Here is a 55984-nt window from a genome sequence, read left to right as displayed (position 1 = left end):
CGATGACGCGCCTGCGCGATGCGGCGGTGGCCCGCCTGCGCAACTGGCAGATCGCCCCGCGCCAGCTCGGACAGGGCGACGGCAGCTTCGTGCTGACCTCGCCGGCGGACGCGGTGGTGATCGAGAAGCCGGTCGTGCAGGGCGCGCGCTTCGAGCCGGGCGAGACCGTGCTGCGGCTGGCGGACCTGTCCACGGTGTGGGCGGTGGCGCACGTGCCAGCCGCGCAGGCGGCGGAGCTGCGGGTCGGACAGGCCGCGCGTTTCGAATCCACCACCCTGCCCGGCCGTCGCTTCGACGGCACGGTGACGTTCGTGCAGCCGGTGCTGGACACCGCCACGCGCACGGTGCAGGTGCGGGTGGCGCTGCCGAATCGGGACGGCGTGCTGCGTCCCGGCCTGTTCGGCGCGATCGTGCTGGAGCGCGACGACCCGACGCCGGTGCTGAGCGTGCCGCGCTCGGCGGTGCTCGACAGCGGACTGCGCCAGGTGGTGCTGGTCGAGCGCGCGCCCGGCCGGTTCGAGCCGCGCGAGGTGCGCACCGGGCGGCGCGCCGGCGATCGCGTCGAGATCCTGGAAGGCGTGCGCGAAGGCGAACGCGTGGTGGTGGCGGCGAACTTCCTGATCGACGCCGAGAGCAACCTGCAGGCGGCGTTGCAGGGACTGGGCGCGCACGCCGGCCACGGTGGGTCCGCACCCGCCGCACAGGCGACCGCGCCCGCGGCGGTGGACCACGCCGGACATGGGCCGGCGATGCCACCGGTCGATACGAAGAAGGACACGCAGCCGGCCCCGGCCACGCCGCGACCGACGCCGCAGGCGCCCGCGCATCCGTCGCCGGCGCCGGCCGACCCGCACGCGGGCCACGCCCCGACCGCGTCGCCCGATCCGCACGCCGGGCACGCCCCGCCCCCGCCATCCGATCCGCACGCCGGCCACGCGCCGGCAACCGACGGCACGCACGACGGCCAGGAGGACCGCTGACATGCTCGGCCGCATCATCGAGTGGTCGGTCCGCAACGTCTTCCTGATCGCGGTGATGACGCTGGCGGTGATCGCCGGCGGCGTCTACGCGCTGCTGCGCACTCCGCTGGACGCGCAGCCGGATCTGTCCGACGTGCAGGTGATCGTGTTCACCGAGTATCCGGGGCAGGCGCCGCAGGTGGTCGAGGACCAGGTCACCTACCCGCTCACCAGCGCGCTGCTGTCAGTGCCGAAGTCGAAGGTAGTGCGCGGTTTCTCGTTCTTCGGCGCCTCGTTCGTCTACGTGATCTTCGAGGACGGCACCGACCTCTACTGGGCGCGCTCGCGCGTGCTCGAATACCTCAACTTCGCCTCGAAGAACCTGCCGGCCGGCGTCACCCCGAGCCTCGGGCCGGATGCCACCGGCGTCGGCTGGGTCTACCAGTACGCGCTGCAGGGCAAGCAGCGTTCGCTCGACGAGCTGCGCGCGGTGCAGGACTGGTACGTGCGCTACCAGCTCGCCAAGGCGCCGGGCGTGGCGGAGATCGCCAGCGTCGGCGGCTTCGTGCGTCAGTATTCGGTCACCGTCGATCCGGCGCGCCTGCGCGAGTACGGCATCCCGCTGGCGCGCGTGTCGCAGGTGGTGCGCGAGAGCAACCGCGATGTCGGCGGCCGCGTGGTCGAGATGGCCGAGACCGAATACATGGTGCGCGGCCGCGGCTACCTGCGTGGCGTGGAGGATATCGAGAACCTGGTGCTGAAGGCGGAGGGCGGCGCGCCGGTGCGCGTCGGCGACGTCGCCCACGTCGAACTGGTGCCGGACGAGCGCCGCGGCCTGGCCGAGCTCGACGGCGAAGGCGAGACGGTCGCCGGCATCGCGGTGGCGCGCTACGGCGAAAACGCGCTGGCGGTGATCCACGGCCTGAAGGAGAAGCTGGCCGAGATCCGCGGCGGCCTGCCCGCGGGCGTCAGCCTGCGCACGGTGTACGACCGCTCCGAGCTGATCCACCGCGCGATTGCGACCCTGCGCACCACGCTGATCGAGGAGAGCCTGATCGTCGCGCTGGTCTGCCTGGTATTCCTGTTCCACGCCCGCAGCGCGCTGGTGGCGATCGTGATGCTGCCGGTCGGCGTGCTGATCGCGTTCATCGCCATGCGCGTGCTCGGACTCAACAGCAACATCATGAGCCTGGGCGGCATCGCCATCGCCATCGGCGCGATGGTGGACGCGGCGATCGTGATGATCGAGAACGCGCACAAGCACATCGAGCGCGACGACGGCACGCGCAGCCGCGCGCAACTGATCATCGACGCCTGCCGCGAGGTCGGCCCGGCGCTGTTCTTCAGCCTGATGATCATCACCGTCTCGTTCCTGCCGGTGTTCGCGCTGGAGGCGCAGGAAGGACGGCTGTTCCGGCCGCTGGCGTTCACCAAGACCTTCGCGATGGCCGGCGGCGCGCTGCTGTCGATCACGCTGGTGCCGGTGCTGATGCTGCTGTTCGTGCGCGGCCGGATCGTGCCGGAGGCGAAGAACCCGGTGAACCGCGTGCTGATCGCCGGCTACCGCCCGGTGATCAACGCGGTGCTGCGCCACAGGCTCGCCACCCTCGTGCTGGCGGTGGTCGCGCTGCTGGCCACGCTATGGCCGGCATCGCGCCTGGGCAGCGAGTTCATGCCGACGCTCAACGAAGGCACCCTGCTCTACATGCCGGCCTCGCTGCCGGCGATGTCGGCGACCAAGGCGGCGCAACTGCTGCAACAGCAGGACCGCATCATCAGGAGCTTCCCCGAGGTCGAATCGGTGTTCGGCAAGGCCGGACGCGCCAACACCGCCACCGACCCCGCGCCGCTGGAGATGTTCGAGACCGTCATCAACCTCAAGCCCGAATCCGAATGGCGCGAGGGGATGACGGTGGACAAACTGATCGCCGAAATGGACCGCGCGCTGAGTTTCCCCGGCGTCGCCAACTCCTGGACCATGCCGATCAAGGCGCGCACCGACATGCTGGCCACCGGCATCCGCACGCCGGTCGGCATCAAGGTGTTCGGCCGCGACCTGGCGCAGATGGAGACGCTGGCGCGGCAGATCGAGGCGGCGGTGCGCAAGGTGCCGGGCACCACCAGCGCCTACGCCGAGCGGCTCACCGGCGGCTACTACCTCGACGTCGAACCCGACCGCGCGCGGCTGGCGCAGTACGGCGTCACGCCCGGCGAGCTGCAGGACGTGGTGGCGGCCGCGCTGGGCGGCGAGATGGTGACCACGCTGGTGCAGGGACGCGAGCGCTTCGGGCTGATCGTGCGCTACCCGCGCGAGCTGCGCGACGATCCGCAGCGCATCGCCGACAACGTGCTGGTGCCGACCATGGACGGCGCGCAGGTGCCGCTGGGCGAACTGGCCACGGTGGTGGTGCGCAAGGGTGCGCCCAGCATCCGGACCGAGAACGCGATGCTGTCGGCCTACATCTACGTCGACACCCGCGAGAGCGACATCGGCCGCTACGTGCGCGCCGCGCAGCAGGCGGTGGCCGAGTCGGTGAAGTTCCCGCCCGGCACGTACGCCACCTGGAGCGGGCAGTACGAGTACATGCAGCGCGCCGCGGCGAAGATGCGGATCGTGGTGCCGGTGACGCTGGCGCTGATCTTCCTGCTGCTGTACCTCAACTTCCGGCGCGTCACCGAATCGCTGATCGTGATGCTGTCGGTGCCGTTCGCGCTGGTGGGCGGCGTCTGGCTGATGTGGGCGCTGGACTACAACCTCAGCGTGGCGGTGGCGGTCGGCTTCATCGCGCTGGCGGGCGTCGCCGCCGAGACCGGCGTGGTGATGCTGATCTATCTCGACCACGCGCTGGAAGCTCGCGCCGCGCAGCGCCAGGCCGAAGGCCGCTCGCTGGATGCCGGCGATCTGCGCGACGCGATCATCGAAGGCGCGGTCGACCGCGTGCGCCCGAAGATGATGACCGTGGTCGCGATCATGGCCGGCCTGCTGCCGATCATGTGGAGCAGCGGCACAGGCTCGGAAGTCATGCGCCGCATCGCCGCGCCGATGGTGGGCGGCATGGTGTCGTCGACGGTGCTGACGCTGGTGGTGATCCCAGCACTGTACTCGTTGATCAAGCAGCGGCAGCTGGCCAGGAAGCGGCCAATGGCTGCTGCGCTGCCGGCGGACGTGTCGTGATGTGGCCGACCTTCAACGCGCCAGGGCAAAGGCGGTCCGCGTGTGCGTTGACCCAAGATTATCGCTGCGGGAGCACTCGATGCCTTGGTGTGGATGGAGGCGTGTCAGCCGAGCTTGACCTGTGTGCGGGACACAGGTCTAGCGTGATCACCATCTTTCCTGGAGCGCGCCAATGATGGGCAAAGACGAAGCAGCGCCGCAGCTGATGACGGTCAGGGCATTTGTCGATGTGAAATGGAATGCGTGTTGCTTGCTGCGGGGCATTTTCTTGGCCGCAGACAGCCGCGTAGGACGCGGCTGGGGGCAAGCGGACGCGCGCCCTCAAGAATTCCATGCGCTCGCCCAGGAGGCGGTTTGTTGACGCCTCTGGCAAGCCGGGGGCGGTTGCTTGGCGCTGGCGGCGACCAAGGGGCGCATGTTGGCGCTTAGTCGAAACCGGGGCAGCTTGTTGGCTTCGGACCCGCCGAGAAATCACTTCCTCGGAAACAAGTCACTTCTTAGGTTTCAATCACTTACGAGGGGGGCGATTGCTTGGCAGCAGACACTTGGTTTTCCGCTGCTGCGGCCCGCCGCCAGGCACCGCCGCCATCGCTGCCAAGGCGGCCTATCTTCCCGGAACCGTCAGCAGTAAGCCCCGGCGCGGCCATCACCAACAAACCATCTGGATATGAACCAAGCTGCAGGCTGGCCGACGCGTCCAGCCGCAACCGGCGCCTGGTTGGATCCGTGCCTCGTTGGATCCATTGGATCCATGCCGCCGCCGGGCCACCCTTGGTTCTGCGCGCCACGCCAACGCAACCGTGCCTGCCAGGCTGGACCCACTTTGGCCTTCGCTGATCCCCGAGGTGCGCGCCTGCCTCGCCGGACGTCCACGATGGAGGCGCGCCAGACGCTGATCACAGTCATGCGTCACGCGGTCGAACGCAGCCTGGTCAGGATCGACCGGCGTGGCGGCGGTCCTTGGGTGTGGACATCGCGTCGGCTCCCTGGTGTGGAGACCCCCTGTGACATTGGGTCCTCGGCATGCCACCCATCCGGAGCAAGCAACCTCAGCGCATATTGCTGCCGTCCCCGCACTATATGACTAGAACTACATCCAATGTCGGCGAATGCGCAGGACCGTCGGGAAGCGGTCGCGCGTCAGCGCACCAGGGTTATGAAGAGTTTAGTGGTTTATAGCGAATCCGCTATAAATCGATGCCGCCGCAGCGCCAGACCCCGGATCGCCGCCTTCCGCGCTTCAATCACGTGCCCTGGTGCACGCCATCGCGCACGTCCGTCCTCCGCGGAAGATGAGGGCGAAGACCGGCTCCAGGCCGCCTGACGCTCCATCGCATTTCCGGCAGGACTGGCGAGCGGCGCCGGCCTGCCATCCGCTCATCCCGGCGCCCTCAGCCCGCCTCCCTCGCCCACTCCTCCGCATCCGCGCCGGCCGGGATGTACAGCGGCGCGGCAGGATCGTTGGTCGCGCGCCAGACCGCCTGCGCCACGTCCGTGGACCGGGTACCGGGTCCGACCGAGTCGGCCATGCGCGCGATGGTGTCCTGCATGAAGCGGCCATACACCGCATCGTCGATCCCGCGCAGGCCGCGGCGGGCGGACTCGCGGAAGCGGGTATCGCCGGAAGAGCCCGGCAGCACCAGGTGCGCGCGCAGGCCGAACTGCGCGATCTCGGCGGCGAGCGATTCGGTGATCGCGTTCACCGCGGCCTTGGAGGCGCGATACGCGCCAATCAGCGGCAGCGGCCTGTAGGTCGCGCTCGAGGTCACGTTGACGATGACCCCGGATCCGCGCGCGCGCATCTGCGGCAGTACCGCCTGGGCCATCGCGATCGTGCCGAAGGTGTTGGTCTCGAACAGGCGGCGCACCGTTTCCATGTCCATCAGCTCGAACGGTGCGGGCGCGCCGAAGCCGGCGTTGTTGACGAGTACGTCGACCTCCCCTGCCCCGGCGACGGCAGCCCGGACGCTTTCCGGATCGGTGACATCCAGCGGCAGCACGAGCAGGTTGGCCGATGCCGGCAGCAGGTCGTCGCGCGGGGTGCGCATGGTGGCGACGACGCGCCAGTCCCGCGCCAGGAAATGGCGCGCGGTTTCCAGTCCAAAGCCGGAGGAACAGCCGGTGATCAGCACGGTCTTCATTCGGTGGTCTCGCGTGTGGTGGGCGAGCCACCACGGTATGCACCCTGCCCCGTACTGCCTACAATCGGAAGTCCATACTTCGTTTGCAGGAGTCCGGCCATGGTCGATCCACTGGCGGAAGTGGTCCTGCTGCTCAAGCCCGCCGCGCGCTTCTCCAAGCAGGTGGTCGGCGCCGGCCCGTGGCGGGTCAGCCGCTCGGATGCCGGCGAGCCGTTCTACTGCGCGGTGATCGAGGGCGGTTGCCGGCTGGCGCTGGAGGGACGAGACACGGTCGTCCTGCAAGCCGGGGATTTCGTCCTGGTCCCCGCCGCCTACGGGGTCACCATGTCCAGCCTGCACGAAGTGGATCCTGCCACCCACTCCGTCCCTGTGCTGCTGGCCGAAGGCTCCTACAGGATCGGCGCGCCGCGCGGTCCCACCGACCTGCGCATCCTGGCCGGCCACTGCAGCTTCGATTCGCCCGATGCGGCGCTGCTGGTGCCGCTGATGCCGCAGCTCATCCATGTCCGCGGCGAGCCCCGGCTGGCGACGCTGGTGCACATGCTCGGCGAGGAATCACGCGAGGATCGGCCGGCACGCGAAGTGGTGCTGGCGCGCCTGCTGGAGGTGCTGTTCATCGAAGCCCTGCGCTGCACCTCCGGATCGGGAGCCGCGCGCGGACTGGTCCAGGCCCTGTCCGATGCACGCCTGGCCGCGGCGATCCGCGCGATGCACGCGTGCCCTTCGAGGAACTGGACCGTGAACGAGCTGGCAAAGGAAGCCGCCCTGTCCCGCTCGGCCTTCTTCGACCGGTTCAACCGGGTGATGGGCATGCCGCCAATGGAGTACCTGCTGGCCTGGCGCATGGCCCTGGCGAGGGACCTGCTCGCGAACGGTGGTATCGGCATCGCCGACGTCGCCGAGCGCGTCGGCTACAGCTCGGCCAGCACCTTCAGCGTCGCGTTTGCACGCCATGTCGGTTGTCCGCCGGCGCGGTACGCACGCGGTGCGGCGCGCCCCGACACGCGGCGGCGGGACGAATCATCACCCGACCCCTTCGACGCAAAGCGTGCGGCAATGGCCGTTACCACGGCCGCAGGCGCGCCGCCTGGATGACCGGCGGGGCGGACGCGGGCGCTGCCGCGCCCGGTTACTCGCTGCGCTGCGCGGTATCGCGGCCTTGCGCGAATTCCGGGAAGACCTCCGCCAGCGGCTTGGTCTCCGGCAGGATGTAGAACACGCCACCGCGCGCGAAGACCGGCTCGATCACCTGCCCGTAGAACTCCGGCGCGACGTTGATGCAGCCGTGGGTGATGCGGTTGTCGTCCGGCTGCGGCGAGGCGAGGCGCTCGGCACGCTTCTCGGAACGGACGCCGGTAGCCGTCGGATGGATCGAGACGCCGGAGTCGTAATCCACCCAAAGCACGCGCCCGGCATCGAGCGAAGGGCCGAAGCCGCCCACGAAGCGGCCGGCCGGCGTGGTGCGGTCCTTGCCCGGGATCTCGCGCAAGGCCAGGCCGGCGATGCCGGGGGCGATGTGGTCGCCGACGGCCGAGCCGAACAGCGCAGGCGCCGCGCCGCGCAGCCGGCCATCGCCGCCAAACACCAGGATCTGGGCCGCGGCCTTGTCCATGATCGCGAACGGATAGCCTTCGCTGTCGCGGGTGGCGACCACCCAACCGGCCAGTTCGATCACCGTGTCCGCCACTTCCTGGCCCTGCGGAAGCAGGTCGACGGCGGCGGCCGGCGGCGCGGCGGCCTCCTCGGCGACGGCCATGGCCGGGTTCACGAGTGCCAGCGCCAACGCGAGACAGCTGGCACGGATCGCAGGATGCATGCGGCTGATGGGACTACTCCTCTGGAACCGGGCGAAGAACGGCCCGGTGCCAGCAAGGCCACCGGGCCGGGGTTTGGAACTGTCGCCGACCCCGATCAGCCGCGGGGCTGGCGGCGCGGGGCGGCCTCGAGCTGCTGCACGCGGCTTTCGATCTGGTCCAGGCGCCGGTTGGCCTGCTGCGCGGACTGGTTGGCGGACTCGGCGCTCTGGGCCGCGTTCTGCACCCGGCTGTCGAGCTGGTCAAGGCGCGAATTGATCGTGGCGAATTCCTTGTCGTAGGTGGCGCAACCAGCAAGACCCGCGGCGACAACCACCGCCACGCCGAGCGCACGCACCATCGCCACGTTGTTCTTGATCAGGGACATTCCAATCCTCCTTCGTCAGGGGCTTCGGAATATAGCCGGCTTTGCGTCAAAGCCATACGGCGACTTCAGCGCCAGTTCGGTTACGTGCACGGTTCGTGAAAAAGTTCGTGCTGCGCATCGCAGTGCGCGCCTCCAAGCGCATTGCAGGAGGAATGTCCGCCTGTTCGTGATGCATCGCAACACTCCGCCGCCCCTGCGCTGCACTTTGCGCCTGGCCGGACGCCTGCAGCCTGGCACTGCTGCAGGCAGCGCCCACGAGCGCCGCGGCGCTCATGGGCAGGCATTGCACTACGATCGGCTCGACGCCTTCGCGCGCGCGGGGGCGTACGCGGCGCGCGACCGGATCATCCTGTCCCACCCCCCGTGCAAGACCGTGCCTGGAGATGCTGATGAGACTGCCGATGCTCGCGATCCTGGCCGGGCTTGCGGCAAGCCCCGCGTCGGCCGGCGACGTGCCCGCGAGCGACAGCCATGGCATTGCCACCGCGGTGATGCAAGCCGATGCCCGCGCCCTGGCCGTGGTCGGCAAGTCGGACACCGCGGCCCGCCATGCAGGACGCGCCGGTTACTACCGCACTCTGGGCGACCTGGCGCAGTCGACCCGTTGGGCACGCGCGTGCATCGCCAACCCGCAGGTCGTGGCCGAGCCCGGACAGCAACTGATGTAGCTCTGCCGCAGCCTGTTGGCCGGCAACCTGCTGCTGGCTGGCGACATCGGTGGCTGGGCCGTGGAGATGGAACAGGTGCGCGTGCTCTACCGCGAACACGTCGCCCCTTCGCTGCGCCCCGGCGGGGAACTGGCCGCGGTGGCCCGGCCGCGCTTCGAGGCCTTCACCGGATGGCCGCGCCAATGGACCCTGCACGCGACGGCCGCGCCGGGCACGCGCGTGCCCGTGGCCGATGGCCCCGGCGTTCCCGTGGTGCGCGGCAGGATCCGCGGCGGCCGCGACGGCAAGGCGCGCGACGTCGAGGTGGACTTCATCATCGATACCGGCGCCACCCATTCCCACGTCAGTCGCCGCGCAGCGCAGGCGATGGGACTGGAGGTGCGGGACGGCTTCGGCGTCGATGCCAGCGATCCGGCGCGGTGGGCGGAGATCGGACTGGCCACGCCGGTAGACGTGGAGCTTGGGGGAATCCGCTTCGGCGACGTCGCCTTCAGCGTGCCCGACGCGATGGAGCCGGCCCTCATCGGCCTGGACCTGCTCGCCCGCCTCGGCCCGCTCAGGCTGGGCGCGGACGAACTGGAAGTCCTGGCGGAACTTCCGCCAGGCTGCGACGCGCAACTGGCGGCCACCTCGTTGCCGTGGGGCGGCCAGTACGCACTGCGCCTCCCGATGCAGATCGGCCGGCGCAAGGAGCTGGTCTTGCTGGACACCGGCAACGGCGCTTCGCTGGAGATGGCCGGCACGGACCTGTCCGCGTTCCCGCAGGCAGCCCTGGTCGAACGCAGCCGGCTGACGATCCACGGCCTGCAGCGCGTGCGCCATGCCGAGGCCAGCGCACCAGTCAGTTTCAACGGGCACGCGGCCGAACTCCCGACCCGGGTCACTGACCAGCCGGCCCGGGTCTTCCCGGTCTCGTGGACGGCGGGCTACGGACTGCGCACGCGCTACGACTTCCACGTGGACGTGGCCACCGCGCACGGCTGCCTGCTGCCGCGCGCCGCCCGGCAGGAGCAGCCACCATCCGCGGCTCGCGGCCCTCGCCAGGCGCGCAGAACGCGAGCGAAAAGCCAAGCGCACGCCACCCGCGAAGCAGGTGCGTCGGATGCAGGATTACCGGGAATCCGGCGTGCGGCGGCGCCGGGAAGTTGGTGGAGCCAGCCGGGATCGAACCGGCGACCTCTTGCATGCCATGCAAGCGCTCTCCCAGCTGAGCTATGGCCCCACGAGCATCGGCCTCCAGGCCTTTGCGTACCGCTGGAAATGTGGCGTCCCCACGGGGATTCGAACCCCGGTCGCTACCGTGAAAGGGTAGTGTCCTAGGCCTCTAGACGATGGGGACGTATCGTCGCTTCGCCCAACCGGGGTTGGATTTGGTGGAGCCAGCCGGGATCGAACCGGCGACCTCTTGCATGCCATGCAAGCGCTCTCCCAGCTGAGCTATGGCCCCACGAAGCTGAGGGCGCGAATCTTAGCTAGTCCCCGTAACTTGCGCAAGCATTTCTTCACCGGAAGTTTCATCGACCAGCGGACGCAGCTCCGGATCCAGCGCCACGCGCCCGTCGAACACGAAGCAGCGGCCCTCGTAGCCGAGGCCGCCGACCTGTTCGAACCAGCCCAGGATCCCGCCTTCCAGCTGCAGCACGTTGTCCATGCCGTCCTGGCGCATCCACAGCGCGGCCTTCTCGCAGCGGATGCCGCCGGTGCAGAAACTGACCACGGTGGCGCCGGCCAGGGACTCGCGGTGCGGTTCCAGCGCCGCCGGCAGGTCGGTGAACTTGGTGATCGGGAGGGCAGCGCGCCCTGGAAGGTGCCGTAGGCCACTTCCTGCGCATTGCGGGTATCGAGCATCACCACCGGCCGCCCCTGGTCGTCGCGCCCGCCCCGGGCCAGCCAGCGCGCCACCGTGGCCGGCTCCACCGCCGGGGCGCGCGCGCCCTGGGCCAGTGGCGTGGCCTGCGGACGGCGGAAGCTGATGATTTCCGGCTTCACCTTCACCTTGAGCCGGGCGAACGGCACCGCGGCGCTGCGGCTGTAGCGCGGCCTCAACGCGGCCAGGCGCGGGTCGCCGCGCAGCCAGTCGACGAACCCGCGCAGGACCGCTTCCGGACCGGCCAGGAACAGGTTGATGCCTTCACCGGCGACCAGGATGGTGCCCTTGAGGTCGTCGGCAGCGGCGCGCTCGCGCAGGCGCGCGGCCAGCGCGTGCGGATCGTCGATGTGGACGAAGAGATAGGCGGCAAGATTGAGCATGGCGCCATTGTAAGGCGCCGCCCCTGCCCGCCCTTCAGCGCAACAGCCACCAGGGCAGGGCCAGGGTCAGCGCCAGCACCGCCAGGATCGCAGCCAGCCGCGGCAGCACGAACCCCGGCCGCTCGCGCAGCAGCTGCAGGAAGGATTCGCCCTCGCCACGACGTTCGCGCTCCTGCGCCTCGGCGCGCAGGCGCACGCGCCGTTGTTCCTGGTATTCGTCCAGCAGCGCACGTGCGCGCGGGTAGTCGGCCGCGTCGCGCAGCCACAGCCCGGGCGCCGAAAAACCCAGCAGCCCGGCTCCGGTCTCGTACCACTGGAAGCCGTGCTGCTCGAGCAGGGCCCGCACGTCGGCGGCTTCGTCGTCGGGAACGTTGCGCAGGGAAAACAGCAGCTTGGCCATGCGCGCATGATACGCGGCATCGCCGCGGCGGCCGCGGCGGTTTACCCTTGCGTCCCCCAACGGACCTGCCGCCATGCGCCGCTTCCTGCTCCGCTCCACCCTGCTCTGCTCCGTCCTGCTGGCCGCATGCAGCGAACCCGGTCCGCCGCCCGGCGGCTCGGTGGCCGAGCTGCAGCGCATCGACGAGGTGGTCGGCAAGGGCGCGGTCGCCAGCGCCGGCGACAAGGTCACCGTGCACTACACCGGCTGGCTGTACGACGAGCGCGTGCCGGAACGGCGCAGCCGCAAGTTCGACAGCTCGCTGGACCGCGGCGAGCCGTTCACCTTCGTCCTCGGCGCCGGCCAGGTGATCCGTGGCTGGGACGAAGGCGTGGCCGGCATGCGCGCCGGCGGCCGCCGCACCTTGTTCATCCCGGCGGAGATGGCCTACGGCCGCCGCGGCGCCGGACGGGTGATCCCGCCCAATGCCTCGCTGGTGTTCGAGGTCGAACTGCTGGACGTGGGCAGCCGCTGATCCATGCCTGCCAGCACCATCACCCTGCCCGGCCTGGCCATCGTCGGCGGCGGCCCCGCCGGCCTGATGGCCGCCGAGGTCGCCCGCGCCGCGGGCGTGGAAGTGGACCTGTACGAGGCCAAGGGCTCGGTCGGGCGCAAGTTCCTGATTGCCGGCAAGGGCGGGCTCAACCTCACCCATGCCGAACCCATGCCCGGGTTCGCGGCGCGCTACGGCGTGCGCGAGGCCAAGGTCGCGTCCTGGCTGGCCGGCTTCGGGCCGCAGGAGCTGCGCCAGTGGGCGCGCGGCCTGGGCGTGGAAACGTATGTCGGCAGCTCCGACCGGGTGTTCCCGCTGGACCGCAAGGCCGCGCCACTGCTGCGCGGCTGGATGCGGCGACTGAAGGAACAGGGCGTGCGCTTCCACGTCCTGCACCGCTGGGAAGGCTGGGACGAAGATGGCGCCCTGCGCTTCCGCAACGGGGACGGCGACCTGCGCGTGCGCGCGCCGGCCACGGTGCTGGCGCTGGGCGGCGGCAGCTGGCCGCAGCTGGGCTCCGACGGCGCCTGGGTCGAGGCCGTGCGTGCGGCCGGGATCGAGGTCGCGCCGCTGGTGCCGTCCAACTGCGGTTTCGACGTGGGCTGGAGCGCGCACTTCGCCGAGCGCCATGCCGGCGCCCCGCTCAAGCCGGTGGTCGCGCACTGGCAGGACGCGGACGGCACGCCGCACTCGCTGCAGGGCGAATGCGTGGCCACCGCCACCGGCATCGAAGGCTCCCTGGTGTATGCGCTGTCGGTGCCGCTGCGCGAGGCCATCGCCCGCGACGGCCAGGCCGTGCTGCAGCTGGACCTGGTGCCGGGGCGCGAGCTGCTGCGCCTGCGCGCCGAACTGGCGAAACCGCGCAAGGGCCGCAGCCTCAGCGAGCACCTGCGCCGCCAGGCCGGCGTGTCCGGGGTCAAGGCCGCGCTGCTGCGCGAGGTGCTGGATGCGCAGGCGCTGGCCGACATGGATCGGGTCGCCGCCGCACTCAAGCGCCTGCCGCTGGTGCTGAAGCGTGCCCGGCCGCTGGCCGAGGCGATCAGCAGTGGCGGCGGCGTGCGCCTGGAGACGCTGGACGCGGACCTGATGGCCAGCGCCCGCCCCGGCGTGTTCTGCGCCGGGGAAATGCTGGACTGGGAAGCGCCGACCGGCGGCTACCTGCTGACCGCCTGTTTCGCCAGCGGCCTGCGCGCCGGTCGCGCGGCCGCACGCTGGGTACAGGCACGCAACCGCTGACCTCGCCGCGGGGGCGCGGCGCAGTCCATCGCGCTCGCGCCCGATCAGTTCACTCCGCCGCCAACGGCCAGCGTTGCAGCACCTCGTAGCGGACCCCGCCACTGCCGTGCACGCTCTGCAGCAGGGCGAACCCGTCCACGCGCCAGTCCACCGGCGCTACCGGCTGCACCGGGAAGCGCACGCTGGCGCGCCGGCGCACGGTCACATGCGGGGCGAACGCCGGGCCGGCCGGGAGCCGGATCCGGCGCCCGGCCAGGGCCATGGCCAGCGCCTGGTGCAGCCGCTCCAGCGCCGGTGGCGGCGCCGAGGGCCGCAGTACCCAGATCGCCTCGCCGCGGCCGAAGCACTCGGCCTGGTCCAGGCGCAGCACGAATCCCGCCTGGCGCACCTGCGCCGCCGCGGCGCGGGCGTCGTCCGCCAGCGCCTGCGGCAGCTGCGACCACTCGCCCAGCCAGTGCAGGGTCAGGTGCAGGCGTTCGTCGGGCACGCCGGCGCCGCGCTGCGGCGGCTGGCCGGCTTCCAGCGCCTGCCGCGCGGCGCGGATCGCGGCCGCTTCGGCCGCCCCCGGCAGCAGGGCGAAGAACAGGCTGTGGCGTGCGTCCGCGGCGGCGAACAGGTCGCCCATCACCTGCGCTCAGACTGCGGCGGTGACCACGATCTCGACCTTCCAGGCCGGATCGGCCAGGCGCGCCTGCACCGTGGCGCGCGCCGGAGTGTGGCCCTGCGGAACCCACTCGTCCCAGGCCTGGTTCATGCCGGCGAAATCGCCGATGTCGGCCAGGAAGATCTCCGCGCGCAGGATCTTCGTCTTGTCGGTCCCGGCCTGGGCCAGCAGCGCGTCGATCGCCTGCAACACCTGGCGGGTCTGCCCGGTGATGTCCTGGCTGGTGTCCTCCGGCACCTGCCCGGCCAGGTAGGCCACGCCGTTGTGGACGGTCATCTCGGACATGCGCGGGCCGACGTCGAAACGCTGGATCATGGGAGTTCCCTGCTTGCGGAGGAGGCCGCGGCGCGGCCGGGCGGCGCAGCATACAACGCCACCGCACCGACGACAGTGGCCCGGGGGTTCCCCGGGAACTGCCTGGCACCATCACCGGCACCGGCCCACCCGCCTTCCCGGATCCGGGCGTACACTCGGCGCAGCATGGACCGGGAGGTGGGTCATGTACGCACTGGCGCTGGCAGCGGCCCTGGCCGCATCCCCGGCGGCCGAACCGGCTGCGGCCCTGCCGCCGCCGCCCACCCTGCCCACGGTCCAGGCCGTGCAGCACATCCCGGGCATCGACGAGGTACTCGAGATCCCGCCCGACTTGCGGGCGATGCTGCAGGAACGGGTGATCGCCCGCGGTGGCAGCCGCGAGGACCGGATCGAACGCCTGGCGGCGATGGTGCTGGAAGCCGGCGGCCTGGCGCTGGAGTACGACAACGACCGCACCCGCACCGTGGCCGAGACCTGGCGCGACCGCCGCGCCAACTGCCTGTCCTTCACCCTGGTGTTCGTCGCCCTGGCGCGCGCGGCCGGGCTGGAAGCCCGCGTCCAGGAAGTCGGCGAGGTGCTGGCCTGGTACCGCGACGCCGGTGTGATCTACGGCGCCAGCCACGTCAACGCCGGCGTCCGCGCCGGCCTGCGCCGGTACACGCTGGACGTGGAGCGCAACATCCTGGCCATGCGCGACCGCCCGCGCGCCATCGACGACATCCGCGCCCTGGCCCACTTCCGCAACAACCGCGGCGCCGAGCTGATGGCCGCCGGCGACCTGGAAGGCGCGCGCGCGCAGCTGGAGGCGGCGCTGGAGGCCGATCCGGAGTTCGTGCCGGCCCTGAACAACCTGGGCGTGCTGGAGCAACGCGCCGGCAACCTGGACGCCTCCGCCGCGGCCCTGCGCGCGGCCTGGCGGCTGCAGCCGGCGCACACCGCCACCCTGTCCAACCTGGTGAACCTGTACCAGCGCAGCGGCCAGGCGGAGCTGGCAGCCGATTTCGTCGCCCGGCTGGAGCAGGTGCAGCGCAGCGATCCGTTCGCCCAGTTCGTGCTCGCCCTCGGCTGCGAGGAAGCCGGCAACTACGCCTGCGCCGTCACCCACTACCGCAACGCCATCCGCCTGCATGGCGGGCAGCACGCGTTCCACTTCGGCCTGGCGCGCGCCTACTTCCTGTCCGGCCACCCGGACCTGGCCCGGCGCGAGATGGCGCGCGCGGCCAAGCTGGGCGACACCGACCGGGTGCGCGCCATGTACCGGCGCAAGCTGGAACACCTGGAGCACTGGCCCGGGAACGGCCACGCCCTGCATGCGCGCTAGACTTGCGCGATGGAAACCATCGATTTCGAACTGCAGGGCGAACACGTCGAACTGAACCAGCTGCTCAAGCTGGTGGGCCTTTGCGACAGCGGCGGCGCCGGCAAGGCGCTGGTGGCCAGCGGCGTGGTCCAGGTCGACGGCGCCGTGGAGCTGCGCAAGACCTGCAAGATCCGCGCGGGCCAGACCGTGGCCGCGCCCGGCGTGCTGGTGCGGGTGCAGGCGCCGGCATGAGCCCGGTCCGCGCGCCCCGCGCTCTCCTAGAATGGTGGGCGAAGCGGCCGGCGCGGCCGCATGCAAGCGACGCGGATGAAGCAATACCTGCCCGCCTGGAGCCAGGGCTGGCTGGGCACGATCGTGCCGATCGCCCAGGCCCTGCTGATCGTCGCGGCCGCCTGGCTGCTGCAGCAGCTGGTGCGCCGGCTCGTGCGCCGGCTGATGGACCGCCGCGGCCTGCCGCCGGAGATGGGCATGGCCCTGCACCGGGTCTCGGCCGGCCTGATCGGATTCGGCGCACTGCTGCTGGTGCTGGAGCGGCTGGGCGTGTCCGGCACGGTGCTGTGGACCGCCTTCACCAGCTTCGCCGCGGTGGGCGCGGTGGCGTTCTTCGCCGCCTGGAGCGTGCTGTCCAACATCTTCTGCACGGTGCTGATCTTCACCACCCGCCCGTTCCGCCTGTACGACTACATCGAGGTGGTGGAGAACGGCGAGAAACCCGGCCTCAAGGGCCGCGTGGTCGACGTCAACCTGATCTACACCACCCTGCAGGAAGTGGCGCGCGATCCCGACCACGCCGGCAGCAGCCTGCAGGTGCCCAACAGCATGTTCTTCCAGCGCGTGGTGCGGCGTTGGCGCGGCAGCGAGGTACCGGCCGCGTGGCTGGCGCCGCCGACGGTCGAAGGCGGCTCGAAGTAGCCCGCGCTCAGCGCAGCTGGCTGTCCTTGCTGCCGCGGCGGTTGTAGCCGGCGAAGCCGGTTTCTTCCCCGTCCTGCGCGGCCTGGCAGGTCACGCACAGGCGCACGCCGGGTACCGCGCGGCGGCGCGCCTCGGGGATCGGCGCATCGCATTCCTCGCAACGTTCCAGGCTGGGCCCCTTGGGCAGGCGCGCGCGGGCGCGCTCGATCCCGTCCTTGACGGTCGCATCGATCTGGTCGTTGACGGCGTTGTCGCCGGCCCATCCGGTCGCCATGGGAACCTCCTGCTCGCGGTACGCATACAGGGTGCCCGCGGGGACGTGAATCCCCGGCAAGTGCCAGGGCCGCCCCGGCGGAAAGGGCGGGCTTCTCAGTCGCGCCCCCCACCCTCGAGGTCGTCGAGGATCGGGCACTCCGGCCGGTCGTCGCCATGGCAGCGGCTGGCCAGTTCTTCCAGGGTGCGCTGCATGGCCTGCATCCGGGCGATGCGCTCGCCCAGCTCGGCGGCGTGCTGCAGCGCCAGCTGCCTGACATCGGCACTGGCGCGCGAGCGGTCCGACCACAGCGCCAGCAGCACCTGGACCTGCTTCATGCCGAAGCCCAGCGAACGCGCCCGGTTGATGAAACGCAGGCGGTGCACGTCGGCCTCGCCATACAGCCGGTAGCCGGCGGCGGTGCGCGGCGGCGGCGGGACCAGGCCGATGTCCTCGTAGTGGCGGATCATCTTGGCCGACACGCCCGAACGCGCCGCCGCCTCGCCGATGGAGTACAGGCCATCGTCCGCCCGCCGCCCGGCCGCGTGCTTCATGGCGCCTGCCCCGCATCGGCCGCCGGACGCCAGCGCCGCAGTAGCAGGGTGTTGGCGACCACGCTCACCGAGGAGAACGCCATCGCCGCGCCGGCCAGTGCCGGGCTCAGCAGGCCCGCCGCGGCCAGCGGGATGCCGATGACGTTATAGGCGAAGGCCCAGAACAGGTTCTGGTAGATCTTGCCGGTGGTGCGCCGGGACACCTCGATGGCATCGGCCACCAGCCGCGGTTCCGGGCGCATCAGGGTGACCGCCGCCGCATGCATGGCCACGTCGGTGCCCGAGCCCATGGCGATGCCCACGTCCGCCGCGGCCAGCGCCGGCGCGTCGTTGATGCCGTCGCCGACCATCGCCACCACGCCGCCGGACTTCAGCGCCTGGATGGCCGCGACCTTCTGCTCCGGGCGCACCTCGGCCTGGACTTCGTCGATGCCCAGCGCCTGCGCCACCGCGCCAGCGGCGCCGCGGTTGTCGCCGGACAGCATCACCGTGCGCACGCCCATCGCGCGCAGGCTGTCGATCGCCGCGCGCGCGCCGGGGCGCGGTTCGTCGCGGAATGCCAGCAGGCCACGCAGCCGTGGCTGGCCGCCCTCCTCCACCGCCAGCCAGGACAGGGTGTGGCCGCTGGCTTCCAGGTCCTGCGCCCGCGGCAGCAGCGGCTCCACGGCCACGCCGGCTTCCTGCATCAACGCCCGGTTGCCGATCCAGGCCAGGCGCCCATCGACCTTGCCCCGCACCCCGCGGCCCGGCAGCGCCTGCAGTTCGCTGGCCGGCACCGACTGCCCGCCCTCGCGCAGCACCGCCAGCGCGAGCGGATGCGCGCTGTGCTGCTGCAGCGCCGTGGCCAGGGCCAGCAGCGCCTGGCGGTCGCCATCGACCGCCACCGCTTCCAGCAGGCGCGGCTCGCCCACGGTAAGCGTGCCGGTCTTGTCGAAGGCCACCACCTTGATCGAGCGCGCCAGTTCCAGCGCATGCGCGTCCTTGACCAGGATGCCGGCGCGCGCGGCCACGCCGGTGCCGGCCATGATCGCCGTCGGCGTGGCCAGGCCCAGGGCGCAGGGACAGGCGATCACCAGCACCGCCACCGCGTTGAGGATGGCGCGGTCCCAGTCGCCGCTGGCCATGCCCCAGCCCAGCAGGGTCAGCAACGCCAGCCCCAGGATCACCGGCACGAACACCGCGGCGACCCGGTCCACCGTGCGCTGGATCGGCGCCTTCACCGCCTGCGCGTCCTCGACCAGGCGCACGATCCGCGCCAGCGCCGTCTCCGCGCCCACCGCCGCGGTGCGCACCACGACCACGCCCTCGGCGTTCACCGCGCCGGCCGTGACCCGGTCGCCCACGTCCTTGGCCACCGGCACCGATTCGCCCGTGACCAGCGACTCGTCGGCGTGGCTGCGCCCTGCCTCGACGATGCCGTCCACCGGGAAGCGCTCGCCGGGACGCACCACCACCAGGTCGCCCACCGCCACCTGTTCCACCGGCACTTCCGATTCCCCTTGCGCGGTACGCAGGCGCGCCGTGGCCGGCCGCAGTGCCTGCAGGGCACGGATCGCCTCGGTGGCCTGGCGCTTGGCGCGCCCTTCCAGGAACTTGCCCAGCAGGACCAGGGTGGTGATCGCGGCCGAAGCCTCGAAGTACAGCGGCGCATGCGTGCCCTCGCGCAGCAGGTGGAACAGGCTCAGGCCATAGGCGGTACTCGTGCCCAGCGCCACCAGCAGGTCCATGTTGCCGGTGCCGGCGCGCAGCGCGCCCCAGCCGGCGCGGTAGAACCGCGCGCCCAGCCAGAACTGCAGCGGCGTGGCCAGCAGCAGCTGGATCCAGCCCGGCAGCATCCAGTGCTTGCCGAAGGGCATGCCGGCCATCGGCAGGACCAGGGGCGCGGCCAGCACGATGGCAATGGCCAGGTGGCGGGCCTCGGACGACAGTCGCGGCTTGGCCACCGGGGTGGCCCGCGCTTCCTGCGTCGCGGCCTCACCTTGGCCATCGGAAGATCCGGGGGCAGGCGCCTCCGGCCTGGCGATGCGGTAGCCGGCCTTGCGCACGGCCTCGGCCAGCAGCGCCGGATCAGCGGGTCCGGCGGTACGCACCCGCGCCCGCTCGGTGGCCAGGTTGACCGAGGCCTCGACCACGCCCGGCACCGCGGCCAGGGCGCGCTCGACCCGGCCGACGCAGGAGGCGCAGTGCATGCCCTCGATCGCCAGTTCGGCCTCGCCTGCGGGCACGCGGTAGCCCGCCTTTTCCACCGCGGCGACCAGTTCGGCCGCCGGCGGCAGTGCCGCGCCGCGGACCTCGGCGGTAGCGCTGACCAGGTTGACGCTGGCCGATTCCACGCCCGGCAGCGCCGCCAGGGCGCGCTCGACGCGCCCGGCACAGGACGCACAACTCATTCCTTCCACCGGCAGGCGCAGGGCGGCGGGAGCTGCGCCGGCGGCGGGGATTACAACGATGTTCGGGGTATCCATGGCGACCATGGTGAACCTTCCCATCATGGGAAGGTCAAGTTCGGGATTCGGGATTCGGGATTCGGGATTCGGGATTCGGGATTCGGGCCGTGACCTTGCCTCACCGCCACTCCCGGTTCCCGCTCCCACGAATCACCAATCCCGAATCACCAATCACCAATCTACGAGAACACTGGCTCCAGCAGCCGGAAGGTGCCGGCGTCGGCGTCCATTTCGACCTGGCCGCCGACCGGCACGATGAACTGCTCGCGCAGGTGGCCGATCTGCGCGCCGCGGTAGGCGGGGATGCCCAGCGGGAGGACATGGTCGTCGAGGATCTGTTCCACGGTCAGCGAACCGTAGCCGGCGCCGGGCTCGCAGTCCGTGCACTGGCCGAAGATGAAGCCCGCGATGCGGTCCAGCACCCCGGCCAGCTTGAGCGTGGTCAGCATCCGGTCCACCCGGTACGGCGCCTCCTCCACGTCCTCCAGGAACAGGATCGCCCCGTCGAACGCCGGCAGGTACGGCGAACCGGCCAGGCCCACCAGCACCGACAGGTTGCCGCCGAGCAGGCGGCCGCGGGCGCGGCCGCCGCGGATGGTCATGGTGCGGTTGCGGCGCGGGACCAGTTCGTCCGCGTCGTCGTCCGGCGGGTTGCGGTACTCCAGCAGTTCTCGTTCGAAGAACACCCGGCGGAACTGGTCGACCACGAAGCGGTTCCAGCTGCCGGCGCCAATCGGGCCGTGGAAGGTCACCAGCCCGGGCCGCGCCTGGATCGCGCAGTGCAGCGCGGTGATGTCCGAATAGCCCAGCAGCACCTTGGGATTGCGCCGGATCAGCGCGTAGTCCAGCAGCGGCAGCAGCCGCGCCGCGCCGGCCCCGCCGCGCACGCATACCAGCGCCCGCACCTTTGGGTCGGCGAACATGCGGTTGATGTCGCCGGCGCGGTCGGCGTCGCTGCCGGCCAGGTGGCCGCGGCGGTTGCCGTAGTGCTCGCCGGCGCGCACCTCGAAGCCCAGCGCCTGCATCGCCTCGGCCGCCAGCTGCAGCTTGAGCCTGTCGTCGGTGGCCGAGGACGGGCTGACCAGGCCCACGGTGTCGCCGGGCCGCAGCGCCGGCGGCAACAGCCGCGCCGCGGCCGCGGCCCGCGCCCGCCCGGGGCCGGCCAACGCCAGCAGGGAGGCGGCCATCGCGCCGCCGAGGAACTGCCTTCTGTGCATGGGTTGCCTCCCGTCGCCAGTGGCGAGCCTAGCAATCGCGCGCCCGCCGCAGCCAGCCGCCGTCGTTGTCGCGCTCACGCGTTGCGGGCGAAGATTGGCGACCTTTCGTGCCAGGTATGTCCATGCCCCACCCTTCCATGCGGCGCCGCTGGATGGTCGCGACTGCACTCGTGCTCCTGCTGGTGCTGCTTTCGTGGGCGGTGATGCGCTGGCGCGGCCCGGCACTGCCCGGCTATGAGGTGGCCGCCGGTCCACTGGTGCAGAACGTGGTGGCAACCGGGCGGGTGGCGGCGCTGTCGCGGGTCCAGGTGGGTGCGGAAATCTCGGGCCTGGTGCTGGAACGGCGGGTGATGGAAGGCGACCGCGTGGCCCCGGGCGACGTGCTGGTGGTGCTGCGCGCGACCGACCTCGAAGCGCGCCGCGACGAGGCCCGCGCTGCCCTGGAAACCCTGCGCCGGACCGACCGCGCCGACGCCCAGGCGCGCTACCGCCAGGCCCAGGCCGACCTGGCCCAGGCCGAGCGCGAAGCCACGCGCCGGCGCGAGCTGGGCGAGCGCCAGCTGGTCTCGCGCGAAAGCGTGGAACAGGCCGCGCAGGCGCTGGTCGCCGCCCGCGCCGCGGCCGAGCAGGCGCGCGTGGCCGCCGCGGCGGTGGCCAGCGGCGGCGCCCTGGAAACCCAGGCGCTCGAACGCCTGCGCGCGGCCGAGGCCGACCTGGAGCGCGCGGTGATCCGCGCCACCGTGGCCGGCACGGTGCTGGCCCGCCAGGTCGAGCCCGGCGACACCGTCACCCCGGGCCAGGTGCTGCTGGAGATCGCGGCCGATGCGCCCGGCGAGATCCTGCTGCCGCTGGACGAGAAGAACCTGGCCCTGCTCGAGACCGGCCAGCCTGCGACCTGCGTGGCCGACGCCTTCCCCGGCCGCCCGTTCGCCGCCACCGTGTACCACATCGCCCCCGGCATCGACCCGGCGCGCGGCACCGTGGACGTGCGCCTGCGCATCGATCCGGCCGCCGACTTCGTGCGCCAGGACATGACCGTCACCGCGACCATCCTCACCGGCCGCCGCGACAACGCCCTGGCCGTGCCCAACGACGCCCTGCTCGGCAACGAGCCGGGCGCCAGCCGCGCCGAGGTGCTGCGCGTGCGCGGCGGCCGCGTGCAGCGCGTGCCGGTGGCGCTCGGCCTGCGCGGCCTTGCAATGACCGAGATCGTCGAGGGCCTGGCCGCCGGCGACCGGGTGCTGGCCGCCGGCGCGCTGGATCCGGCGGAACTCCCGCGCGACGGTGCGCGCGTGCGCCTGCGCGCGCAACCCCTGCCCGCCCCGCAGCCGGCCGCCACGGAGGGCGAGGACCGCGCCCTGCCCGCCGCCGTGCAGGGTGGCGCCGGCTGAGCATGTGGATCGAGGCCACCATCGCCATGCGCTTCCTGCGCCAGGGACGCGCGCAGTCGCTACTGATCCTGTGCGGGATCGCGGTGGGCGTGGCGGTGATCGTGTTCGTCACCGCGCTGATCTCCGGGCTGCAGCAGAACCTCATCGAACGCACCCTGGGCACCCAGGCGCACGTGCGGGTGGAAGCGCCGCGCGAGGTCAACCTGCTGGCGCCGGCGCAGCCGGGAACGCTGCAACTGGTGCTGGAGGACCCGCGCCCGCAGGCGCTGCGCCCGATCGACAACTGGCTGCAGGTGCGCGACGTGATCGGGCGCCTGCCGGGCGTCACCGCGGTCTCGCCGGTGGTCTCGGGCCCGGCGTTCGGCCGCCGCGGCGATGCCACCGAATCGGTGGCCCTGGTCGGGATCGACCTGGCGCGCTACCTGCGGGTGATCCCGCTGCACGAGAACATGGTCGAGGGCAGGCTGGACGTCGGCTCCGGCAACGGCGTGGTCGGCCGCAAGCTGGCCGAGGACCTGGGCTTGCGCACCGGCGGCAAGCTGCGCCTGGACGCCGGCAAAGGCCGCGAGGCGGTGATCAACGTGGCCGGCATCTTCGAGCTGGGCGTGCGCGAGCTGGACGCACGCTACGTCTACCTGGACCTCAAGCAGGCGCAGTCGCTGCTGGCCCTGCCTGGCGGCGCCACCGTGATCGACGTGACCGTGGAGGACGTGTTCGCCGCCGACCGCATGGCCGCGCGCATCAACGGCCTGACCGGGCTGAAGGCCGAGAGCTGGATGCAGACCAATGCCCAGCTGATGAACGCGCTGGCCTCGCAGAGCATGTCCACGCGCATGATCAGCTTCTTCGTCGCCATCTCGGTGGCGCTGGGCATCGCCAGCGTGCTGGCGGTGAGCGTGGCCCAGCGCACCCGCGAGATTGGCATCCTGCGCGCCATGGGCACCCGCCGGCGGCAGATGCTGCAGGTGTTCCTGGTCCAGGGCGCGGTGCTGGGCCTGGCCGGCTCGGCGATCGGCGCGCTGGCCGGCTGGGGCCTGGCGGCCGCGTTCAATACGTTCGGGCCGAAGCTGTTCACCATCGACCTGCCGCCGATCCTGGTGCCGGCGGCAATGGCACTGGCCACCCTGGCCGGCACCGGCGCGGCGCTGGTGCCAGCCTGGCGCGCCTCGCGCCTGGACCCGGTGGAGGCGATCCGCCATGCCTGAGCCGCGCGAGGTCCTGCGCCTGGAAGGGCTGCGCAAGTCCTACAACATCGGCCAGCCGAACGAGGTCGAGGTCCTGCACGGCATCGACCTGCGCCTGGACAGCGCCGACTTCGCGGCCCTGGTCGGTCCCTCGGGCTCGGGCAAGAGCACCCTGCTCAACCTGGTTGGCCTGCTCGACTCGCCCACCGCCGGCGAGCTGTACCTGGGCGGGCAGCCGACGCGGGAGATGGACGACGAGGCGCGCACCGCATTGCGCGGCCGCCACATCGGCTTCGTCTTCCAGTTCCACCACCTGATCGGCGCGTTCACCGCGCTGGAGAACGTGCTCATGCCATGGATGGTGGCCAACGGCAAGCCGACACCGGAGATCGTGGACATCGCCCGCGGCCTGCTGGCCGACGTCGGCCTGGAGAAGTTCGCCGACCGCCGCCCGGACCAGCTCTCTGGCGGCCAGCAGCAGCGCGTGGCGATCGCCCGCGCCCTGGTCACCCGCCCTTCCCTGCTGCTGGCCGACGAACCCACCGGCAACCTGGATACGAAGACGGCGGCTTCGGTGTTCGAGCTGCTGCGCCGCTTCAACGAGCAGTTCGGCTGCGCGGTGCTGGTGGTGACCCACGATCCGCGCCTGGCATCCACCTGCGACCGCACCATCACCCTGGTCGACGGCGCCATCGTCTCCGACGAACGCCACCCGCAGCCTCGCACCCCGTAGCCCGGACAAGGCCGCAGGCCCGCATCCGGCAATGGAGTGCCCGCGACCTTCGATCACGTGGAGGCCTCGCCCGTTCCCGGGGGCGCTTCGCTTACCCGGGCCGCGGAGCAGGCGCCGATGTTGACGCAGGCCCAAGGTCGCCCCCGCTACGGTGGCCGCCACTCCGCATCCTGCAAGGAACCGCCATGAAATCGACCGCGCTTTCCCTCGCCCTGGCCGCGGGCCTGGCGCTGCTGGCCGCCGGCTCCCTGGCCATCGTCGAACCCGTGCACGCCGCGCCGCAGGGCCCGACCGCCCCGGCCAATGCCCCGTTCAAGGTCACCGAGATCAAGCGCTTCGAAGCGCCCTGGGCGATGACCTTCCTGCCCGATGGCCGCCTGCTGGTCACCGAGATGGCTGGAACCCTGCGCCTGTTCGATCCGGCCAGCGGCAAGCTGGGCACGGTCGGCGGCGTGCCGAAGGTGGCGCATGGCGGCCAGGGCGGTCTGTCCGACGTGGTGCTGCATCCGGACTTTGCCCGCAACCAGCTGGTCTACATCAGCTACAGCGAGGCCGGCGAAGGCGGCACCGCGGGTGCGGCGGTGGCGCGGGCGAAGCTGGTGCCCGACCAGGCCGGCGGCGGCCAGCTCGAGGACCTGCGGGTGATCTGGCGCCAGGAGCCGAAGGTCAGCGGCCAGGGCCACTTCGGCCAGCGCATCGCGTTCGACCGTGACGGCAAGCTGTGGATCAGCTCCAGCGAGCGGCAGAAGTTCGATCCGGCCCAGGACATGAAGGCCAACCTGGGCAAGATGATCCGGCTCGACGACGACGGCAGCGTGCCGGCCGACAATCCGTTCGCCGACCAGGGCGGCGTGGCCGCGCAGGTGTGGTCGCTGGGCCACCGCAACATCCTCGGCGTGGCCTTCGACGGCGAGGGCCGGCTGTGGGCGCACGAGATGGGGCCCAAGGGCGGCGACGAGCTCAACCTCATCGAACGTGGCGCCAACTACGGCTACCCCATCGTCTCCAACGGCGACCATTACGACGGCAAGCCGATCCCCGACCACGACACCCGCCCGGAATTCCACGCCCCGGCAGTGAGCTGGAACCCGGTGATCTCGCCGGCCGGCTTCGTGATCTACAGCGGCGACCGCTATCCGGGCTGGAAGGGCTCGGGCCTGATCGGCGGCCTGTCGTCGAAGTCGCTGGTGCGGATCGCATTTGACGGCACCGACGCCCGCGAGGCCGAACGCTTCGACATGGGCCGCCGCATCCGCGAAGTCGAACAGGGTCCGGACGGCACCATCTGGCTGCTGGAGGACGGCACCCGCGACGGCCAGGGCTGGCTGCTGCGGCTGGACCCGAAGAGTTGAAGCCACGGCCGCCTGGACACCGGGGCTACGCCCCCTGCCGCGTGGCAGTCCCCGAAAGCCCCGGATCCCGGCGTGCACGGGGCGGCATGGCGAGGACACGCCTCCACCGTCCGGGTGTCGATTCCGGGCCGCGCCGGACGACGTACAGGAAGAGATCACCGCGCGGCGGCCGCCAGGCGCCGCGCGGCGAGTGGCCCGCCCCTGCAGGAGACATCACCATGGTTGCGCGCAACACAATCTGCCTGTGGTACGAACGCGACGCCCTCGAGGCCGCGCGTTTCTACGCCAGCGTCTTCCCCGACAGCTCGGTCGGCCGGATCTTCCGCGCCCCGGCCGATTTCCCCTCCGGCAAGGCCGGCGACGTGCTGACCGTGGAGTTCACCGTGCTGGGCCTGCCCTGCGTTGGCCTCAACGGCGGCCCGCACTTCAAGCAGACCGAGGCCTTCTCGTTCCAGGTCGCCACCGCCGACCAGGCCGAAACCGACCGCTACTGGGACGCCATCGTCGGCAACGGCGGCCAGGAGAGCGAATGCGGCTGGTGCAAGGACCGCTGGGGCGTGTCCTGGCAGATCACCCCGCGGGTGCTGCTCGAGGCGATCAACAGCCCGGACCCCGGCGTGGCCCGGCGCGCCTTCGCGGCGATGATGACCATGCGCCGGATCGACGTGGCGAAGATCGAGGCGGCCATCCGCGGCTGAGCCGCCCCGCCCTGCCAGCCCCCACCACACGGGTCCGTACGCCTTTGGTCGCGCAGCGCAGGATGTGACGCACTGCTAATATCCGCGCACCGACCGGTTAGGGGGACCGATGCCCGGAGTTGCACCGCTGCGTAAGCCCGGGCGCGCCCTCGCGCTCGGGGCTTGCGCTTTCGCCGCGCTGCTTGCGGCGCCGCCGGTCCAAGCCCTCACCCCGGACCGGCCGATCGGCCAGTTCACCCACGTCTGGTACGAGAACCAGCTGCCGCAGGGCACCGTGCTCGGCATCGCCCAGCACGCCGACGGCACCATCTGGCTGTCCACCTACGCCGGCCTGGCGCGGCACAGCGGCCAGGGCTTCGACACCTTCGAGCCGCGCAACGCACCGGTACTGCAGAGCTCGGCCATCACCGCCGTGGCCAGCGACGGCGACCAGGGCCTGTGGGTGGGCACGCTCAACGGCGGTCTCTACCACCGCCGCGGCAACCAGCTGCGCCAGGTGGCGCTGCCGCAGGGCGCCGACAGCGTGTTCGGCATCGTCACCGATGCCGGCGGCGCGCTGTGGGTGACCACCAACCTGGGCGTGGTCCGGATCGCCGACGGCGATGCGCGGCTGCTGGGCGACGCCGAAGGCTTCCCGCCGCGCGGCTTCTACCGCGCCATCGTCGCCGACCCGGCCGGCGGCGTGTGGATCGCCGCCGACGGCGTGGGCGTGGTGCACTGGGCCGGGGACGGGAGCGGCGCGCGCCTGTACGACGCCCACGACGGCCTGCCCTCCAACGCCGTCTACAGCCTGACGATGGACGCCTCCGGCACCGCCTGGGTCGGCACCCAGAACGGCCCGGCCTACTTCCGCGACGGCCGCTTCCACCGCGAGCGGCGCATCGCCGCGCTGGACCAGAGCCGCATCTACACCCTCTACGGCGACCGCGAGGGCACGGTCTGGTTCGCGCCGCTGGGCGCCGGCCTGTGCCGCCTGACCGCCGCCGACTTCTTCTGCGACGACAGCCTCGAGGGCCTGCACGGCGAGACCGTGCGCTCGATGCTGGAGGATCGCGAGGGCAACCTCTGGATCGGCACCACCTCCAGCGGCGTGCACCGGCTGAGCCAGTCCAAGCTGGTCACCATCACCGCGCCGATGGCCTCCAACGCGGTGCGCGCGGTGCACCCGGCCGCCGATGGCACGCTCTGGATCGGCACCGATGGCGGCGGCCTGGCGCGCTACCGCGAGCCGTACCTGGAGCCGGCGGAGGCCTACAACCGGCAGCTGCCGAGCCAGCTGGTGCGCGCCATCCTCGGCGACGCGGCCGGGCAGCTGTGGGTCGGCGGCACCGAGGGCGTGATCCGCTTCGACCGCGCCGGCCGCGCCCGCCACTTCAGCATCGGCCACGGCCTGCCCGGGACCATCGTGTTCGCGTTCGCCCCGGCGCGGGCCGGCGGCATGTGGGTCGGCACCCTGCAGGGCGTGGCCCGGATCGACGGCGGCCAGGTGCACGTGGCCGAGCCCACCCGCGGCGACGACGTGCGCTCGCTGTACGAGGATCCGGACGGCCGCCTGTGGATCGGCCTGCGCAGCGGCCTGCGCTGCCTGCAGGGCGGGCGCCTGGACGACTGCGGCGTCGGCGGCCTGTCCGGCAGCGTGTTCGCCTTCCATCCCGGCGAGGACGGCAGCCTGTGGCTGGGCACCGGCAACGGCATCGTCCATGTCCGCCGCGGCGTGGCCACCCGCTACGCCGAAGACGCCGGCTTCCACGGCGATGCGGTGTTCGCGCTGCTGGACGACGGCGACGGCAACTTCTGGTTCAGCTCCAACCGCGGCATCGGCCGCATCGCGCGCTCCGACCTGGCGGCGCTGGACCGCGGGCATGCGCGCAAGGTCGCGCCGCAGTGGTTCGGCACCGCCGACGGCATGCTCAACGCCCAGGGCAACGGCGCCTCGCAGACCCCGGCCGGGCGCACCGCCGACGGCCGCATGTGGTTCGGCACCGCCAAGGGCCTGGTGCTGGTCGATCCCGGGCGCATGCAGGGCAACCCGCAGCCGCCGCCGGTAACGGTGGAGCGCCTGCTGGTGGACGGCGTGGAAGTGGATCCGGAGGGGGCGCCGCGCCTCGCCCCCGGGGTCGAGCGCCTGGAACTGCACTACGCGGCGATGAGCTACGTGGCGCCGACGGCGGTGCGCTACCGCTACCGGCTGGAGGGCTTCGACCGCGGCTGGAACGAGGCCGGCAACATGCGCCGCGCCCACTACACCAACCTGCCGCCGGGCGACTACGTGTTCCGGGTGGTGGCCAGCAACAACGACGGGGTGTGGAACATGGAGGGCGCCAGCCTGCACTTCACCCTGCTGCCGCGCTGGCACCAGACCTGGTGGGTGCGCGGCCTGGCGCTGCTGGCCCTGGCCGGGCTGGTGGTGCTGGGCGTGCGCCTGCGCCTGCGCGCCGCACGCATCCGCGAGCGCGAGCTGACCCGCGAGGTGGCGCTGCGCACCGAGGCCCTGCGCGAGGCCAACGAGCGCCTGCGCCGGATCGCCGCCAGCGACGCCCTGACCGGCATCCCCAACCGCGGCGAGTTCAACCGCCGCCTGCGCGAGGCCTGGAACGACCACGCCAACCGCGACGCGCCGCTGGCGGTGCTGCTGGTCGACGTGGACGACTTCAAGGCCTACAACGACAGCTACGGCCACCTCGGCGGCGACACCGCCCTGGTCGCGGTGGCCAACCGCCTGGCCGACATGGTCGGTCCCGGCGAAGGCCTTGTGGCGCGCTACGGTGGCGAGGAGTTCGCGGTGCTGCTGCGCGACTGCGACGCCGAGGCGGCGCTGGACCGCGCGCAGCGCATGGTGGCCGGGATCCGCGCCTGCGCCATGCCGCACCGCGCCTCCAGCGTGGGCGATGCGGTCACCGTCAGCATCGGTGCGGCCAGCGTGCGCCCGGCCGACGGCGCCAGCCCCGACGACCTGCTGCGCAGCGCCGACGCGGCCCTTTACCGGGCCAAGGCCGACGGCCGCGACCGCGCCCTGCCCGCCGGCGAGGTGCCGCCGATCGTGCTGCCGTTCTGAACGGCAGCCGCGGCCTGGCGGCCGGCCCGCGCCCGGGGCGCGTACACTGCCCCCTCGATCCGACGAGAGTGCAGATGGCCAAGCCGAACTATTCCTTCGAGAAGCGCCAGCGCGAGCTGGCGAAAAAGAAGAAGCAGGACGAGAAGGACGCGAAGAAGCGCGCCGCGCGCGAAGCCAGGAACGGCACGCCGACGGCGGGATGAACGATAACGGGCCCCGCCCCGCCTGCATCTGGGTGGACGCCGATGCCTGCCCGGTGCCGGTGCGCGAGATGCTGTTCCGCGCCGCCATGCGCGCCAGGGTGCAGCTGACCCTGGTGGCCAACCAGTGGCTGCGCACCCCGCCCTCGCCCTTCATCCGCGCCATCCAGGTGCAGGGCGGCTACGACGTGGCCGACGACGCCATCGCCGAGCGCGCCGGGGCCGGCGACCTGGTGGTGACCCAGGACATACCGCTGGCCGCCCGCGTGCTCGCCAACGGCGCGCTGGCGGTCAATCCGCGCGGCGAGCGCTTCACCGCCGACAACATCGCCGAGCGGCTGTCGGTGCGGAACTTCATGGAGGAACTGCGCGGCGCGGGGGTGCAGACCGGCGGCCCGGCGGCCTATGGCCCGCGCGAGCGCCAGGCCTTCGCCGCGCAGCTGGACCGCTGGATCGCGCAGCGGGGGAGTTGAGCCGCGCATCCGGAGGACGCCGCCGCACGGCGGCGCCCCCCGTACCGGTCAGCGTTCGACCGGGCGTGCCTGGTCGACCTTGAACGCCGCCTGGCGCCCGGGCGCCCCGGTGCCCGGCTGGCCGCCGCCGACAAACACGCGGTAATTGCCCGCGAACACCTGGCGCTCGCCCTCGGCGGTCACCGCGCTGAGGTCGCGCGGATCCAGCGCGAACTCCAGCACCCGGCGCTCGCCCGGGGCCAGGTGCACGCGCTGGAAGCCGCGCAGCGCGATCCGCGGCAGGCCTTCGATGTCGGGGAAGTCCAGGTACAGCTGCGCCACCTCGTCGCCGGCGCGCTTGCCGGTGTTGCGCACCTCGGTGACTACCTTCAGCCCCTCCTGCGCGCCGCCCGGCGCCGGCTCCAGCCTCAGCGGCGCATAGGCGAACGTTGTGTAGCTGAGACCGTGGCCGAACGGGTACACCGGCTTGCCTTCGAAATAGCGGTAGGTGCGCCCGCGCATGGCGTAGTCGTCGAACGGCGGCAGGTCCTCGACCGAACGGTAGAAGGTCAGCGGCAGGCGCCCGGCCGGGTTGGCGTGGCCGGCCAGCACGTTGGCCACCGCCAGGCCACCGGACTGGCCCGGGTACCAGGCCTCGATGATCGCCGCGGCATGCTGCTTCGCCCAGGCCAGGTTCACCGGGCTGCCGTTCATCAGCACCACCACCAGCGGCTTGCCGGTGGCGCGCGCGGCCGCCAGCAGCGCCTGCTGGTCGGCCAGCAGGTCCAGGCTGGTCTTGTCGCCGCCCTTGAAGCCCGGCACCTCGACCGGCGCTTCCTCCGCTTCCAGGTCCGAGGTCAGGCCGACCACCGCGACGATCACGTCGCTGTCGGCCGCCGCCGCGCGCATGCGTTCGAGCGGGTCCTCGACCACCCGCTTCCACAGCAGGCCGATGCCGGCCAGTACCCGCGCCTCGCTCACCACCTTGACCGGGTAGCGCTTGCCCGCTTCCAGGTGCACGGTTGCCAGCGTCGGCAGGCTGTTCCAGGACGCGCCCTCCAGGTCCAGCAGCGGCTTGCCGTCGAACTCCAGCGAACCATTGAAGCCGCCCAGGCCCAGGCGGTAGCTGCCGGTTTCCGGCGGCACCAGGTAGCCGGTCCACTCCACGCGGTGGATGTCGTGCACCTGGGCCAGGTCCAGGCTGCGGCTGTTGACGTCCGCCTCCACCCGCTCGACCACCGGTTGCTCCTCGAAGCCCACCTGCGCGATCCAGGCGTCCATCTGTCCGGGCTCGAACCGCGCCGGCGGCTTCTGCCGGGTGTTGTAGTAGCGCGCCAGCAGCCCGGGCCGTCCGTCCGGCGCCAGCAGCGCCGAGTTCGGCACCGGATCGCCGTCGGTGTAGGTCGGCGAGAACGGGACGTGGGCGAGCGTGGCTTCGGGCATGGCCTTGCGCAGGCCTTCCAGCACCGAGACCGGCGGCGCCGACTGGGTGGAGGAATAGTTGCCGCGCAGCACCCGGGTGGCGTCGGCCAGCGGACCGACCACCGCCACCTTCGCCCGCGGGCGCAGCGGCAGCACGCCGTCGTTCTTCAGCAGCACCAGGCTCTTCTCCGCCGCCTCCAGCGCCAGCGCGGCGTGTTCCGGCTTGCCCAGCTCCTCCGGCGAGGCGGTCTCGGTGGACACCGGGCGCAGGCCCGGCAGGTCGCCGGTGCGGTAGCGCGCGGCGAACAGCCGCACCAGGGCGCGGTCGACGTCGGCCTGGGTGATCAGGCCGCGCTCCAGCGCCTCGCGGTATGGCCGCGACAGGCCGGCGGTATCCACCAGGGTGGCGCCGTTGCACTCGTTGTCCACGCCCGAGCGCATCGCCGCGGCCACCGCGGCGGCCGGGTCGGGCGCGTAGTGGTGGTGCTTGCTGATGTCGGCCACCGCGTCGCAGTCGGAAACCACGTAGCCCTTGAAGCCCCAGGCGCCGCGCAGGTAGTCCTTGAGCAGCAGGTCGTTGGCGCAGGCCGGCTGCCCGTCGACCCGGTTGTAGGCGCACATCACCGAGCCGGCGCCGCCCTCCACGATCGCGGCGCGGAACGCCGGCAGGTAGGTGTCCTCCAGGTCGCGGCGGGAGACGTAGACGTTGGCCGAATGCCGGGTCGATTCGGGGCCGCTGTGCACCGCGTAGTGCTTGGGCGTGGCGACGATGTCGTACCACTGCGGATGCTCGCCCTGCACGCCGCGCACGTAGGCCACGCCCATGCGCGCGGCCAGGAACGGGTCCTCGCCGTAGGTTTCCTGGCCGCGGCCCCAGCGCGGGTCGCGGAAGATGTTGATGTTCGGCGACCAGGTGTTGAGCCCGGTGCCGATGCGCCCGGTGCGGCCGGTCTGCCGCGCCAGCGCGTGCAGGCCGCGCACCTCGGTGGCGATCACCTGGCCCACGCGCCGCACCAGGGCATCGTCGAAGCTCGCGGCCAGGCCGATCGGCTCGGGGAAGTTGGTGGTCGGCAGGGTGCCCATCGCCCCGTGCAGCGATTCGGTCCACCAGTTGTAGGCGGGCACGCCCAGGCGCGGGATCGCCGGCGCGGTGTTGAGCAGCTGTTCCAGCTTCTCCTCCGGCGTCAGCTGCGCCACCAGCGCCGCGGCCAGCTCGCGCGCCGGATCCGCAGGCTCGCCGGCGGACGCGGGTGCGCCAGCCTGCGGCGCACCGGCAGCGGGCATCGCCGCGGGCGATGCAGTGCACAAAACCAGCGCCAGCAGCAGCGGGCTGGCACGCAGCGATCCGACCATCCGATTCCTCCCGTGGAAGTCCATTCCGCGCCTGCGGAAAGCGATGCCAGAGGGTAGCCGCAGGCCTGCGCATCGGCGATTCCAAAACGCATATCCCAGGGATCTTTTTTCCTATACCGGCCCAATCGCGCCCCTGCCCTGGCTTATGCTCGCCGCGCCCCGCATCCAGTACGAACGCGCTGCCCGCGCACGAAGGCGGCGGCCACCCGGCGCGGGCCGCGACCACAACGACACGGACGACCAGAGGGAGGAGACGCAATGCCACTGAATTCCTGTTTCGGGCATGCCAGGCAGGCCATCCGCCGCAGCGGCGGACCGCTGCTGCTGGCGCTGTTGCTGGTTGGCGCCGGCCTGGCCCCGGCCAGCGCCAACGACGACCGCATGACCCCGATCCCGATCCCCGAGCAGCCCAACGCGATCAAGCTGCCTACCGGCCCGCTGCCGGACGCGAAGAATCCGGAAGCCTGGCACAAGCAGTACGGCAGCATGTTCGCCCGCAACGTCACCGAGGCGACCCTGACCCCGTTCCTGCCGGATCCGGCCATCGCCACCGGCGCGGCGGTGATCGTCGCCCCGGGCGGCGGCTTCCGTTCGCTGTCGATGGAGAACGAGGGCTGGGACGTGGCCCGCGCGCTCAACAAGGAGGGCGTGGCCGCGTTCGTGCTCAAGTACCGCCTCAACCAGACCCCGGCCGACCTGGAGGGCTTCGCCGAGTCGATCCGGCAGATGCTGTCCGGCCCGCGCCCGCCGCGCGACCCGGGTGCGTTCGATGCGGCCAAGATGCTGGCCCCGCAGCTGGCCGACGCGCGCGCCGCGTTCGCCCTGGTGCGCAGCCGCGCCAAGGAATGGAACATCGATCCGGACCGCATCGGCATGATCGGCTTCTCCGCCGGCGCGATGCTGACCCTGACCACCGCCCTGCATGGCGAGGACGCCAAGCCGGCCTTCATCGGCAACATCTACGGCCCGATCTCGGCGGTCGACAAGGTGCCGGCCGATGCCCCGCCGATGTTCGTGGCCCTGGCCGCCGACGACGGCCTGTTCAGCAACCAGGGCTTCGGCATCGTCGAGAGCTGGCAGAAGGCCGGCCGTCCGGTCGAGTTCCACTACTACGAGCAGGGCGGCCACGGCTTCGGCATGTACCAGAAGGAGACCACCAGCACCGGCTGGTTCGAGGCCTGGGCCGCGTGGCTGAAGATGCACGGCTACCTGGACCGCAAGAAGTCCTGAGCCTGCCCGGCGCGGGTCAGCGGTACGGCCCTGGCCCGCGCCACACCAGCTTGCCGAGGTGGAACACGTAGCGCACGCTGATCACCTCGCGCGCATCGCCCACGCCGATCATCTCCGGCGAGGCCGGATCCAGCATGCGGCACTTGCTGGCACCGCGCCGCAGCGCCACCTCCGCCGGGCAGACCATGCGCTGGCGCGTGCCCGGCAACGGGATCGCCACCTCGGTCATGCCCTGCGCGATCCAGTCGCGCAGCGTCTGCTCGGCCATCAGTTCGTACACCACCTGGTAGCCGCCCACGTCCATGGTCGGCTCGCCGCCGGTATCCACCTGGTCCGGGCGGCCGTTGTTGTCGACCACGCCGGCCTCGCGGCTGTTGCCCTGCGGCACCAGTTCCTCTTCCGCCGTTCCCGGCGGGCGCCCGTTCCACGGATGCGGCGGGCGCGGCGCGTCCACGCTCGCCGGCTGCGCCCGGCGCGGCTGCGGCCGTGGTTGCGGCTGCGGCGGTTGCGGCCGCGGTTCCGGATCGGCCGGCAGCAGCACGCGCCGCGGATCGGCCAGCTCCCGCGCATCCAGCTGCCGCGGCGGAGCGGCTTCCACCGGCTCCGGCTCGGGCGCGTCCGGCAACTCGGGACCGGGCTGCGGCTGGCCGACGAAATCCACCCGGATGCGGCCGGCGCTGGAGGCACCCTGCGGCGAGGTCACCACCGGCGGCGGCTCGGCTGCCTTCAGCAGGAGCAGCACCATCAGCAGGTGCAGCAGCGCGCTGGCCAGCGCGGCCAGCCAGGGCTGCAGGCGGTCGATGCGCGGTACGTCCGCCGACGGTGGGGGCGTCGCCGGTGGATTCATGCCGCGCGGGCGTAGTGGAAGCTGGCCCGCATGCGGGAACCGGAAGGTGGCGGGAAAGGAATCCGCATCCTAACGCGAGTACCCGCTCCGGCCACGCAGGAAGGCAGGCGCGTTCATGTGGAATCCGGCGTGGCTGCTTCCCTGTCGGCGCCGGTGCTATGGTCGCGCCGCACCTGTCCCCTGCCGTGCCGGAGACCGTCCATGCCCTCGATCCGACCCCAGGCCCGGTCCCTGCTGGTGCTGGCCCTGGCCAGTTCCATTCCCGCCGCCGATGCCGCGCCGGACCCGGCCGTGGCCGAGCACGTGTTTGCCGAAGCGCGGCGCCTGTGCGAGGCCGAGGCCGGCGCGTTGTGGGGGCGCTCGCTGTGCGGCCCGGTGATGCTCGTCGATCCCGCCGACGCCGGCGTCGTCGCCAGCCACGCCGATGCCGGCGGCGTGCTGGTCCGGCTGGGCGCGGTGTACACCGGCACCCTGCCGGCGGACGCGGTGATGTCCAACACCGCCATGGAATGGTCCGGCACCCGCTGGACCCAGCTGCTGTGGCCGGTGCCCCAGGATCCCAACATGCTGCGGACCACCCTGGTCCATGAGCTGTTCCACCGCATCCAGCCGGAGCTGGGCCTGGATCGCGGCGAGGCCGGCAACCGCCACCTCGACACATTTCAGGGCCGGTACCTGCTGCAGCTGGAATGGCGCGCCCTGGCGCGCGCGCTGATGGCCGAGGATCCGGCGCAGCGCCGCGACCACGTCGCCTCGGCGCTGGCCTTCCGCGCGGAGCGCCGGCGCCTGTTCCCGGAAGCCGCGCACGGGGAGACCGCGCTGGAGATCAACGAGGGCCTGGCCGAGTACACCGGCGTGCGCGCGGGCCTGGCCTTCGCCGAACAGCGCCGCGCCCACGGCGTGTACTCGCTGGCCGCGTTCATGGAGGCACCGGGCTTCGTGCGCTCGTTTGCCTATGCCAGTGGCCCGGCCTACGGCCTGCTGCTGGACGAAGCCGATCCGGCCTGGCGCGGCAAGCTGGACGCGGACGCCGACCTCGGGCGGATGCTGGCCGCCGCGCTGCGCCTGGATCCGGATGCGGCCACCGGCCTGGCGGCGCGCGAACGCCGCTACGATCCGGACGGCGAGGTGCTTGCCGCCGAGCAGGCGCGCGAGCGCCAGCGCCAGGAACGGCTGGCCGGCTGGCGCAGGTCGCTGCTGGAAGGCCCGGTGCTGGTGCTGCCGCTGCAGTCCACCCGCTTCCAGATGAACCCGCAGACCGTGGCCGCGCTGGACGATGTCGGCACGGTCTATCCCGAGCTGCGCCTGGGCGACCGCTGGGGCGAACTGGTGGTGGACGGCGGTGCGGCCCTGGTCCATGCCGACCGCAAGCGCGCGGTGGTGGCGCTGCCGGCCGGAAGCGACGGCCTGCGTGGCGAGGGCTGGACACTGTCGCTCAAGCCAGGGTGGAAGCTGGTGCCGGGCGAGCGCGAGGGCGACCTCACCCTCGCCGGCCCCGCGCCCTGAGGCTTACCCGCGGCTGCGCCTGCTCCGCGCCGGCATCGTCCCCTGCGGCAGCTTGCGCGTGGCCACCGCGACGATGGCGGCGCTCGACAGCAGGGTGCCCACCACCAGGCCGGTCACGGCCAGCAGGCCGCGGGTGGAAATGCACGCGCTGGCACGCAGGGAGACCTTGCCGGCGCGGATCCGCAAGGCGGTGGTATGGACGTCGCTGCCGCCCCGGCATGGAGCCGGCTGGCGGCGCTGGGAATCGTGGGCCATCGCATCGTTTCCGCGGGAGGAACCGGCATGCTCGGTGCCGGGCCGTGAACGCCGCGCGCGCGCCATGGCGGCGGGCATGGCCTCGACCGCGGCCTCACCGCCACCCGGCCAGCATGGGCCAGCCTTCCGTCCGGACCTGCCCATGGCCCGTCCCCGCCGCGCCCCTGCCCGCCCCGACGACCGCGGCCGCCATGCCGCGGTACACCTGCCCGGCCTGGACATCGACGGCTACAGCCTGTCGGTGCCCGATCCACAGGGCGACGGCTTCATCGGCGACCGCGCCAGCCAGACCGCCTTCCGCGGCCTGGTGGACGCGGCGCGCGAACACCACCTCACCGCGAAGGATCCGTTTGGCCGCAAGCCCTCGCGCGCACTGAAGAAGGAACATATCGACCTGGTCCTGGTCGGCGGCGGGCTGGATGCCTCGCACGCCATGCACCTGGCGGTGGAGGAATACGCACGCCAGCTGTGCTACGTGGTCCAGGTGTTCATGGCCCGGCCGGAGTGGCGCGGCGTGGAGCGCATCGTGATCGGCGGCGGCTTCCCCGAGCACCAGACCGGCGGCCTGGCCATGCGCCGCGCGATCCGCCAGCTCGAGCTGGCCGATACCGGGGTGGGCCTGCTGCCCTTGCGCCACGATCCGGACGAGGGCGGCCTGCTTGGCTGGTCGCCGCTGCTGCCGCAGGAACTGCACGGCCATGACGCCTTCCTCGCCGTGGACATCGGCGGCACCAAGCTGCGCTGCGGCATCGTCCGCCACCGGCTGCGGCACGATCCCACCGGCGGACATGGCCAGGTACTGGAGAGCATGGTCTGGCGCCACAAGAGCGACCGCCCCAACCGCGAGGCCGCGGTGCGGCGCATGGCGGCCATGCTCAACGGCCTGGCGGCGATGGCGCGCACCCTGGGGCTGAAGCTGGCTCCGTTCGTGGGCATCGCCTGCCCGGGCACGATCGAGCCGGACGGCTCGATCTCGGCCGGTGCACAGAACCTGCCCGGCGACTGGGAACGCCCGTTCCACCTGCCCGATGCGCTGGCCGCGTACCTGGAACCGGTCGGCGGCCGCGCACCGGCGGTGGTCATGCACAACGACGCGGTGGTGCAGGGTCTCAGCGAACTGGACCGCATGCACGACGTGCGCTGCTGGGGCGTGCTCACCATCGGCACCGGCCTGGGCAACGCCACCTACACCACGCGCTGAGCGGCCGCGGGCGGAGCGTCCTCCACCGCGGCCGCAGGCGCGCGTCTCAGTCCTGCTGCTTCGGCGGCACCACAGCGTGCAGCAGCGGCTCCACCCAGTCCTCGCGCTGGAAGTCGTAAAGCACGAAGTCGCTGGAGAACTGCCAGTACAGGTGGGCGAAGCCGCGCTTCTCCGCGGCGCGGGCGACGGTCCGGGTCCACAGCACCCGGTCCTCCATCGGCGCCTTGTCGTAGGCGCCGTACTCGCCCAGCAGGATCGGGCGGCCGTGCCTTCGCGACCAGGCCTCGACCTTGTCGAAGTCGCTCTCGATCTTCGCCACCTGCGCCGGCGTGAAGCGCACGCCGGTCTTTTCCGAGAACTGCGGCTCCACCCAGCTGGCGCCCTGGTGGGTGAAGGCGAACGGCTCGTAGTAGTGGAAGGTGACGACCAGGTGGCGGTCGTCCTCCGGCAGGCGCAGGGTGTCCAGCTCCTCGAGGTTGTTCCAGCGGGTCGGGCCGACCACGACGTTGCGGGTGGGATTGGTCTTGCGCACCACCTGCAGCAGCTTCGCCAACAGCGCGTTCCAGGCCCTGGCGTCGAGCGCTCCGTGCGGTTCGTTGAGCAGCTCGAACACCACCGAATCGGGCTGGGCGGCATAGCGCTCGCCCAGCTGGGTCCAGACCTGGACCAGCTTCGCCTCGCAGGCCGGCACGTCCTTCACGCAATCGTTGAAGTCGTGCACGTCGAGGATCACCTGCAGGTCATTGTTCCTGCCCCAGGCCAGGACCTGGTCCAGCTTCTCCAGCCAGGCCGGATCGAGGCGGTTGTCCTGGTCCAGGTGCGGGAAGGTGAACAGCACCACGCGCACCGTGCCCAGGCCGGCCTGGCGGATCCTGGCGAAATGCTCCTCGCGGTAGTTGCCCTGCCCGCCCGGCTGCCAGTACGGGTCGTAGCCCAGCACGTTGACGCCGGCGCCCATGCGCACGACCTGTTCGTGCGCCGACAGCGGCGGTTGGGCCATGGCCTGCGGCAACAGGGCCATCAGGCCCAGGCAGAGACCGGCAAGCAGGCGGATTCCGGACATGCGCTTTCCCCCTCTTCGCGTCGTCATGGGCAGGTGCCCGCGGGCCGTCCACCATAGCAGCCGGCCTGCGCGCCGCGCATGCCCCGGCCCGCGCGCCTCAGCGCACGCGGCCGCGGGGCGAGTAGTCCACCAGGCGCAGGGTGCGGTCCTCGATGTCGCCGACGAAGCGCCCGTGCCGCGCCGCGGTGGCGCGCTTGATCGCGGCCCATTCCGGGTCGGCCATGAACCGTTCCCAGGCCGCCACCATGGTCGCCTCGTCCGGCCAGCGCAGCAGGTAGACGAACTCCGGCCCCTCCTCCGTGCGCGCCTCCCACATCGCCACGATGTCGAAGCCGTGCCGGGCCATCAGCCGCGCGGCATGGTCGCGGAAGCGTTCGTGGAAGGCGATCCGGGTCTGGTCGTAGATCCGGTAGATGCGCAGCTGGTGGACCGGGCCGTCCTGCGCCACCGGATCGGCGGCGATGGCGGGGCTGGTGATGGCGTTGCGGAAGCAAGGAACAGGGAAAGCGCGGTCGTCCGGAACATCGGGAGGTACCTGCGTGGGGGCCTAGGGTTCCGGACAGGCCGCAGGCAGCGCAGGTTCCCGTGCGCGCGCGACGTCGATCACGGTCCGGCCCGCCGCTCGCTCCCCGACTTCCGCAACACCGCCATGCGCAGGTCGCTCTCGTGTGCCAGCGGTTCGGAGTACAGCAGCCGCCGCTGGTCGGGCGAGACCTGGAAACCCCAGCCCTCGAAACCGGGCTGCAACACCAGCAGGTCGCGGCGCGTACGGCTGTCCGGGTCGAACAGGGCCAGCCGCGGCGGACCTTGCTGCGGACGGCGCACGTAATGGATGCCCGCCGCGGCCGGGACCCAGCGGTCGACGTCGCCAGCGTCCAGGTCCACATCCAGGCGCGTGGCCGGCGGCGGCGCCTGGCGCGCCCAGTCCAGCCGCGGCATGCGCCAGATCCCGCCGGTATCCGGCCGCGCATACAACAGCCAGCGGCCGTCGGCCGATTCGCGCGGCCGCTCGCCGGGGCCGTCGCCGAGCGCCACCGGTTCGCCGCCGTCCAGGGACTGGGCCATGACCCGCCACTGCCCATCGTGGTTGGACTCGTAGTACAGCCAGCGGCCATCGCGCGACCAGGCCGGATGCCGCGCATCGCGCGCGCCGGTGGTGACCCGCCGCGGCGGGCCGCCGTCGGGCGCGACCAGGTAGATCGCGCTGGTGCCGTCCGGGCTTGCATCGAACGCGATCCAGCGCCCGTCCGGCGACCACGCCGGATTGTCGATGAAGGCGCCGCCGAAGCCGGCCACCTGCACCGCCTCGCGGCCATCGCTGCGGCTGACCCAGATCGCATGCGGGCCGCCGCGGTTGGAACTGAAGGCGATGCGCTGCCCGTCTGGCGACCACGCCGGGCTGGAATCCCAGCGCGTGCTGCGCAGGAACGGGCCGGCGTCCACCGGGCTGCGGCTCTCCAGGTCCACCAGGCGCAGCTGCGAGCGGTGCGCCCAGTGCTCGAACACGATCGCCTCCACCCCGGCCGCGGTCGCCGGCTGCTGCACCACCTCGTTGCCCAGCGCCAGCTGGCGCAGGTCGCTGCCGTCGGGGGCGGCCGACCACAGCGCATACATGCCCGAGCGGGTGGAGGTGAACAGCAGGCGGCGGCCGTCCGGCGACCAGGCCACGCCGTTGAGCTTGCGGTTGTCGAAGGTCAGGCGCGTGGCCGCGCCGCCGTCCAGGCCAGTGCGGTACAGGTCGCGGGTGACCTCGTTGGTCGCGCGCACGAACACCAGGTAGCTGCCGTCAGGGGCGAAGCGCGGGTCGAGGTCGCCGAGGGTGCCGCCGGGCGGTTCTGTAAGCACGCGCCGCTCGCTGCCGTCGATGGCCGCCAGCACGATCCGGTACGGCGCGTCGGCGGCCGCGCGCGCGGCATAGGCCAGCCAGCGTCCGTCCGGCGAGATCGCCATGCCGCGCACGGCCTGTACCTGCGGATCGGCCAGCACCCGGGTGGAGGCGCCGCCGAGCGCGGCGACGCGCATGACCGCCAGGCCATCCGCGTCCACCCGCGCGTACAGCAGGCCGCGGCCGTCCGGCAGCCACAGCGGATAGTGCTCGTCGCCCGGGCTGCGGCTGAGGTTGAGCGTGTCCTCGGCACCCACCGTCTTCACGTAGACGTCCAGCCCGCCCGCGCCGCCGCCGTCCCAGACGAAGGCCACGCGGCTGCCGTCCGGCGACAGCGCCGGCTCCACCTCGCGGCCGACGTAGCTGGTCAACGGCTGCACCTCCCATTGCGCGTCCACCGCATCGCCCGCCACCGGCCCGTCGCGCCAGGCCAGCCAGGCCACCACCGCCGCGGCCGCCAGCAGCAACGGCAGCAGGTACCACGCCCGGGCCGGCGCCCCCGCCCTGCCGGTGGCGGGCGCAGCTGGCGCGGGCTGCGCCGGCGCCTTGGCCGGGCCGGGCGCCGGGGCCGGCCGCGGGTCGGGCACCGCCATCGCCACCCGTGCCGGCGCGATGGGCGCGAGCAGGCGGTAGCCGCCCTTGCGTATGGTTTCGATGTAGCGGGGGCTGCGCGGGTCGTCGCCGAAGATCCGCCGCAGCTCGGAAACGGCGCGGTTGAGCAGGTAGTCGTCGCCGAGCGTGCCGGCCCAGACCGTGTCCAGGAACTCCTCGCGGCCGACCACGTGGCCCGGGCGCGCCGCCATCAGCAGCAGCACCTGCATCACCTTGGGCTCGACCTGGTGGACCTGGCCGCGCACGGTGATGCGGTTGAGGCTGGGCTGGACCAGGGCTTCGCCGGCAGTGAAGTCCGCGCCGGCGCCGGCCCCGCCCGCCACAGCCGCGTCCTCGATCCTGCCGATGGCCCTGTACTCGCTCACGGTCTCCCGTTCCGGCCGGCGCCTGCATCGAATCTATAGCAAAACCGCAGCTTCCCTCCATTTGCCCGTGGCGGTCGCGGCGCTTCCATCGGCGCAGGCGGCACGACGCCGCGCTGCCTGCAAGGGAGGATGTCCATGCACCGTTACCGTCTCCTGTATGTCCTGGCCGCTCTCTTTGCGCTGCTGCCCGGCCCTGCCCGGGCCCAGGCCGCGGATGGGGCCACCCTGTTCCAGCGCAACTGCGCCGGCTGCCACGGCCCCAACCGCGAAGGCACCAGCCTCGGGCCGCCGCTGTCGCCGGCCACCTACCGCTACGGCGGCACCCGCGGCGACATCGAGCGCATCATCCGCCGCGGCATCCCGTCCCAGGGCATGCCGGCCTTCGGCGGCACCCTCGGCGAAGCGGAAATCAACGCCCTGGCCGATTTCCTGCCCACCCGCGCCACCACGCCGGAAGAGGAGGCACCGCCGCAGCCACGCCAGTCCGATCCGGTGCCCGGCGTGGTCGAAACCCTGGACTACGCGGTGCGCGCCGAAGTGTTCGTCGATGGCCTGCAGACCGTCTGGTCCATGGCCTTCATCGACCGCGACACCGCCCTGGTGGTAGAGCGCGCCGGCCGCCTGCGCGTGGTGCGCAATGGCGTGCTGGACCCGCGCCCGGTCGCCGGCACCCCGCAGGTGTATTCCAGCAGCCACCGCTGGAACCAGGGCGGCCTGCTCGACGTGGCCCTGGACCCGGACTACGCACGCAACGGCTGGATCTACCTCAGCTACAGCCATGCACTCAATCCCGGCGCGCCGGAGGAGGAGATCCGGGCCATGACCCGGGTGGTGCGCGGGCGCATCCGCGACCACGCCTGGGTCGACGAGGAGGTGGTGTTCCAGGCCGACGAATCCAGCTACGACGCCCATGCCTGGCACTACTCCGGGCGCCTGCTGTTCGATTCCACCGGCCACCTGATCATGCCGGTGGGCGACCGCGGCACCCCGGAGCGGGCGCGCGACCCGGCCGATCCGGCCGGCAAGATGCACCGCATGCGCGGCGACGGCACCCCGGCCGGGCATCCGTTCGGGCGCGAGGGCGTGCTGCCGACGATCTACAGCATCGGCCACCGCAACGCCCAGGGCCTGGCGCTGGATCCCGAAACCGGGCGTATCTGGGCCACCGAGCACGGCCCGCGCGGCGGCGACGAGCTCAACGTCATCCGCGCCGGCGGCGACTACGGCTGGCCGGTGGTGACCTACGGCATCAACTACGACGGCAACGAGATCACCCCGCACACCCGCGCCAAAGGCGTGGAGCAGCCGCGCCACTACTGGCGGCCCTCGATCGCCACCGCAGGCCTGGCCTTCTACCGCGGCGACGAGTTCCCGCTGTGGAACGGCAAGCTGCTGGTCGGCACCCTCGGCCGCCGCGAGCTGCGCCTGCTGACCCTGGACGGGGACCGGGTGCTGCACGAGGAGGTCATCTTCCGCAGCCCGGGCCGGATCTACGAACCGGTGGTGGGACCGGACGGCGCGATCTACCTGTGCACCGACGACCCGGGCCAGATCATCCGCCTGACCGCCGCCGCGCAGCGGCGGATCTGAGCCGCGGCGCCACCACCCGGCCACGAACGCCATTGGTGGACGTGCACGCGGCGGGGCCGGCGCTCATCCCTCCCCGAACAGCGCCGGCCCCGCCTCGCGCATGAAGATGCGCAGGGTGACCGGGCCCACGCCGCGGAATTCCAGCAGGCGCCGTTCGAACTCGGCGCGGTCGCCGGCCGCCGCGTGCACGCCGAGGATGCCGCCGCCGTAGTCGTCCAGCAGGGTGCGGCACAGCTGCGCCAGGCGGCTGGCGGTGGACTCGTCGTAGCGCCGGTAGCCGCCCTCGCCCAGCATCCGTACCAGCTGCGCGTGGCTGCACGCGCACAGCCGGGCGGGCGTGTCGCAGCCGTGTTCGCGCACGATCACCTGCCAGGTGCGCGCGGCCGCGGCGTGGCTGATCCGGTTGCCAAACAGGAACGCCGCCAGGAACCAGGCGAACAGCGAAGCCTCGTCGCCGGGCCTGACCTCGAAGCCGAGGTCGCGCGGCAGCAGTTCGCGGTGCATGGCTCCTCCGGCGCGCGGATGTGCGCCTACCGTACCGCTTCGGCGGCCGGCGGCGGGCTGATCCGCTCCGGCACGCGCAGCGGCTGCCCGGCATCGTCGAAGAACGGCGAGCGGCGCACGCCGCGCAAGCGGCCCCCGATGATGCGCGAGCCGACCTGGACCACGGCGCCGGCCAGCGCCAGCGGGGTGGCACGTACCGGCCCGGTAGCCGACTTGTGGTTGGCCACCACGCGCCCCGGCGGCCCGGCCAGTGCCTGCACCTCGGCCGGCGAGACCACCGCGGTCGCCAGCACGCCCGCGTACTGCACCTTCGGGTCGGCTGCGGTATTGGCCAGCGGCGAGCGGCAGCAGGCCGCGTACCAGCGCAGCACGCGCCCGCTGAAGGTGGCGCAGCGCAGCTGCTCCAGTCCGCGGGTGAAGCGCATCCGCGCCGGCACCACGGCCAGCACGTCCGAGCCACCGCGGTCGTCCACCAGGCCCGGTCCACCGAGCCAGCGCGCCCAGGCCTGGCAGTCCCTGCAGTAGCAGGTCAGGCGCGCGTACACGCCAGACGGTTCGATCTCCCCCTGCACCGTTCCGCAACGGCACTGGATCCGGACAGTCATTCCCTGGCCCTCCGTCGAACTTGCCCCGGCACGGGGCCGGCCCATTCTGGCCCGGCCGATCAGCCTGCGCTGCGATCCCGCGCACGTTCCACGCGGAAGTCGATCGGCTTGTAGCGGAAGTTGTTGGACTGTCCGGCCGAGCAGGCGGTCATCGCCACCACCAGCGGCATTTCCACACGCAGGCGTACGTGGTCGCCAGGCTTGCTCAGCGGCGGCAGCACCGCGATCCGGCCGTCGGCCTCCACCGCCACGTGCATGAAGATGTTGAATGCCACCGGCACCCGGTCGCGGCTGACGCCCCAGGGCGCCAGCGCCCGCGCCAGGTTGCCCTCGCAGCCCGGGCGGCCTTCCGCCTCGCCGTAGAGCTTCTCGAACATTTCCTTCGAGCACGGAGTGAGGGTGAAGTCGTGGCGGCCGCAGGTGTCCTCGAGGATGGTGAACATCGGCCGGCTGCGGTTGGAGTACAGCACGTCGCCGGTGCTCAGCCACAGCCGGGAGGCGTAGTCGATGCTGCGCCCGGAAGAGAGGTACTCGTCCAGGTCCTCGCGGCAGAACGCGGTCAGGTCGCTGACCTGCTGGCCCATCGGATCGATCACCACCAGCTCGTCGCCGGCGTCCAGCTCCACCGCATGGCCGGAGCACGGCGGGATGCGGATGGTCTCGCCCGCCGTCATCGCGGCTTCCTCGCGTGGAAGGGACAGGTCCAGTCCGCCTCGACCTTGCGGCCGCTGTACTGGCGGGTTTCCGGCGCGCTGCCGAAATCGGCCAGGTTGGGATTGATGCTGCCCTGCAGCGCGGTATCGCGCTTGCGCGTGGCCGCCTGCATCTTGGCGTAGCGCCCGTCGGCGCGCAGGCGGTCGAACTGGCGGTGCGAGTTGAATACCAGCACCGGCACTTCGAAGCGGCGCGCGATGCGCGAGGCGCCCGGGTGCAGGCCGATCACGAAGAACGGATGCGTGCCCAGGCTGAGGCTGAAACGCGGGTCGTCCGGGTCGCGGCTGACGTCCGCGGCCCAGGGCGTGCCGCGGCGCGCGTCCAGGTCGTGCAGGTGCTGCAGCTGCGACCACAGCATGGCCTCGAAGCGGCGCTCGTCGGTGTCGCAGGGGCCGTCGAACAGGGCGACGAAGGAACGCACCGTGGTGTCGTCCGGATCCATCGCGTCGATGCCGCGGGCGAAGGCCACCAGCGCGTCCAGCAGCGGCGCGTCGTTGCGGCGGTCGCCCAGCCGGCCGAACTCGCGCGGTTCGATCGCGCCGCGCGCCAGCGCCGCCTTGGAACCCACGCAGGGGAAGGCGGGATCGTCGATGAAGGCAAGGAAGCGTTCGGAGAGTCCGCCGCGGGCGGGGCGGACGGTGGGCTGGGTCGCTGCGGTATTCATGGCGACGCACCCTATCGGCGCGGCGCGGACGGCAGCGTGTAATCGGCACGCCGGGCCGATCCGCGGTCAGAGCCCGTTGGGGAGCATGACGGGCGCGCGAAGCCGGCCGCTGCGATCCAGGCTTTGCTATCCCACGATTCCAATCCGCGATGGCGACCGGTGTCGGCCCGCTTGTGGCCCGCGTGGCATGGCAAGCTTCGCCGGCCTTTCCACTCCGGAGCCCGATCGATGGCGACACCGTTCCGCCGCATCCTTGCCCTGCTCTGCAGCCTGCCCCTGCTTGCCGCCCTCGCCGCGCCCGCGCTGGCCGCCGACGGCAAGAAGACCTTCGTGATGGTCCACGGCGCCACGGCCGGCGGCTGGGAATGGAAGCGCACCGCCCGCTTCCTGACCGACGAAGGCCATACCGTCTACCGCGTGACCCTCACTGGCCTGGGCGAGCGCGAGCACCTCAACAGCACCGAGGTGGACCTGGAGACCCACATCAACGACGTGGTCAACACCATCCTGTTCGAGGACCTGCACGACGTGGTCCTCACCGGGCACAGCTACGGCGGCATGGTGGTCACCGGGGTGATGGACCGCATTCCCGAGCGCCTGGCGCACGTGATCTTCCTGGACGCGGCGGTGCCGGAGGACGGGCAGTCGTTGTGGGACATCTTCGGGGCCAACCAGCCGCTGCCGCCGGACCGCTTCAAGGACGGCTTCATGCAGGTGCCGTGGGTCAAGCCCGGCGACAAGCCGCCGTACAGCGTCAAGCACTCGATCAAGTGCTTCAGCCAGCCGGTGTCCTTCCGCAACCCGGCCGCGCGCGCCCTGCCGGCGACCTACGTCGCCTTCGTGCCGGAGGGCCAGACCCTGGAGGAGCGCGCGAAGATGGACCGCGGCTGGCAGCGCGCCCAGGAGCGCGGCTGGGGCATCCGCACCTTCCCCGGCGGCCACGTCGCCCAGCAGGAGGATCCGCAGGGCGTGGCCAGGCTGATCGCCGAGATTGCCGAAGGCAGGCCGGCCTCAAAGTGACCCGGCGCGAAGCCCTCTCCGGCAGGTGCGGGGAGGGCTTCGTCCATGGCAAGCGCCCGCGCGGGCGCCCTGCCCGCATCGGCGCGGCTGGCGGGATCGCTCAGTCCGCGCGGTGGATCAGCTCGCCGGCGCGCAGGGTGTATGCCACGTCGGCCAGCGCCTCCACGCCCTGCTCCGGGTCCGCCCCCAGCACCACCAGGTCGGCCGCGAAACCCCGCGCGATGCGCCCGCGCGTGTCGGCCTCGCCGAACATGCGCGCCGGCGCGGTGGTGAGGCTGGCCAGCACCTGGCGCCAGTCGAGCCCGGCCGCGGCCAGCAGCTGCAGTTCGCGGGTGGTATCGAAGTCCTCGATGTAGCCAGCATCGGTGCCGAACAGCACCTGGCCGCCGGCGGCCTGCAACGCCGCCACCTGCGCCTCCGCATTGCCGACCAAGCGCTGGACGACCGGCTCCGGCACCTGCTCGCGGCGGATTTCCAGCTCGAACATGGCCAGGGTCGGCACCAGGGCCACGCCTTCGGCGACCAGGCGCTGCACCGTCGCCGCATCCCACGGGCCGGATGCCGGCGTGGCATGGGCCAGCACATCGGCCCCGGCCTGCAGGGCCACGACCAGGCCGCCGGCATCGGTGGCATGGGCGAACACCGGCTGCCCGCGGTCACGGGCGACCTTGCCGATCGCACTGGCCACCGCGGCATCCATCAGGCGCACACCCTCGCTGCCGCCGACGATGGAGCCGGTGAACAGCTTCACCCCGCGCGCGCCCTGCGCCAGCTGCTCGCCCGCGCGGTTGCGACCGGCCTCGGCATCAACCACTTCCGCCACGTCGCCTTCGATGCCGAGGTCGTGGCCGCGGACATAGATCGGCGTGCCTCCCGCCGGGAAGAACGGCACGCCGGTGCTCAGCACCCGCGGACCAGTGACCTCGCCGGCCTCGATCCGGCGCACCAGCGCCTGGGCCTCGCCCGGTGCCGAGGCCAGGTCATAGACCGTGGTGAAACCCCATTGCCCGTACTGCTCGCGCAGGGTGGACTCAAGCTTCGCGGCCGGGGCCTTGCCGACATTGCGGTAGGCCGGCCCCAGCAGGTGCGCATGGCTGTTCCAGAACCCGGCCACCACCACCTTGCCGCTGGCATCCAGCGTCCGCGTGCCTGCGGGGGATGGCGACCTCGCCAGCGCGGCCAACCGCCTCGATCCGGCCATCGCTGACCAGGACCACCGCGTTCTCGATCGGCGCCTCGTATGGCGAAGGCTGGAGCCGCCCGCCGACGATGGCCAGGTCGGCCGCGTCCGCCGGCGTGGCAAGGGCCATCAGGCCTGCCGCCAGCAGGCAATGGATTCCGTTCCTGCACATGCTGATCTCTCCTGTCAGGCCGCAATGGCAGCGGCGACCCACAACATCCTCCGCACCCTCAAGGCCGAGCACGACGAGCTGCGCGCCCTGTTCGAACAGATGGAGCAGACCAGCGACCGCGCCGGCAGGAAGCGCACCGAGCTGCTGGGGAAGATCGAGGCCAACCTGATGCCCCACGCCAAGTGGGAGGAGACCGTGTTCTATCCGGCCTTCGCCGAGCGCGCCAACCGCGAGGGCCTGAAGATCCATGCCGAGGCCGTCGAGGAACACCGCGCGGTCGAGAAGACCGTGATCCCGGACGTGCACGCCGCCGACGTCACCACGCCGCAGTTCGCCGGCCGGGTGAAGGTGTTCGGCGAGCTGATCGACCACCACGCCAGGGACGAGGAGAAGGAGATGTTCGCCATGGCGCGCAAGCTCTTCACCGCGCAGGAGCTGGCCGAATTCGACGAGGCCTACGAGGAATGGAAAGCCTCCAGTGCCTCGACCCTGGTCTCGGCGGTGGCCGGGGCCAAGACCGGGATGAAGGCCGCCGTGCGCAAGGTGACCCGCAGGGCGCAGTAAAGCCGACCCGCAGTGCGCCGGGGCAACCCGGCGCCGTACCTGCTTCGCGTTTTCGTCCAGCCTGGCCCGGCTCAGGGCGTCGCCAGCGGCTCCTTGCTGTCGCTGTACCTCACCGAGCGGAACACCCCGCCGCCGTTGGCACTGCAAAGCCCCGGCTCCCAGGTGGCATGCGGTGCCAGGCCATACCGTACCTGGCAGTCCCAGCCCCCGGCGGTCATGAAGCACATGCGCACGTCGACCGGCGCGCCGCATTCATTGGAGACGATGCCCTTCAGGCCGCTGGTACTGCCGCACTGGTGCGGTGATGTCACGGGCTGTCCTACGCAGGCATCGGCGCGCTCGCGGGTCGAGGCCTGTGCCGACGCCGACGCCGAGGCCGACGCCGCGGCGCCAGGAGTGCCTGCGGCATTGGCGGCGTACGCCTGCGCCTGGCTTGCGGCCTGCCGCGCCTGCAGGGCCTGGCGCTCGCGTTCCCGCGCCTGGCGCGCCAGCTCCTCCTGGCGCATCACCTCGCGCGCGTGTGCGGCATCACGCGCGGCACGGGCGTTGGCTTCGGCTGCCGCCTGCTGGGCACGCTGCTCGGCTGCGCGCCGGTTGACGTCGGCATAGGTTGCATGGAGGTCCGCGCGCGACTGCGCCTCGCGCGCCTTGGCCCCGTCCACCGCACGTTCCAGCGCCAGCCAGGCAGCGGAAGGCTGCGCCGGCTGGTTCCATTCGGCTTCCGCCGCCGCCTCGGCCGCCCAGCGCGCCTCGCGTGCCGCCGCTTCCGCCTGCGCCTGCCGCAGCTCTGCCATCCACTGCTGGTCCCTGGCCTGCTTGCGCCTGATGGCGTTGGTCATCGTCACCGAGACCTCGCCGTTCGGCATCCACTGGAACTGGCGCCGGGTGTCGGTGGTCAGGACCAGGGTGTGCGCGGTGACGACAACCCTGCGGCTGTGGGCGATGGCCTGGGCCGGGGTCACACCCTGGCCTGGCAGCGTGCGCACGTTCCAGGTCTGGCCATCGAAGGCCTCCACGTACTCGCGGATGTCCGGCTGACCGGGCCCCTTGACGGTCCAGGTCCCGGTCGCATCGTCGAACACCACCGTGGTGAGCTGCTCGGTGAACGCGCTCCCGTAGCCGAGGGAGGCGTACCTGGACCGGAAGCCGCCCGTAGTCTCGCTGACCTGGATGGCCGCTTCGCCATTGGGCAGCAGCCATTGCCCGGGTTCCACCGCGTTCCTTTCGGAGTTGACCAGCGCTTGCCAGTAACCCCGGTTCAAGGCGTTCTGCGCCGCCAGCGCCTCGCCCTCCAGCACCGGCATGGGAGGCAAGTCGTAGTGCACCGTGCGGGACACCGACATGGGCTCATCGCCCCACAGCCCGACGTCGAGGTTCTCCCGTATCACCAGCAGCCCGTCGGCACGGGCGACAAGGCGGAGACGTACCCCGTAACCGGAGAACGCTCCCGAATACGAAGACAGCCGCAACTGGTCGTTGCCGAACCAGTGCGCATTCAACAGGCGCTTGTAGCCGAAGGCCGATTCCAGCATCTGGAGCTTGTCACCTTTCCGGCCGGCTGCCGCCAGCACGTAGCGTCCGAGCGACTGCCCGTCCTGGTCCCATAGCTCGATGACCAGGTGCCCGCCTTCCCGCCGCAGCTGCACGGCACCCTTGCCGTCGGCGGCCAGCAGCCTGTTGCCGATGAACCGCTCCAGTTCGCGCATCGCCGGGCCCGGGCCGGGGGCTGCCGCGGCAACCCCTGAAGAATCCGCCACTTCGTCTGCCGCCTCGTCCGGCAATGCCGCGGCCAGCCCTTCTGCCGGAAGCCGGGGCTGCGTGGCGCTGTCCTCGTTGCCTGCCGTGCCGGCCTCGGCCACCGCGACGGCATCCTGCCCGGTTCCGCCGTCGGCCTCGAAGAAGAAACGGTTGTAGCGCGTGGCCGGCTCGACCGACACAGGCCGCCCATCCTTCACCTTGGCACGGCGGATTTCCCACTGCCCTGCATCGTTGAAGCCGGCAAGGTAGGTGAACTTGAGCAGGCCGACGCCGACGAACAGCACCTGCCCGTCTTCCTGCACCGTGCCCCGCCACTGCTTGCCACCCATGTAGGAGCCGGTGAGCAGCAGGGTTCCGGGTGCGGTATCAGGGCGGATGCGGTCGCTGTGCGCGACCCGGCCATCGCCCGGGTTCACGTACTCCTGGACCAGCTCCTCGCCTTCCCTGGCCCAGTACCAGCGCAGGCGGTAGCCGTCCGGCCCAGCGGCCGCGGTACGGCCTGGCAGTGATGCGTACTGGCCCCACACCGGGTCCCCTCCTGCCGCCTCCGCCGGGGCGTAACCGCCCAGGCACAGCAGGGCCACGACCAGGATCCGCTTCCAGTCCGTCAGTTGCATGGTGCCCCCCCCAGACGCCCTCCCCAGGCGCTGGCCCAAGATCCATCGGCCGCCTGCCGAGGTCAGACACGGGCAGCCAGATCAGGCTGAATACGGCGCCAGTCCTGGTCGGCCAGGCCGTAGCCCCGAACGCGGCGTCACTGCAGCGCGGACTCAGGACTCCACGTCCGGCATCACCGCCGGCATCGGCCCATCCTGGGTGCGGGTCCGCTCCAGGTAGCGCATGGCCTCCTGGTGGTAGGCCTCGTGTCCCGGCGCCAGGTGCGGCACCAGCAGGCGCACCCAGGCGCGGGTTACACGACGGGTCTCGTCCGGGCAGTGCGCGGCACGGGCGGCGGTCAGGTCGCCGGTGTCCACCAGGTGCGCGAAGGCCTGCGGGTCGGTCCCGTAGATCATGCATTGCAGGTTGAAGTAGCGCTGCTCGGCCAGCGCGTGCTCGTCGGCATAGGCTTCCAGGTTGTAGGCGCCGGTGCTGCGCGAAAGCATCCAGTTGGCGGCCAGGCCCAGGTTTTCGGTGACCTGCTCCGGGCTTTCGTCCAGCGCCGCGAAGCGCAGCATCAGGATCGCCGCCAGCTGGTCCACCGCATCCTCCTGGCGGCCGGTGACCGGCAGGTCGAGCAGGTGCACCAGGGCGTGCCCGGTCTCGTGCAGCACGATGAAGCGCACGTTGGCGCGCACGTAGCGCAGCGGGTGTTCCTTGCCCAGGCCCAGGGCCTGCTGGTGCTCCACGCCGCGCTCGTAGAGCGTGCGCAGGGTTTCGTAGCACAGCACCACTTCCGCCCGGTCCGGGCGGTAGAACGCGCCGAACTCGCCGCACTCGGCGGCCACGTAACGCAACGGGCGCGGCAGCGCGAACATGCCGTCGATGGCCTGGATCTCCGGCAGCTGCCGCAGCAGGTCCACCTCGCGCACGCGGCGGTGGATCTGGCGCAGGTCCGGCGAGGCCGGGGCCTCATAGGCGTAAGCGAAGCGCGGCGCCGTAGCCGCCTGCCGACCCGCCGGCGTTTCCTGCCCCGCCATCGCCGGCAGGATCGCGAGCATGCCGGGCATCACGAGGGCCAGGGCGGGAAGGCGGATCCGGAACGGCATCGGGCGCGGTCTCGTGCGGGTCGGGCGGCAAGCGTAGGGGAAGCCGCCGCGTCCTGCACGTCGCGCCGTGCCGTCAGAGCGCGGCCAGCTGCAGTTGCGAAGCGGCCTTCAGCACCACCCGCGGCACGCCATCGCGCAGGCCGACGTGGCCGGATACGCATACCTCGCGCCCCTCCAGCCGGGTCTTGAGCAGGGAGGCAAACGCGTAGCGATGGTCCTCCCAGATCACCGCCTCCAGCCGCTGCCGCGACGGGAACGGCTGGCCCACGCTGATGAAGACCGGCTTGCCGCGCAGGTCGTCGCGCAGCATCACCCGCACCACCGGCCCCTGCAGGGCTACCGTGGTGCCGACGTGGCTGTGCGCCGCCTGCCAGGGCAAGGGGTTGCGGCAGGAACTTCCCTCCGCGGCCGGCGCGCTTCCCTCCGTCGGCGTGGCGGCAGCGACGGTCTGCCCGGCAGCGGGCGCAAGCCGGGGCTCCTGGCCGGTATCGCCCGAAGCCTCCGGGCCCGCGGCCAGGAACACCGCCAGCATGCCCATGCCCAGGACCACCAAGGGCCGGATCCAGGTCCTCATGGCGATCGCCCCCGATGCTCCGGCGTTGCGCCAGGCCAGTCACGGGTCGCCCCGCGGTCACGCATCGACCCGCCCCGGTCGCGGGCAAGCCATCGATCCCGTTCCACGATGTCCCCCTCTGTCCCACAGGACAAGGTAGCGAATGTAACAGCCAAACCGCGATTGGCGTCACATTGCCCGACCAGCGGGCGAAGAACGGGATAACCGGCCTGCAGGGCTCAGCGGGCCCCTCCCCTGGCCTCCAGATCCGCCAGCTGCACCAGCGAGATTCCAAGATGAGGCGCCAGGGCGCGGTCCACGAAGGCCTTGTGCGAGGCCCCGACCAGCAGCATCACCCGCTCCGGCCGCGGCGACGCCGCCACGTCGAGCACATTGGCCGCCATGCGCTGGTTGCGCAGTTCCCACATGGCGTAACAGAAACGGTGCACGCCATCGGCGCGGTCCTGCACCAGCCACCCGTGCCACTGCATGGCGTCGTCCCGCTGCACGGCTTCGCTGTTGAGCTGGCGCAGCAGCGCAAGCATGTCGTGGCTTTCCGCCGCCTGGTCGAAGAGGTGCTGCATGCGCCGGGCCGCCGGCGTCGCCCGCCACTCCTCGCCCCAGGCCTGGCGCGAGGCTTCCTCCAGCGCCGTCTCCGGGAGCGCCAACGTCCGCACGGCTTCGTACTGGCTATCCACCGGATCCAGCCGCTGCAGGGCCAGTCGCCGCGCCAGCGGCATGGCCAAGGCCGCGATCTCGTCGCTGGCCGCCAGCCTCTGGTCCAGGGCCTGCCGGGTGGGCTCCGGCACGACCTGCGCCCTGGCCCTCGCTTCGGGAGACAGGTAGGACCACTGCAGTGCCGCCGAATCGAACTCGTAGGCCGCCAGCAGCAGGCCCACCAGTTCCACCCGCGCCGGCTCGGCCAATCCGCCCGCATCCGCCAGCAGCGCCTCGGCCTTCGACCGGGCCATGGCGCGGTCCACGCCCAACGCCTGCTGCATGGCACGGCCGTGGGTGACGATCGGCCCGGCAAACTGGTCCAGCACCTGCTGCGCACCGCGATCATGCGCAGCGCGCTCCAGCAGCAGCGCCACCTCGTCCGGCGGCAGCCGCTCCACCGCAATGCGCGTCGGCGCGAACCGCGCCAACAGGTCCAGCACGCCGTCCAGGTGCGCCGGCTGGATCCAATCGATGCCGGCCAGGTGCGCGGTGCCAACCACCAGGACCTCGCTGCGCAGTTCCGGGCGCATAAGCGGTCCCAGCTGCGTTTCCACCGCCGAGCCCGGCGCCACGGGGGGAGCGGCGGACGCCGGCGGCAAGGCCAGCAGCAGGCCGAGCATCAACGGCGGGATGCAGCGTGGGATTCGCTCCATGGTCGCACTCCGTTCGAGTCGGTAGCCGGCACGGTCATCACGAACCTAGCGCCGTGGCCGCCTGGGTCCATGGGGCAAAGGTCACAGGCATGCTCCATCCCATCCGTCCCCCAACGTGGAGCAGGTGATTTCCGCCGCCAAACTGGTAGCCTGGCGCGCATGCCGGGACTGCATCGCGGGCTGTACGAACAACTGGTCACCGAGGCGCTCGAGGACGCCCTTTCCGAGCTCGATGCCCGACACAAGCCCGTACGGGAAGCATTGCATCCGGCGGAGGCGGCCGATCGCATCGCCCTGCATCTGGCGTCGCTGGTGCGCCGGGCCATCGATTCCCTGGACAGCAAGCAACGGGTCCAGGTGGGCACCCGGCTGGCGCGCGAAATCGCCGAGCTGCTGGCCGCCCAAGGTCGCGGGGTGGAAGCGACTGACCGGCTCTCGCCCGCTGGCGACCTGCTCCGGGCGGTTGTCGCCTTCCGGCCCGATAGCCAGCCGGAGGAGATCCCGCCGCCAGCCACTCCGCTGCTGGACACGACGCTGCTGACCAATGCCCCGGGCGAGCCCCACATCGGCTTCCAGCTCCGCTCCGAGGTCGCCTCGGCGGACCGCATCGACGTGCTGATGGCGTTCGTGCGCAATACCGGCATCCGTCCGTTGCTGGAGCTCTTGCGCCAGCACGTGGACCAGGGCCGGCCATTGCGGGTTCTGACCACCACCTACACCAATTCCACCGAGCTATCGGCGCTAAAGGCGCTGCGCGACCTCGGTGCGCGGATCAAGGTGTCCTATGACACCTCCAGTACCCGCCTGCATGCCAAGGCCTGGCTGTTCCATCGCCACTCCGGTTTCTCCACGGCCTATATCGGCTCCTCGAACCTGACCCACTCGGCCCAGGTCACGGGCCTGGAATGGAACGTGCGTGTCTCCGGTGCCCGCAATCCGGACGTCATCGACAAGTTCTCGGCCGTGTTCGAGAGCTACTGGCAACATGACGACTTCCGCGACTTCGACCCGGACGAGTTCCAGGAGCTGACCCGGAGCCGGGCGGAAGGCCCGCAGGTCTATCTAAGCCCGGTCGAAATCCGCCCGGAGCCATTCCAGTCGCGGCTGCTGGAGCTGATCGAGCTGTCGCGGCTACAGGGCCACCACCGCAACCTGCTCGTTTCCGCGACGGGCACGGGCAAGACCGTCATGGCCGCGCTGGACTACCAGCGGTTGCGCAAACGCCTGGCAAGATCGCGGCTGCTGTTCGTGGCCCATCGCCAGGAAATCCTGGAACAGAGCCTGGCCACCTTCCGGCATGCGCTGCGCGACCCGGCATTTGGCGAGCTATGGGTCGGCGGCGCACGCCCTGCCCGCTTCGAGCATGTGTTCGCGTCGATCCAGAGCCTGACGGCCAGCGGCTTGCAGCACCTGGCACCCGACCATTTCGACGTGGTGATCATCGACGAGTTCCACCACGCCGCCGCACGCACGTACAGGGAGCTCATCGAGCACCTGGCACCCTTGGAGCTGCTGGGCCTGACCGCCACCCCCGAACGTGGCGACGAAGAGC

The 55984-nt window shown here is 71.9% G+C and carries 50 protein-coding genes, 3 tRNA genes and 1 pseudogene (1 of these 54 cut by a window edge); 25 read left to right on the top strand and 29 right to left on the bottom strand.

All coding sequences use genetic code 11. From position 1 onward, the window contains the following. From EIM48_RS11325 to EIM48_RS11315, 3 genes are all read left to right on the top strand, one after another. Positions 1-980 carry the 3' portion of an efflux RND transporter periplasmic adaptor subunit gene (locus tag EIM48_RS11325; protein WP_125111687.1) on the top strand. 568 nt of this gene lie to the left of the window's left edge, so the window shows 980 of its 1548 coding nt (coding positions 569-1548); its start codon lies beyond the left edge, outside the window; its stop codon occupies positions 978-980. 1 nt (position 981) lies between these two features. Next, positions 982-4134 (top strand): CusA/CzcA family heavy metal efflux RND transporter, encoded by a 3153-nt coding sequence (locus EIM48_RS11320; RefSeq protein ID WP_125111686.1) that lies wholly within the window; start codon positions 982-984, stop codon positions 4132-4134. Between the two features lie 175 nt (positions 4135-4309). Further along, positions 4310-4495, top strand: a complete 186-nt coding sequence (locus EIM48_RS11315; protein WP_125111685.1) for a hypothetical protein — start codon at positions 4310-4312, stop codon at positions 4493-4495. Between the two features lie 1030 nt (positions 4496-5525). Here EIM48_RS11315 and EIM48_RS11310 read toward each other — a convergent pair. Continuing rightward, a complete protein-coding gene (locus tag EIM48_RS11310) occupies positions 5526-6275 on the bottom strand; it encodes an SDR family oxidoreductase (RefSeq protein WP_028915020.1) in 750 nt (249 codons plus the stop codon). Positions 6276-6374: 99 nt separating this feature from the next. Here EIM48_RS11310 and EIM48_RS11305 point away from each other — a divergent pair, with 99 nt between their 5' ends. After that, entirely contained in the window at positions 6375-7370 is a 996-nt protein-coding gene (locus EIM48_RS11305; RefSeq protein ID WP_125111684.1) for an AraC family transcriptional regulator, read from the top strand. A gap of 34 nt (positions 7371-7404) precedes the next feature. On the opposite strand, the gene EIM48_RS11300 is transcribed toward EIM48_RS11305, so the two are convergent. Both EIM48_RS11300 and EIM48_RS11295 read right to left on the bottom strand, forming a co-directional pair. After that, entirely contained in the window at positions 7405-8031 is a 627-nt protein-coding gene (locus tag EIM48_RS11300; RefSeq protein ID WP_125077082.1) for a L,D-transpeptidase, read from the bottom strand. A 155-nt stretch (positions 8032-8186) separates the two neighbouring features. Next, on the bottom strand, positions 8187-8456 hold the full coding sequence (locus EIM48_RS11295) for a membrane protein (protein WP_019399767.1): 270 nt from the start codon (positions 8454-8456) through the stop codon (positions 8187-8189). 389 nt (positions 8457-8845) lie between these two features. Between EIM48_RS11295 and EIM48_RS11290 the strand changes: the two genes are divergently transcribed. Next, complete coding sequence (locus EIM48_RS11290; RefSeq protein WP_125111683.1) at positions 8846-9124, top strand: hypothetical protein; 279 nt, start codon at positions 8846-8848, stop codon at positions 9122-9124. Positions 9125-10270: 1146 nt separating this feature from the next. Here EIM48_RS11290 and EIM48_RS11280 read toward each other — a convergent pair. The 5 genes and pseudogenes from EIM48_RS11280 to EIM48_RS11260 all read right to left on the bottom strand — a co-directional run bounded on the left by EIM48_RS11280 (position 10271) and on the right by EIM48_RS11260 (position 11774). Beyond that, positions 10271-10346: transfer RNA gene (locus EIM48_RS11280), tRNA-Ala, on the bottom strand. Positions 10347-10387: 41 nt separating this feature from the next. After that, positions 10388-10463: transfer RNA gene (locus EIM48_RS11275), tRNA-Glu, on the bottom strand. Between the two features lie 32 nt (positions 10464-10495). Then, positions 10496-10571 (bottom strand) — tRNA-Ala (locus EIM48_RS11270). A 21-nt stretch (positions 10572-10592) separates the two neighbouring features. Continuing rightward, a pseudogene (locus EIM48_RS11265) lies at positions 10593-11374 on the bottom strand (sulfurtransferase). Between the two features lie 34 nt (positions 11375-11408). Beyond that, positions 11409-11774 carry a DUF6164 family protein gene (locus EIM48_RS11260; RefSeq protein ID WP_019399764.1) on the bottom strand — a complete coding sequence of 122 codons (366 nt, stop codon included), beginning with the start codon at positions 11772-11774 and terminating at the stop codon, positions 11409-11411. A gap of 73 nt (positions 11775-11847) precedes the next feature. On the opposite strand from EIM48_RS11260, the gene EIM48_RS11255 reads away from it, so the two are divergent. Next, positions 11848-12288, top strand: coding sequence for an FKBP-type peptidyl-prolyl cis-trans isomerase (locus EIM48_RS11255; protein ID WP_019399763.1), 441 nt, complete (start codon positions 11848-11850; stop codon positions 12286-12288). A 3-nt stretch (positions 12289-12291) separates the two neighbouring features. Continuing rightward, positions 12292-13542 carry a TIGR03862 family flavoprotein gene (locus EIM48_RS11250; protein WP_125111682.1) on the top strand — a complete coding sequence of 417 codons (1251 nt, stop codon included), beginning with the start codon at positions 12292-12294 and terminating at the stop codon, positions 13540-13542. A 49-nt stretch (positions 13543-13591) separates the two neighbouring features. On the opposite strand, the gene EIM48_RS11245 is transcribed toward EIM48_RS11250, so the two are convergent. Next, a complete protein-coding gene (locus EIM48_RS11245) occupies positions 13592-14167 on the bottom strand; it encodes a 2'-5' RNA ligase family protein (protein ID WP_125111681.1) in 576 nt (191 codons plus the stop codon). A 9-nt stretch (positions 14168-14176) separates the two neighbouring features. Then, positions 14177-14521: a RidA family protein gene (locus tag EIM48_RS11240; protein WP_019399760.1), complete on the bottom strand. Its 345-nt coding sequence runs from the start codon at positions 14519-14521 to the stop codon at positions 14177-14179. Between the two features lie 184 nt (positions 14522-14705). Here EIM48_RS11240 and EIM48_RS11235 point away from each other — a divergent pair, with 184 nt between their 5' ends. From EIM48_RS11235 to EIM48_RS11225, 3 genes are all read left to right on the top strand, one after another. After that, positions 14706-15842 carry a tetratricopeptide repeat protein gene (locus EIM48_RS11235; protein WP_125111680.1) on the top strand — a complete coding sequence of 379 codons (1137 nt, stop codon included), beginning with the start codon at positions 14706-14708 and terminating at the stop codon, positions 15840-15842. Positions 15843-15851: 9 nt separating this feature from the next. Then, positions 15852-16073, top strand: a complete 222-nt coding sequence (locus EIM48_RS11230) for an RNA-binding S4 domain-containing protein (RefSeq protein ID WP_028915014.1) — start codon at positions 15852-15854, stop codon at positions 16071-16073. Positions 16074-16148: 75 nt separating this feature from the next. Further along, positions 16149-16754: a mechanosensitive ion channel family protein gene (locus tag EIM48_RS11225; protein WP_028915013.1), complete on the top strand. Its 606-nt coding sequence runs from the start codon at positions 16149-16151 to the stop codon at positions 16752-16754. A gap of 7 nt (positions 16755-16761) precedes the next feature. Here the strand turns inward: EIM48_RS11225 and EIM48_RS11220 are convergent, their stop codons facing one another. The 4 genes from EIM48_RS11220 to EIM48_RS11205 all read right to left on the bottom strand — a co-directional run bounded on the left by EIM48_RS11220 (position 16762) and on the right by EIM48_RS11205 (position 21225). After that, entirely contained in the window at positions 16762-17028 is a 267-nt protein-coding gene (locus EIM48_RS11220) for a DksA/TraR family C4-type zinc finger protein (protein ID WP_019399756.1), read from the bottom strand. Between the two features lie 95 nt (positions 17029-17123). Beyond that, entirely contained in the window at positions 17124-17561 is a 438-nt protein-coding gene (gene cueR, locus EIM48_RS11215) for a Cu(I)-responsive transcriptional regulator (RefSeq protein WP_125111679.1), read from the bottom strand. Next, positions 17558-20053: a heavy metal translocating P-type ATPase gene (locus tag EIM48_RS11210; RefSeq protein ID WP_125111678.1), complete on the bottom strand. Its 2496-nt coding sequence runs from the start codon at positions 20051-20053 to the stop codon at positions 17558-17560. The genes cueR and EIM48_RS11210 overlap by 4 nt, the downstream gene beginning before the upstream one ends. 134 nt (positions 20054-20187) lie before the next feature. Beyond that, entirely contained in the window at positions 20188-21225 is a 1038-nt protein-coding gene (locus EIM48_RS11205) for an LD-carboxypeptidase (protein WP_125111677.1), read from the bottom strand. 122 nt (positions 21226-21347) lie between these two features. Here EIM48_RS11205 and EIM48_RS11200 point away from each other — a divergent pair, with 122 nt between their 5' ends. The 8 genes from EIM48_RS11200 to EIM48_RS11170 all read left to right on the top strand — a co-directional run bounded on the left by EIM48_RS11200 (position 21348) and on the right by EIM48_RS11170 (position 30311). Continuing rightward, positions 21348-22616: an efflux RND transporter periplasmic adaptor subunit gene (locus EIM48_RS11200; RefSeq protein ID WP_158675209.1), complete on the top strand. Its 1269-nt coding sequence runs from the start codon at positions 21348-21350 to the stop codon at positions 22614-22616. Between the two features lie 2 nt (positions 22617-22618). Next, positions 22619-23821, top strand: a complete 1203-nt coding sequence (locus EIM48_RS11195; RefSeq protein WP_125077076.1) for an ABC transporter permease — start codon at positions 22619-22621, stop codon at positions 23819-23821. Continuing rightward, complete coding sequence (locus tag EIM48_RS11190; RefSeq protein ID WP_125111676.1) at positions 23814-24533, top strand: ABC transporter ATP-binding protein; 720 nt, start codon at positions 23814-23816, stop codon at positions 24531-24533. The genes EIM48_RS11195 and EIM48_RS11190 overlap by 8 nt, the downstream gene beginning before the upstream one ends. Positions 24534-24718: 185 nt before the next feature. Next, positions 24719-25885, top strand: a complete 1167-nt coding sequence (locus EIM48_RS11185; RefSeq protein WP_125111675.1) for a PQQ-dependent sugar dehydrogenase — start codon at positions 24719-24721, stop codon at positions 25883-25885. Positions 25886-26103: 218 nt separating this feature from the next. After that, the gene (locus tag EIM48_RS11180; protein WP_028915008.1) at positions 26104-26583 is read left to right on the top strand and encodes a VOC family protein; all 480 of its coding nucleotides are present in this window, start codon (positions 26104-26106) and stop codon (positions 26581-26583) included. A gap of 109 nt (positions 26584-26692) precedes the next feature. Further along, positions 26693-29638 (top strand): two-component regulator propeller domain-containing protein, encoded by a 2946-nt coding sequence (locus EIM48_RS11175; RefSeq protein WP_125111674.1) that lies wholly within the window; start codon positions 26693-26695, stop codon positions 29636-29638. A 74-nt stretch (positions 29639-29712) separates the two neighbouring features. Further along, on the top strand, positions 29713-29841 hold the full coding sequence (locus EIM48_RS15680; protein WP_019397063.1) for a hypothetical protein: 129 nt from the start codon (positions 29713-29715) through the stop codon (positions 29839-29841). Further along, positions 29838-30311, top strand: a complete 474-nt coding sequence (locus tag EIM48_RS11170) for a YaiI/YqxD family protein (RefSeq protein ID WP_125111673.1) — start codon at positions 29838-29840, stop codon at positions 30309-30311. Before EIM48_RS15680 ends, EIM48_RS11170 begins: the two co-directional genes overlap by 4 nt. A gap of 48 nt (positions 30312-30359) precedes the next feature. Here the strand turns inward: EIM48_RS11170 and EIM48_RS11165 are convergent, their stop codons facing one another. After that, positions 30360-33065 (bottom strand): glycoside hydrolase family 3 C-terminal domain-containing protein, encoded by a 2706-nt coding sequence (locus tag EIM48_RS11165; RefSeq protein WP_125111672.1) that lies wholly within the window; start codon positions 33063-33065, stop codon positions 30360-30362. Between the two features lie 258 nt (positions 33066-33323). Here EIM48_RS11165 and EIM48_RS11160 point away from each other — a divergent pair, with 258 nt between their 5' ends. Beyond that, positions 33324-34295 carry an alpha/beta hydrolase gene (locus EIM48_RS11160; RefSeq protein ID WP_125111671.1) on the top strand — a complete coding sequence of 324 codons (972 nt, stop codon included), beginning with the start codon at positions 33324-33326 and terminating at the stop codon, positions 34293-34295. Between the two features lie 16 nt (positions 34296-34311). On the opposite strand, the gene EIM48_RS11155 is transcribed toward EIM48_RS11160, so the two are convergent. Further along, positions 34312-35142 carry a hypothetical protein gene (locus EIM48_RS11155; RefSeq protein ID WP_019397067.1) on the bottom strand — a complete coding sequence of 277 codons (831 nt, stop codon included), beginning with the start codon at positions 35140-35142 and terminating at the stop codon, positions 34312-34314. A 201-nt stretch (positions 35143-35343) separates the two neighbouring features. Here EIM48_RS11155 and EIM48_RS11150 point away from each other — a divergent pair, with 201 nt between their 5' ends. Continuing rightward, positions 35344-36648 carry a hypothetical protein gene (locus tag EIM48_RS11150; protein WP_164544190.1) on the top strand — a complete coding sequence of 435 codons (1305 nt, stop codon included), beginning with the start codon at positions 35344-35346 and terminating at the stop codon, positions 36646-36648. A gap of 3 nt (positions 36649-36651) precedes the next feature. Here EIM48_RS11150 and EIM48_RS11145 read toward each other — a convergent pair whose 3' ends face one another. Next, positions 36652-36903: a hypothetical protein gene (locus EIM48_RS11145; RefSeq protein WP_233581684.1), complete on the bottom strand. Its 252-nt coding sequence runs from the start codon at positions 36901-36903 to the stop codon at positions 36652-36654. Between the two features lie 142 nt (positions 36904-37045). Between EIM48_RS11145 and EIM48_RS11140 the strand changes: the two genes are divergently transcribed. After that, positions 37046-38104: an ROK family protein gene (locus EIM48_RS11140; RefSeq protein WP_125111669.1), complete on the top strand. Its 1059-nt coding sequence runs from the start codon at positions 37046-37048 to the stop codon at positions 38102-38104. A gap of 46 nt (positions 38105-38150) precedes the next feature. Here EIM48_RS11140 and EIM48_RS11135 read toward each other — a convergent pair whose 3' ends face one another. The 3 genes from EIM48_RS11135 to EIM48_RS11125 form a co-directional block, all read right to left on the bottom strand. Further along, positions 38151-39167, bottom strand: a complete 1017-nt coding sequence (locus EIM48_RS11135) for a glycoside hydrolase family 5 protein (protein ID WP_233581683.1) — start codon at positions 39165-39167, stop codon at positions 38151-38153. 97 nt (positions 39168-39264) lie between these two features. Beyond that, the gene (locus tag EIM48_RS11130; RefSeq protein WP_233581682.1) at positions 39265-39615 is read right to left on the bottom strand and encodes an NIPSNAP family protein; all 351 of its coding nucleotides are present in this window, start codon (positions 39613-39615) and stop codon (positions 39265-39267) included. Between the two features lie 155 nt (positions 39616-39770). Then, a complete protein-coding gene (locus EIM48_RS11125; protein ID WP_125111668.1) occupies positions 39771-42029 on the bottom strand; it encodes an LpqB family beta-propeller domain-containing protein in 2259 nt (752 codons plus the stop codon). Between the two features lie 135 nt (positions 42030-42164). Between EIM48_RS11125 and EIM48_RS11120 the strand changes: the two genes are divergently transcribed. Next, positions 42165-43619: a PQQ-dependent sugar dehydrogenase gene (locus EIM48_RS11120; RefSeq protein WP_158675208.1), complete on the top strand. Its 1455-nt coding sequence runs from the start codon at positions 42165-42167 to the stop codon at positions 43617-43619. 63 nt (positions 43620-43682) lie between these two features. On the opposite strand, the gene EIM48_RS11115 is transcribed toward EIM48_RS11120, so the two are convergent. The 4 genes from EIM48_RS11115 to gntA are packed head-to-tail and all read right to left on the bottom strand — an operon-like array spanning position 43683 to position 46106. Further along, entirely contained in the window at positions 43683-44123 is a 441-nt protein-coding gene (locus EIM48_RS11115; RefSeq protein WP_028915000.1) for a DNA methylase, read from the bottom strand. Between the two features lie 26 nt (positions 44124-44149). Then, complete coding sequence (locus tag EIM48_RS11110; protein WP_083852364.1) at positions 44150-44728, bottom strand: DUF6151 family protein; 579 nt, start codon at positions 44726-44728, stop codon at positions 44150-44152. A gap of 59 nt (positions 44729-44787) precedes the next feature. Continuing rightward, positions 44788-45402 carry an urea carboxylase-associated family protein gene (locus EIM48_RS11105; protein ID WP_125111666.1) on the bottom strand — a complete coding sequence of 205 codons (615 nt, stop codon included), beginning with the start codon at positions 45400-45402 and terminating at the stop codon, positions 44788-44790. Then, on the bottom strand, positions 45399-46106 hold the full coding sequence (gene gntA / locus EIM48_RS11100; protein WP_125111665.1) for a guanitoxin biosynthesis heme-dependent pre-guanitoxin N-hydroxylase GntA: 708 nt from the start codon (positions 46104-46106) through the stop codon (positions 45399-45401). The genes EIM48_RS11105 and gntA overlap by 4 nt, the downstream gene beginning before the upstream one ends. Positions 46107-46334: 228 nt before the next feature. Here gntA and EIM48_RS11095 point away from each other — a divergent pair, with 228 nt between their 5' ends. Next, complete coding sequence (locus EIM48_RS11095) at positions 46335-47126, top strand: alpha/beta fold hydrolase (protein ID WP_125111664.1); 792 nt, start codon at positions 46335-46337, stop codon at positions 47124-47126. Between the two features lie 100 nt (positions 47127-47226). Here EIM48_RS11095 and EIM48_RS11090 read toward each other — a convergent pair whose 3' ends face one another. Further along, a complete protein-coding gene (locus EIM48_RS11090; protein ID WP_233581681.1) occupies positions 47227-48309 on the bottom strand; it encodes an amidohydrolase family protein in 1083 nt (360 codons plus the stop codon). A gap of 193 nt (positions 48310-48502) precedes the next feature. Between EIM48_RS11090 and EIM48_RS11085 the strand changes: the two genes are divergently transcribed. Then, the gene (locus EIM48_RS11085) at positions 48503-49042 is read left to right on the top strand and encodes a hemerythrin domain-containing protein (RefSeq protein ID WP_125111663.1); all 540 of its coding nucleotides are present in this window, start codon (positions 48503-48505) and stop codon (positions 49040-49042) included. A 71-nt stretch (positions 49043-49113) separates the two neighbouring features. On the opposite strand, the gene EIM48_RS11080 is transcribed toward EIM48_RS11085, so the two are convergent. The 4 genes from EIM48_RS11080 to EIM48_RS11065 all read right to left on the bottom strand — a co-directional run bounded on the left by EIM48_RS11080 (position 49114) and on the right by EIM48_RS11065 (position 54432). Beyond that, positions 49114-51417: a hypothetical protein gene (locus EIM48_RS11080; RefSeq protein WP_125111662.1), complete on the bottom strand. Its 2304-nt coding sequence runs from the start codon at positions 51415-51417 to the stop codon at positions 49114-49116. 153 nt (positions 51418-51570) lie between these two features. Beyond that, the gene (locus tag EIM48_RS11075) at positions 51571-52458 is read right to left on the bottom strand and encodes a DUF4344 domain-containing metallopeptidase (RefSeq protein WP_233581680.1); all 888 of its coding nucleotides are present in this window, start codon (positions 52456-52458) and stop codon (positions 51571-51573) included. Between the two features lie 121 nt (positions 52459-52579). Continuing rightward, positions 52580-53080: a hypothetical protein gene (locus EIM48_RS11070; RefSeq protein WP_125111660.1), complete on the bottom strand. Its 501-nt coding sequence runs from the start codon at positions 53078-53080 to the stop codon at positions 52580-52582. Positions 53081-53298: 218 nt separating this feature from the next. Continuing rightward, on the bottom strand, positions 53299-54432 hold the full coding sequence (locus EIM48_RS11065) for a DUF5694 domain-containing protein (RefSeq protein ID WP_125111659.1): 1134 nt from the start codon (positions 54430-54432) through the stop codon (positions 53299-53301). A gap of 159 nt (positions 54433-54591) precedes the next feature. On the opposite strand from EIM48_RS11065, the gene EIM48_RS11060 reads away from it, so the two are divergent. Next, positions 54592-55984, top strand: a 1393-nt coding sequence (locus tag EIM48_RS11060; protein ID WP_125111658.1) for a DEAD/DEAH box helicase family protein, incomplete at its 3' end; no start/stop codon positions are given.

This window comes from Pseudoxanthomonas sp. SGNA-20 (genome assembly GCF_003931635.1).
Classification (GTDB): domain Bacteria; phylum Pseudomonadota; class Gammaproteobacteria; order Xanthomonadales; family Xanthomonadaceae; genus Pseudoxanthomonas.
Note: the sequence above shows the minus strand (reverse complement) of the source record. Positions and strands in the feature narration are given on the sequence as shown.

Coding starts and splice junctions, on each gene's coding strand:
- EIM48_RS11320 (WP_125111686.1), top strand. CDS start 982: ATGCTCGGCCGCATCATCGAGTGGTCGGTCCGCAACGTCTTCCTGATC.
- EIM48_RS11315 (WP_125111685.1), top strand. CDS start 4,310: ATGGGCAAAGACGAAGCAGCGCCGCAGCTGATGACGGTCAGGGCATTT.
- EIM48_RS11310 (WP_028915020.1), bottom strand. CDS start 6,275: ATGAAGACCGTGCTGATCACCGGCTGTTCCTCCGGCTTTGGACTGGAA.
- EIM48_RS11305 (WP_125111684.1), top strand. CDS start 6,375: ATGGTCGATCCACTGGCGGAAGTGGTCCTGCTGCTCAAGCCCGCCGCG.
- EIM48_RS11300 (WP_125077082.1), bottom strand. CDS start 8,031: ATGGCCGTCGCCGAGGAGGCCGCCGCGCCGCCGGCCGCCGCCGTCGAC.
- EIM48_RS11295 (WP_019399767.1), bottom strand. CDS start 8,456: ATGTCCCTGATCAAGAACAACGTGGCGATGGTGCGTGCGCTCGGCGTG.
- EIM48_RS11290 (WP_125111683.1), top strand. CDS start 8,846: ATGAGACTGCCGATGCTCGCGATCCTGGCCGGGCTTGCGGCAAGCCCC.
- EIM48_RS11260 (WP_019399764.1), bottom strand. CDS start 11,774: ATGGCCAAGCTGCTGTTTTCCCTGCGCAACGTTCCCGACGACGAAGCC.
- EIM48_RS11255 (WP_019399763.1), top strand. CDS start 11,848: ATGCGCCGCTTCCTGCTCCGCTCCACCCTGCTCTGCTCCGTCCTGCTG.
- EIM48_RS11250 (WP_125111682.1), top strand. CDS start 12,292: ATGCCTGCCAGCACCATCACCCTGCCCGGCCTGGCCATCGTCGGCGGC.
- EIM48_RS11245 (WP_125111681.1), bottom strand. CDS start 14,167: ATGGGCGACCTGTTCGCCGCCGCGGACGCACGCCACAGCCTGTTCTTC.
- EIM48_RS11240 (WP_019399760.1), bottom strand. CDS start 14,521: ATGATCCAGCGTTTCGACGTCGGCCCGCGCATGTCCGAGATGACCGTC.
- EIM48_RS11235 (WP_125111680.1), top strand. CDS start 14,706: ATGTACGCACTGGCGCTGGCAGCGGCCCTGGCCGCATCCCCGGCGGCC.
- EIM48_RS11230 (WP_028915014.1), top strand. CDS start 15,852: ATGGAAACCATCGATTTCGAACTGCAGGGCGAACACGTCGAACTGAAC.
- EIM48_RS11225 (WP_028915013.1), top strand. CDS start 16,149: ATGAAGCAATACCTGCCCGCCTGGAGCCAGGGCTGGCTGGGCACGATC.
- EIM48_RS11220 (WP_019399756.1), bottom strand. CDS start 17,028: ATGGCGACCGGATGGGCCGGCGACAACGCCGTCAACGACCAGATCGAT.
- cueR (WP_125111679.1), bottom strand. CDS start 17,561: ATGAAGCACGCGGCCGGGCGGCGGGCGGACGATGGCCTGTACTCCATC.
- EIM48_RS11210 (WP_125111678.1), bottom strand. CDS start 20,053: ATGATGGGAAGGTTCACCATGGTCGCCATGGATACCCCGAACATCGTT.
- EIM48_RS11205 (WP_125111677.1), bottom strand. CDS start 21,225: ATGCACAGAAGGCAGTTCCTCGGCGGCGCGATGGCCGCCTCCCTGCTG.
- EIM48_RS11200 (WP_158675209.1), top strand. CDS start 21,348: ATGCCCCACCCTTCCATGCGGCGCCGCTGGATGGTCGCGACTGCACTC.
- EIM48_RS11195 (WP_125077076.1), top strand. CDS start 22,619: ATGTGGATCGAGGCCACCATCGCCATGCGCTTCCTGCGCCAGGGACGC.
- EIM48_RS11190 (WP_125111676.1), top strand. CDS start 23,814: ATGCCTGAGCCGCGCGAGGTCCTGCGCCTGGAAGGGCTGCGCAAGTCC.
- EIM48_RS11185 (WP_125111675.1), top strand. CDS start 24,719: ATGAAATCGACCGCGCTTTCCCTCGCCCTGGCCGCGGGCCTGGCGCTG.
- EIM48_RS11180 (WP_028915008.1), top strand. CDS start 26,104: ATGGTTGCGCGCAACACAATCTGCCTGTGGTACGAACGCGACGCCCTC.
- EIM48_RS11175 (WP_125111674.1), top strand. CDS start 26,693: ATGCCCGGAGTTGCACCGCTGCGTAAGCCCGGGCGCGCCCTCGCGCTC.
- EIM48_RS15680 (WP_019397063.1), top strand. CDS start 29,713: ATGGCCAAGCCGAACTATTCCTTCGAGAAGCGCCAGCGCGAGCTGGCG.
- EIM48_RS11170 (WP_125111673.1), top strand. CDS start 29,838: ATGAACGATAACGGGCCCCGCCCCGCCTGCATCTGGGTGGACGCCGAT.
- EIM48_RS11165 (WP_125111672.1), bottom strand. CDS start 33,065: ATGGTCGGATCGCTGCGTGCCAGCCCGCTGCTGCTGGCGCTGGTTTTG.
- EIM48_RS11160 (WP_125111671.1), top strand. CDS start 33,324: ATGCCACTGAATTCCTGTTTCGGGCATGCCAGGCAGGCCATCCGCCGC.
- EIM48_RS11155 (WP_019397067.1), bottom strand. CDS start 35,142: ATGAATCCACCGGCGACGCCCCCACCGTCGGCGGACGTACCGCGCATC.
- EIM48_RS11150 (WP_164544190.1), top strand. CDS start 35,344: ATGCCCTCGATCCGACCCCAGGCCCGGTCCCTGCTGGTGCTGGCCCTG.
- EIM48_RS11145 (WP_233581684.1), bottom strand. CDS start 36,903: ATGGCCCACGATTCCCAGCGCCGCCAGCCGGCTCCATGCCGGGGCGGC.
- EIM48_RS11140 (WP_125111669.1), top strand. CDS start 37,046: ATGGCCCGTCCCCGCCGCGCCCCTGCCCGCCCCGACGACCGCGGCCGC.
- EIM48_RS11135 (WP_233581683.1), bottom strand. CDS start 39,167: ATGTCCGGAATCCGCCTGCTTGCCGGTCTCTGCCTGGGCCTGATGGCC.
- EIM48_RS11120 (WP_158675208.1), top strand. CDS start 42,165: ATGCACCGTTACCGTCTCCTGTATGTCCTGGCCGCTCTCTTTGCGCTG.
- EIM48_RS11115 (WP_028915000.1), bottom strand. CDS start 44,123: ATGCACCGCGAACTGCTGCCGCGCGACCTCGGCTTCGAGGTCAGGCCC.
- EIM48_RS11110 (WP_083852364.1), bottom strand. CDS start 44,728: ATGACTGTCCGGATCCAGTGCCGTTGCGGAACGGTGCAGGGGGAGATC.
- EIM48_RS11105 (WP_125111666.1), bottom strand. CDS start 45,402: ATGACGGCGGGCGAGACCATCCGCATCCCGCCGTGCTCCGGCCATGCG.
- gntA (WP_125111665.1), bottom strand. CDS start 46,106: ATGAATACCGCAGCGACCCAGCCCACCGTCCGCCCCGCCCGCGGCGGA.
- EIM48_RS11095 (WP_125111664.1), top strand. CDS start 46,335: ATGGCGACACCGTTCCGCCGCATCCTTGCCCTGCTCTGCAGCCTGCCC.
- EIM48_RS11085 (WP_125111663.1), top strand. CDS start 48,503: ATGGCAGCGGCGACCCACAACATCCTCCGCACCCTCAAGGCCGAGCAC.
- EIM48_RS11080 (WP_125111662.1), bottom strand. CDS start 51,417: ATGCAACTGACGGACTGGAAGCGGATCCTGGTCGTGGCCCTGCTGTGC.
- EIM48_RS11075 (WP_233581680.1), bottom strand. CDS start 52,458: ATGCTCGCGATCCTGCCGGCGATGGCGGGGCAGGAAACGCCGGCGGGT.
- EIM48_RS11070 (WP_125111660.1), bottom strand. CDS start 53,080: ATGAGGACCTGGATCCGGCCCTTGGTGGTCCTGGGCATGGGCATGCTG.
- EIM48_RS11065 (WP_125111659.1), bottom strand. CDS start 54,432: ATGGAGCGAATCCCACGCTGCATCCCGCCGTTGATGCTCGGCCTGCTG.